The following is a 57671-nucleotide window of genomic DNA, read 5'->3' as shown; positions in this document are numbered from 1 at the left end:
TACTCGTTTTGGCCTGCATGAATATATTTACGATTTAATAGAAGCTACTGCGACAGGCCGTCTGTTGAGTTTTACGCCGTCTAACGGTCGGCTTCAAGTGCATGTGAGTGACTTATACTTTGCCAACGGCGTGGCACTAGGTCCCCACGATAGCTGGGTATTGGTTAATGAGACAGGTGCTTCGCGGGTAACGCGTTTGTGGCTTAAGGGGCCTAAGACCGGTAGCACGGATGTTTTTATAGAGGGCTTGCCAGGCATGCCTGACAATATTACTTTCAACGGTGTTGATACCTTTTGGCTGGCGATGCCGGCACTACGGAGCAAGGAAATTGATGCTTTGGCAGAGTATCCTTTTATTCGCAAGTTACTCGGTGGCTTATCTGTCAGCCTACTCGTTCCGACTAGTGACTTAGGCTTTGTTGTTGGCCTTGGTTTGGATGGCACAGTGACGTCTAACTTACAGTCTATGAGCGGTGTTTATCACACCATCACTAGTGTAAATGAGTACGATGGTTATTTATGGTTGGGTAGCTTGGCAATGCCGTCGATAGGTGTTCTGGCTTTACCGGTCGCCTATTGACGTTTTTATGCATGCTGCATTAGAGCGTTATATTTGCAAACAGTTGCGAGGCTGCGGAATAAATAAAACCGACTCTAACATTAGGAAGAGTCGGTTTTATTTTAATCTTAAATATTTTTGTGCGCGCCAAAGGAAATTGCCACGGTGTATTAACTAACAATGGCAAACGCGTCTTTGCGTTTATAATGCTATTGCGGTGATAGCTGAGGAGAAGTGAAGGCCGCTGGCCGCCGACATTTTCGGCTACAGTATCAATATTAGCGTTAATATTGGGATCGTAGATGTCGTCGGGAACTTGCTCATTCGCGTTCAAGTCACCTTCGTAGAGATAGATGGAAGTGCCGCTGGCTTCACTGCAGGCATTAGTAGCAATCACGGCATTTTCGACACGGCCGGAGATCGTGCCTACCTCAACATTATTTACAAGACGCAGCGCTGGACGCAACAGATAGTAATCTGAGTTTACTGGTTTGGTTAAGCCCTTGCGCAAGACAAAGTCGATGGTGAAGTCAGCGTTGCCACCGGCGGGTACGGTGAATCCGGTGTTAAGCTGCAGCGAGTGCGGCGTGCCATTGTTGTTGGAATTGCCATTCTGCTGGCCGAGTATATAAAGGTTCGTCTCGTTGCCGCGCTCGGGTAGCACTGTAGAGTTTGGGAATCCGCCGGTGACGAAAATACGCAGCTATTGATAGTCGCCGGCGGGCACTACGGCGTTGGAAATAATCGGGTTGGCTGCATTGCCGGCGAGAGCAAGCAGGTTGTCTATAACGGCGGGTTCATCGAATGTCAGGTTCGCAATGTCGCCATTGGCTGGTTTGAGATCGATACGGCTAAAGCTGATTTTTACGGCATCAATATCGTCGACAGGGGTATCGGTAACAGAAAACGAGGCAGTTGATATGCTGCCTCCGCTGCTGGAGCCACTGCAGGCTGTTAGTAGTGAAAGTCCAAGGCCGGCTATCAGTGAGTAGCTGGCAATTCGCTTAAGCCTATTATTGATCAGATATTACTTCAAACAACCACACGTAGCAGCAATCATTTTAGCTATGGGGAAAAATCATATCGCTACGTATATAGGGATGTAATGTGAATGAAAAATTGTGACTCTTGTCAATGATTTAGGTTCTCTTTAACTTAATGGTTTAGTAAGTGCGCGGCATGAAAGCGCAGGTGCTCTTCAATAAAGCTGGCGATAAAATAATAGCTGTGGTCATAGCCGTCGTGGCTATTTAGCTCTAGGGGATAGCCACTGACTTTGGCTGCCGCGGAAAGACACTGGGGTTTTAATTGTTCTTCCAAAAACGGATCGGCATTGCCTTGCTCAACTCTGGCGGGGACAAATCGGCGGGCCTTGCGCATGAGTTCGCTGGCGTCGTATTCCAGCCACTGGGTTTTATTGTCGCCCAAATATTGGGTGAATACCTTTTGCCCCCAGGTGCAATTTGCCGGATTGCTGATGGGGCTGAATGCCGACACTGACTGGTAACGCAGCGGATTTTTCAGCGCAATCGTGAGTGCGCCGTGACCACCCATCGAGTGGCCTGAAATTGAGCGCACATCAGAAACCGGAAAGCTGGCTTCTATCAGCTCGGGTAATTCTTTCACAATATAGTCATACATTTGGTAATGACGATTCCACGGCGCTTGGGTGGCGTTAACGTAGAATCCGGCGCCTTTGCCCAGATCGTAAGCCTCGTCGTCGGCCACGTCGCCGCCCCGCGGGCTAGTGTCTGGCGCTATGATGGCAATGCCGAGTTCGGCGGCAATGCCTTGCACGCCGCTTTTTTGCATAAAATTTTCTTCGGTACAGGTTAAACCGGAGAGCCAATACAGCGCCGGGACCGGTGTGCTCGCTGACGCCTGGGGAGGCAGATAAATAGCAAAACGCATATCGCAGTTCAGTACTTGGGAGCGGTGACTATATTGTTTATGCCAACCGCCAAAACTCTTATTACTGCTAATGTTTTCAATACTCATAGGGTCTTACACTACCCCTGCGGGGCAATGTCCTCTTGGTGATGGCTAATTTAGTAGTGAATGACTGAGCGAATACTTTTGCCTTCATGCATTAGTTCGAATGCTTCGTTGATGCTTTCTAGCGGCATGGTGTGGGTGATGAAGTCGCTGAGTTTAAATTCGCCCGCTAAGTAGCGCTCTACGTAGTCGGGTAATTCTGAACGGCCTCTTACGCCACCGAAGGCGGTGCCGCGCCATACTCGTCCGGTTACTAGTTGAAAGGGACGGGTAGATATTTCTTGGCCCGCGCCGGCTACCCCGATGATTACCGATTCCCCCCAGCCTTTGTGACAGCATTCTAAAGCTGAGCGCATGGTATTGACGTTGCCAATACATTCAAAGGAAAAATCTACACCGCCATCGGTTAGTTCTACAATGACGTCCTGTATTGGCTTGTCGAAGAGTTTGGGGTTAATGCAATCGGTAGCACCGAGTTTTTTTGCCAATTCAAATTTAGATTCGTTTATATCGATGGCAATAATACGGCTGGCTTTTGCCATAACTGCGCCGATGACAGCAGATAAGCCAATACCTCCTAGACCGAATATGGCAACGGTATCGCCTTCTTTTACTTTTGCGGTGTTCATTACTGCGCCCATCCCAGTGGTGACACCGCAGCCCAGTAGACAGACTTCTTCTAACGGTGCGCTGGGATTGACCTTCGCTAGCGATATTTCTGGTAATACCGTGTATTCCGAAAACGTAGAGCAGCCCATGTAATGAAAAATAGGCTGACCGTCTTTATAGAATCGCGTAGTGCCGTCGGGCATCAGTCCCTTGCCTTGGGTCTCGCGAATTTTTTGACAGAGATTGGTTTTACCCGACAGGCAAAATTTACACTCGCCACATTCCGGCGTGTACAGGGGAATCACATGATCGCCCACCGCGACACTGGTGACGCCTTCACCGATTTGTTCAACGATACCGCCGCCTTCGTGGCCAAGAATGGTGGGAAAGATGCCTTCCGGGTCGTCACCAGACAGCGTAAAGGCGTCGGTGTGGCAGACGCCAGTGGCCACGATACGAACCAGCACTTCACCGGTCCTGGGCAGCATGACGTCGACTTCTTCGATTTTTAATTCTTGGCCGGGACCCCAAGCGACAGCGGCTTTGGATTTTATAAACTGGTCTGACATAGTGTTGCTCCGCGAAATGTACCGGTAGGTGGCGATGATCTTTTTATCACTAGCCATTATAATTGTTTCTTAGCTGAGAATAATGTCCGTAATATGCAAAATACTTTTACTGGGTGGTAATAATGGCGGCTTGGGACGGCGTTAGCGAGTTTGTCGCGGTAGCAGAAACTGCGAGTTTTACGGCGGCGGCAAAACGTCTTCGTCTCTCTGTGGCGCAGATTAGCCGCCAAGTCGCTGGCCTAGAGGCGCGTCTCAAGGTTAAATTATTTTATCGCACTACCCGCAGGGTCACGCTGACCGAAGCCGGTGGCGTTTATTATCGTCACTGCAGTCATGCCCTTGAGGGCTTGGATGATGCCGAAAGAGCTGTTTCCGATCTCCAAGCCACCCCCCAAGGCAAAATAAAGTTAACCGCGCCGATTACTTTTGGTGAAGAGCGGGTGATGCCGCTGATCAATGACTTTATGGTGCTACACCCTCAGTTAGAGCTAGAGTGTCAATTAACAAACCAGCTAGTGGACATCTTGGCCGATGGCTATGATCTGGCCATTCGCCTCGGCCATCTGCAAGACTCCAGTATGATTGCCCGCAAGCTGTCGAGTCGTGAGCGCTATGTTTGTGCGTCCCCAGACTATGTCGCTCGTTTTGGCGCGCCTCATACCTTGTCTGAACTCGATCAGCATCATTGCTTAGTGGGCGGAGCGGGCTATTGGCGTTTCTTAGAAGGTGACAAAACACGAAGTGTCAAAGTAACTGGTCGCATGCAGTGTAATAGCGCTTACGCCCTCGTTGATGCTGCTCTTAAGGGCTTGGGGCTTATCCAAGTGCCAGATTACTATGTGCAAGACTATATTCAGCAAGGGCGTTTGCTAACGGTATTAGATCCCTATTGCGAGCCGGAAGAGGGTATTTGGGCCTTGTACCCCTTCAACCGACAGCTGTCTCCTAAGATTAAAATGTTGGTGGCGTATTTGGCCGAGCATATGACCGGGGCGTGAGTTGGCGGTTTTTCGCTACAGCGGATTATGTCAGCGCTGTGGGCATATGATTGTTGAGATTTGCATCTCGCCTCGATCACTCTGGTGAATAAAGGCGTCCTAGTTCGTCGGTTTTTTTATCTTTTACGCGCTCTCTAGCATCTCACGCATTTTTTCTTTAATCAGATTAATGGCCTTATACGGACGCAACATAACCTTAAAATCGATAATCTTGCCGTCTTGATCCCAGCGGATCATATCCACGCCATTGACCTGTATGCCATCGACCACGACCATAAATTCTAAGATAGCATTGTTGTCATCGGCGACCTCACGGACATAGTGGAAGCTGTCATTGAGCAGGATGTGAAACGCGGCACTGAGGTACATTTTAGTGATGTCTTTGCCGACTTGCGGGGTGTGTACCACTGGTGAATGGAAGGTGGCATTGGCGGCGAGGATGTCGTCGAGCTTGGCGATATCTCGTGAGGTGATGACGTGATGCCAGTCGGCGAGGTGATTAGTCATTTAGGCTTCTCTATTAGATTTTTATCGGGCAATCTTAGCAGAGATTGGGGCGATGTTTGTAGTCTTACATGAATTGAGTATGCGGGGCTTATTAGGTCTAATTTGCCCCGCAATACATGTTTTAGCCGTGCAGACCGTGCTCGATAGGACACTCGCCGCGGGCCAGTTTTCTGGCGCGTTCCACCAGCGTGGCTTCCATGGCTTCGCGGCCAATCATAATAACAAAGTCATCCTTGCGGATGCCGTCGAGGGCGAAGGCCGCGAGTTCGTCCAAGTCTTGAACTGGCAGTTCAACACCGATATCTTTCATGCCCTTCATAAATTCATCAAAGGTCATTTCGCCGCCAGCCGGAGCGGGTTTTTCACGCGCCAATTCCTCGGGACGATTGCGGCGAGTGGTCCAGATACCGGTGGGTAAAATACCGCCAGAGGGGTAGAAGATGCAGGCGCGGAGTTTGCTTTCCTGGCCAACTAATTGCGCGTTCAGGCACTCGGTCATAATCGAAACGCCGGCTTTGCTTGAGGCATACACTGACTGATCGGCCAGTGGTGAAATACCGCCATCGCCTGAAGATGTGTTCATGATTAGGCCCGGTTCGCCTGACGCCAGCATGCGTGGGACAAAGGCTTGAATGCCGTGGGCAACACCGCGTAAGTTAACGCCCAATACCCAGGCCCAGTCATTGGGGGTGGTGTCCCATACATTGCAATTGGAAACGCTGACGCCGGCGTTATTGCAGAGAATATGACAGGCACCAAATTCCGTAAATACCGCATCGGCTAAGGCATTGAGGGACTCGGGCTTAGACACGTCAGTGACAATGGCACGCACTATACCGCCAGCGGCGCCGAGTTCGGCCGCGGTTTTGTCCAGCGCCTGTTTTTCTACATCAGACAAAACAACTTTTGCGCCACTGGCCAAAAAGGCCTTGGCCAAAGCCCGACCAATACCGCTGGCGGCGCCAGTCACAACAACGACTTTATTGGTGAAATCCTGCATTTTTTTACTCCTGCTTCCGTGGTACTAGGGTTTATTATTAATAGGTTTTTCTAATGTCGATACCGAACATGCGCGGCTCGCCATAGGCTTGGTTGTAGATCCCGGAGGAATCGGCAACCGCGACAACGCCGATGCGATAACGCTCATCACTCAGGTTTTTTACCCAGCCAGATACAGTGGTGTCCCCCGCCGGATTCTGCCAAGACAAGCGGGCATCGATCAAGGCGTAGGCCGGTTGCCCTGCCAGCTCTTCATCCTGTTTAAATATAGCGTAAGAACCGGGGTCAAAACCGTAAAAAATGGCGCTTTTATAACTGACGTCAATGCGTGGGGTTAACTCGCCAAAATCGCCAGACCAGGTGTATTGCACGCCGATAGAAGCCGATTTATCCGGTGTAACTGGAAAGGTTTCATCAGTGCGGTCAACCAGTTTTTCTTGGCCGATAACGGCGGCTTGGAGATCGAGTTCGGTAAATTCCAGATAGCGATAATTATTGATGCTCAGTGCGGCATTGAATGCCAGCGCCGGCAGTGGCAGCCAGTTAATTTCAAACTCTGCACCACGAATTTCTGATTTACCGGCATTACTAAATACCACTGCAATATTTTGTTGCGAGTCGGCGCCCACTGCGATTAATTGCTGGTCGTTAAAATCCATGGCATAAAAAGCGGCATTTATACGCAGGCTGCGATCAAAGGCGTCTACTTTAAAACCAATTTCGTGATTGGTGACTACCTCGGGTTCGATTTTTTGTAGACCATCTATGCCGCGCGGCTCAAAGAAGCCAGACTTAAAGCCCCGGCTCCAGGTGGCATACAACATGCTGCTATCGACAAAGCTGTTTTCCAGCCATCGCTCTGGCAGCGTGTATGACACTGATAGCATCGGGGTGCTTTGGGTAAAGACTTCCTCGCGAGCTTCCTTGCGAAAACTATTGGGGTTGACTGGGTAGTCGAGCAGGGCGTCACCGTTGGCGTCTGGGAACAAAGCGGCAGCAATACTGACTGGGTCATCGCGCCAGCCTAGCGGCCCCAGATAAGGATAAAATCCCTCTGCACTCGGACCAAATACACCTGCTGTAATACCGTTACCGAAGAGGCCACTTCCGGTTATGCGCGCGCCAATGGCGTCCATATCCGCTTCTAGCGTGGTCAGTTCAGATTCGCGTCGCTCGGCGGTAATACGAAACCCTAGGGTGATTTCTAGTTGTTGAGTCAGATCGAATGAGCCTTGGGCAAATAGGGCTGCAGTGGTGTTGGCAAGATCAAATTCTGAGGCAATTAGGGGGGCGCCAACAAAACCAATTAGCGGTATGGTGCCGCCGGAAATCGGTCGCGTGGGCTTTTCACCTAGGCCAATTTCACCCACGGTTTGAGCGTCCAGGCCTCTGAGTGTATTAGTGATGGTGAAGTCTTCGGTATTGGTCTCATGCATTAAGAAGAAACCGGTGGTGTAGTTCAGGCGCTGGGAAAAGGCGTCACCATTTAACTGAAGTTCGAGGCTATAGGATCTACGGTTACTGTCCTCGGTATTCACATAGCTGCCCCACAGTGCTGGGCCGCCGTCGGTGTCGCTGGACTGAATGGGGCCTTCTTTTTCACCACGAAGACCGATCACGGTTTTAAAGCTCAAGCTGTCCCTAATTTCCCACTCGGTGGTCGCTGCGAATAGCAGGGTGTCGAGTTCTTTGTTCAGCTGGGCATTTTGGCCCTGATTAGATTTAAGGTCACCTAGACGTTGGCGAGAATTGCTTTCGCAGTTTTCCCGAAATGCCGTCAAATTGCTCGGGTCGGTATCACCGGGGTGGGCGACCCATAGTCCTTCGATATACAAGGCGTGATTACTTGGCACATTACAATTGGCGCCGGGAAAGTTTTCGCGCACCTTACCCAAAAAGGCTTGGGTATCGATACTGAAGGATTCGTTGGCTTCCCAGCGGGTCTGGAATAATAGGGATTGGCGATCAATCGAGCTATTACTTCGACCGCTGGAAATATCCTCTATATAGCCTTCATTTTTATTGATGTTAACCGCGACGCGACTATAAAAGGTGTCGCTGATGGGAATATTAATTGCCGCTTTTAGGTGTCTTTGACCGACGTTTCCCGCGCCAACATCGATATAAGCTTCGTTACTGTCATTGGGTTTGATTAGGCTGACCACCAAGGCGCCGCCAGTGGTATTTTTGCCGAATAGCGTGCCTTGTGGGCCGCGCAATACCTGAATGCTCTGTACATCGACGGTATCCAAAAGCTGGCCGTCAGAGCGAGGCAGAAATAAATCGTCTAAATACACGCCCACAGCGGGGTCAACCCGGGCGAAGCCGGTGCGCTCGCCAATGCCACGAATATAAATTTGATTGGCTTGGCCCTCGCGAATTTCTAAGCTGGGAATTATCTTAGTCAGTTCTTTGGTATTGCTTATACCTCTGTCAAGCAAGTCTTGACCAGTGAGGGCGCTGACAGCAATAGGGATGGTTTGCATGCTTTCACTGCGCTTGCGGGCGGTGACCAAAATCTCTTCTAAGGTACCGCTGCTTTTATTGGCAAAGCTGCTACTTGGCATCAGCGCTGCGGTAAGTAGCGCTGCAATACATTGATAGGTGATTTTTGATTTATTTTGTCTGGCGGTGGATAAGCGGTAATGCCTTAATTGATTATTGTTATTCAAAATATGTTGACCCCGGTTTCGGCTTGTCGGGGCGCGGGCGTCCCAACAAGCCAATAAAAGTAACTGCAATATACTTTTACACTATAGTGTAAATATAGCTCGGGTACATGTTATTTCACCGCCACCAAGCACTTAATTTGTTTAGATGCCTAGGGCAAGCTTCCGGTCGAGGTCGGTATATTCGAAAGCCGCACTTAATTAATTGCACAATTAGACAAAAAAGTAACACAGTGTAATACTGAAATTATAGCTTCACCAATCGCATATCAATAATAAATAATAGCGAGGCAAACAATGCAGAAAGTCCTGACCGGCGCGCTAACCCTCAGCGCGCTTATGAGTTTATCTGTGCAAAGTATGGCGCAGACCGAAGCCACTGCTGGCAAGAAATTACAGCTGGAAGAGGTACTTGTTACTGCCCAGAAACGTATGCAGTCTTTGGCCGACGTACCGGTTTCGGTAACCGCATTTGACGGTGATAAACTGAAAAAAGCCGGGATTGAAAACCTTAGCGATCTGTCTGACTACACGCCTAATTTTAAGATGGTGGAAGGCGGATTACTGCCCAATGTATATATGCGCGGCGTTGGCTCTGGGTCTAATCAGGGTTTTGAGCTGTCGGTGGGTATTTTTTCTGATGGTGTGCATTTGGGGCGGCCACACCAGACCCGCGGAGCCTTTATGGATCTTGAGCGGGTGGAGGTGTTGCGTGGTCCGCAGTCGATCTTGTTTGGTAAAAACGCCATAGCGGGAGCTTTGAGCCTGATCTCCGCCAAACCCGGTGATGAGCTGGAATCGTACTTCAGTGGTATGACCGGTGGCCCTGACGATATTCAGGAATTTTCAGCAATGGTTTCGCTACCAATCAGCGATAGCTTTGGGGTGCGGGCGGCATTCCGGAGTCGCGATGAAGACGGTTATATGTATAACGAAAATCCCGCGCTGGACCGAGATGAGCCAGGTGTTGAAGAGTTTTCGGGGCGGATTACTTTTGGCTGGGATCCCACTGAGGCCATTAAGTCGAGCTTAAAGGTAGAGAAGACCAACCGAGTGCAGCGCGGTCGGCAGTTTGAAACCAGTCATGCCAGTGCGCTTACTGGCTGTAGCGGTGAGAATGTCACACTCGATGGTATCAAGAATACCGACACCGAAGAGTTCGCCGAAATTGATAATTATAACGTTACCTTAAACGTGGATGTTGAATCTGCGGCGGGTACGTTTACCTCGGTAACGGCGGCCAGCGGCTTTGATTCTGAAGATCTGTTCGACGGTGATTCCAGCAGTTTCAATACGGTGCCTTTGCTGGGTATGGAAGAATACGATCAACTTAGCCAGGAATTTCGTTTTACCTCTCCCGGTGGCGAATTTATGGACTATATTTTTGGCGCTTTTTATCAGAGCAGCGAAATGGTCTTTGATGAGTCTACGCCACTGGTGGTGCGCAATGGAGCGCTGGCAGACGCTGGGCGCGATCCGCTTGGCTGCATGATTAATATGCAAACCAATGTGTCTGCCGATCTCGATAAAAACTTTTATATGAATAGTGATGCCTGGTCTGGTTTTGTGCAGTTGACGTTTAACTGGAGTGAAACCCTGCGCACGACATTAGGCCTTCGTTATGTGCGTGAAGAAAAAGAAGGGTTTAGAGAGCTGTTTCTGTATCAATCAGGTACTCGTAATAACGTTGATCCAGTGACTGGCGCTGTGCTGTCGGCTCTTAATATAGAGGCTCACGAACTGCACCGTATTCGCGACGTCGGAGTCACGCTGCCATCACTTAATGTGCAGTGGAATGCCACTCCAGATGTGATGACCTATTTCACCGCAACCCAGGGTGCAAAGTCTGGCAGTTTTGACGCCCGTAATAATAATGCCAGCGAAGGGCCTGGCGGCGGCGGTACTAATTTTGAGTTTGAAGACGAACTAGCCACGGCCTATGAGCTTGGTGCCAAAATGGCGCTTGCGGACGGTGCGGCAGAATTGAACTTTGCCATTTACCACGTCAAGTACGAGGAAATGCAGGTAAGTGTGTTCGATGGTGTTGCTGGCTTTGTGGTTTCCAATGCTGGTAGCGCATTGACCCAGGGTGTCGAAGTAGATAGTCGCTGGTTGCTCAGTGAATCGTTTATGTTGACCGGTTCACTTGCCTACTTAGATTTTGAATGGTTGGATTATCGAGAAGGTCCCTGTGTGGCCACTGATGATGAAGACATTTGTGATTTAACTGGTAAGCAAAATCAGCAAACGCCCAAGTGGAGCGCGTCACTCTCTGGTACGTATAGCGTTCCCCTGAGTAGCAGCGTTATGCTCGATTTCACCGCTGATGTCTCGTATAAAGATCGCCATTTCACCTCGGGTGATCTTGATCCCCGTGGCATTCAAGATGCCTATACCAAGGTTAATGCCCGCTTGGCAGTGGGCGAGATTAATGGCCGCTGGTCACTGGCTTTAGTAGGCAAAAATCTTAGCGATGAGATGACAGTGGGTATTGGCTCGCCCACAGTGCTAGATGTGGGCGGATTCCGTGGCACACTTGAACCCTTGCGATCCTATTACCTTGAGGGGCGCGTGCAGTTCTAATTAATGCTGATGACATAGTGAACGGCTCTATTAGGGCCGTTCATTAATTATTTAAAGGCCCTATATGGACTATTGGCTCTTGCTTTGGATCTGGCGAATCTGCATCCCAGCGCACGGAGCCGAAGGGGCGATCTAGATAGCGCCGAACGTGCTTGATACTGCCATTAATGGTGACGGCGTCAGCGGCGGCCTGAGCATCGATATCGGCTTTGGTGTAGCGATCACGCATCCGTAAATAATCACCCCAAGTTGGAAAATGGAAGCGTTCTACCCACAGTTCAGCGTCGGCGATGTCGCGGCTGATTGACCAGTTAAAGCCGCCGTTGCGTAAACGTACCCGCCGTACTTCCTGCATTGCATCGTAATATGAGCGCGCTTTTGACGGGTTCAACTGATACTCAATTTCTATCACCACCGGGCCGGAGCGCATGGTAATCGCAAGGGCAACCTCGGGCTCGAATGAGATGGCGACGGCTTCGACGCCGGCATTATTGGCCTCGGGCAGTCGCAGGAAAATTGATAGCAGTGGCATCGCTAGCATGACAGTACCGGACGCAATAATGGCGATCTCTATAGACCATTGATTGGCAACATTACCCCACAGCCATGCCCCTATGGCGATGCCGCCGGTCAGCATTGAAGAAAATAGCGATAGCGCCCGCGCGGTTACCCAGCGCGGTGCTGACAGCTGAACAGAAATATTAAGCAGCGAAATCGTTAACATACTGGCGCCACCGGCAATCAGCATGCCTAGGCAGGTGAGGATTAATGTCCGGCTGCAGCCGACGCCGATTAAGGCTAGGCCACTCAACACGGCAAGCGCAGAAACGGATTTTTCAGTGCCAAAGCGCTGATGAAAGACATTAATGAGTAGCGCGCCGCCCACGGCGCCCACGCCGCCGGCACCCAGTAAAATCCCGAAGGTACTGGCGTTGCCACCGAGTAAGTCTTTGGCAATAAGCGGCGCCAAGGCGGTTGCTGTTGCGGCAGCTAGGCCGAAAACGAAGGTGCGTATCAGAACGGTTCTAATGGGATTGGAATGAAAAGCATAGCGGACCCCAGATACAATGGCGCGGCTAATACGTTCTGGTGGCAGGCGCGAGACAATATGCCCGCGTTTCCACAAAAAAAAAGCCAGAATCAGTGGCAGATAGCCGACAGCATTGGCGGCAAAGGCGGCTTGAGCGCCAAGGGTGACCACGAGCAACCCGCCCACTGCGGGGCCAAAGCTGCGAGCAATATTGTAGCTAATAGTATTGAGTGCAATCGCTGCGGGTAGGTCTCTGCTTGTGACTTGCTCGCCAATAGAAGACTGCCAGGCGGGGGCGAAAATGGCGATGCCGGTGCCGATTAAGAAGCAAAATGTCAGGAGCACCCAGGGGCTAGTTAATTCAAAATAGGCGAGTAGTGACAAGCTGATGCCGAAAAAAGCGGCAATGCTGAGCCCGAGCATGGCAATTTTGCGACGATCGAACATATCGGCTATCGCGCCTGCGGGCAGTGCAACCAACATCAGCGGCAGCATCATGGCGGTTTGTACTAAAGCCACCATACTGGGTGAATCGGTGAGACGGGTCATCTCCCAGGCGACGCCGACACCGAGAATTAAGTGGCCAAAGTTGGACAGCAGGCTGGCGCTCCAAATACGGAAAAACGCCGGTTCGTGCAGAGGTGCTAAGGCTGAGGGTGGTTCGGTAATCTTCGCGCCTTCGATGGTATCGTCAGCTGCGTTCTCGGGTTTGCTTGTCATACTAAAGGCATCATTTCTGGAACGTTATTTATATTAACGGTGTTATTTTGCTCTTGTGCTGCGGTGTATGCCATTTAAATTCTACCCGTCTGCTTACTCGCGGCGCAGTATCGGCGGCCGCGAGATAATAGCCGCTGTTACCACGCACCGTTAGTAACGCGAATGGCATAGAAGCCGCTGTAGCCGTCGGTATACCAAATCTCTTTGCGCTCGGTGACAAAGGCGGGGCTAGACATCGCCCAGTTGCTGGCGGGGGCGGGGACCGTGAGGACTCTGGGCTGTACCGGGGCATTGTAATAGGCGACTTCGCGGGGCTTGTAGGGATCGCGGATATCAAAAATGCGCAGCCCCGAGATAATCATGCTGCAGGCGACGATGTCTGGGTCAACTCTGGTGGGAATATTGCAGTAGTGCCCAGCGTAGCCACCGGTGGGGTTTTGCGCGCCGGGATCAGCGGCAATAGCCTCGCGGTTTTCGGGCTCATGAACTTCCAGGCGCAGATTAGAAATCACCCGTGGTTGGGTTTCGTCGCTAATATCGATAATACGTCCAGCACCGACAACGGCGCCGTGAGCGGCAACAGCGGTTGCACCGCCACCTTCGCCACCCTGAGTTTTGGAGTATTCATCAATTTCCAATAAATAGGCTTTGCCATCGCGGGTAAAGGGAATAGCATTTTGAGGAATGGTTTGATTGTCCCAGCTGATGCTAGCTACTTCCCGGACTTGAGGATTGCTTACCCGTGCTTGAATTTCCGACACGTCCATTATCAGCACACCCTTACCATTGCCTGAGGCGAGATAAGCTCGGTTGCCATCGTTGCTGATAGACAGACCATGAGAGCTGTAATTCCCGCTCCATATAGGCAGTGGTAGCTGTGGATTCGAAATGTCTACCGCAGTTAGGGTGGGGGTGCCGGGGGATGCCGAATAAAAGGTTTTGCCATCGGGTGCGATGCCGCTTTCATGGCCAAGAACGCCAACTAGGGCAGAAGATTGTAATTGTGGGTCGCGGCAATCGGCTGATAGGTCATACACATCGACAATACCGGGATAAACGCCAGGGTTGCCCATAACAGCGGCTAAAATACCTGCTTGCTGTGACACCACCAGAGATTCGTGTGGCGATAGCATCGCCGGGGTCAGGAGTCTTGCGCTGAGTACGGGGTTGGTGGGGTCGCTCATATCCAGCACATTGACGCCGACATTCAAGTCTAAGGCGTTGCTTGGAAAAAGTAGGGTGCTGTCGTAATAAGCGCACTCATTGCCGCTGGCATCCACGTAGCGTTCTACTTTAAAGCCGCCCACGGTGCCTATGGCATTGGGCACCATATATGAGCTCACCAGTTCGGTATTGCAGCTAAAGCCCTGAGCGGCCAAGCCACTGTCATGGTCTGCCTGACTGACGCGGCCTTGCATACCTTGCTCGGGTAATGAGCTCGTGCCGCAGGTGGCGCGAGGTGTGGCGCCTTCTGGGATAGCAGTGCTAGCGGTTGGATTGCTGTTGTCACTGCTGGAATTACAGGCTGCTATTGCACTACACGCAATTAGGGCGCTAAGGAAGGCGATGGGTTTCATACTTGTTCTCCGAGAATACTCGTATTGTTCTGATATGGGATGTCGTTAATCTACATGACCTTAGCGGCTGCTTTGGCTTGCGCATAGGCATTAAGTATGGCGCTAATATGCTGAATTTCCTTTGACTGGTCCAGTACGATTTGCGCTGCCAGCAGTTTAACAGCCGGCAAGTGGGCCTCTTCAGTCGCGAAACGAGCCATAGGCACACCGCCCTGATGATGCGCTAGCATTAACCTAAGGTACAGGGTGTCGCGATCACTGCCCGCCGACATCCTGAGTTGTTGCATATCTTCGGCGCTGGCGAGGCCGGGCATGCCTTCGGCGGATTTGCCGCAATCAATTACATACTGCTGAAACGCCTCGTCCAAAGGCTTTGAGCCCATTAGCATCCAGACCATTTCTTTTGATGCTGGGACAAAGGGCTTGTCCCATAGTCGCAGCCAACCCTGTATTTGCCCTAGCTCTAATAGCTGCTGGCCGGCTATATTTCGCGCTAGAGGTCTGAGGCCGCTGGGTCGACCGTCTAGTATTAGCTGCGACATGGCAATGGCTTGCTGGTGGTGAATGGCCATAGATTGACTAAAACCTATATCGATTTGGCTGGGCTGATATTCAGCTAGTTGCGCCCGTATTTGCTCTAATTGCCGCGATTGGGAATAGAGGCCGATAGCTGCAAGGCTAATAAGAATGGCGGCGAGGGTGTAACGCAGAGTAGGCATACTTATAGTGGCGCCAGCTTGAATGGGTAAATCATTATAAATAGAGGCCTTAATTATTAGCAGTTTTATATGGAGCTAGCTTTTACTTGGCACAATATATGGATTGGCTTTGGGCCCCAGATCTTATGGGGTGCCAAAATTATGCGATAGCGCCGTGTAGGTCAAGACGACGCTGGGTGTCCTATGCGCGTTGGAGTGAATGCCGGAGTATGAAAGCTTACGTTTCTTCACGTTTTTCTTCATTGTCATATTAAATTCATAACACTGTAACAATAGTACACGATAATTGGCCCGTTAAAGCCCTCCCGCAGTGTGTGAAGGTTGCCACAATTCAGATTAGCTGCCTAAGGGCGATGGAGTAGATATGAGTGTAAATAGTTTTGTACGTGTAATGATGCTTGCGGCAGTAGCCTCGATTGCTACACCAATGAGTGCAATGGCTGACGAAGCCGTACAGCTAATTGAAGAAGTAACGGTTGTTGGCGCGGTTCGCGGCGGCGCTGTCGTAGTTGCCGATATTGACTTGGCTAGCGACGAAGCATTGCAAGAAATGCCGGTTGCTTACGAGTAATCAGCAGTCATTAGAATTTGCTTGCCCCTTCGGTAGTTTTTTGTCAGGCGTCGTTGATCTTATCAGCGATGTCTGATTTGTATTGCCGATTCGATATTGATTTTGTGTAGTTGTTCATTGATTTTCAGTATATCTGCCTGGTCGCCATTGCTCAGTCCAAGAGCGATATAACCGGCGGTAAAAGCCCCCAGTCCGCTGTCATAGCTTTCCCAACGTTCTCCCGTCCATGCCTGTACCCATGCGTGTGGCACAAACACGTATTTTCGTCCCAAAAAGCGCTCATTAGTGTAGGCGAGCCCAAATACTACCCGGGTCGGTATCTCTGCCGCTCTGGCAAGTGTGGCGAGCAGCACAGCGTGCTCCGTGCAATCGCCCTGTTTACTATTGTAGGCTTCCAGCGCTGTTGCATAACCTGAATAGCTGGCCTCGTCGCTCATATGTCGCGTGACATAGCGCGTCAGGCGCTGCATCTGGCCGCTCACGTCGGCGTTGAGGTCTGGCAGTATTTCAGTGATAAGGTTTTTAAATAGGGGGTTCTGCGCGGGCAGCCAGTAGTTGCTGCTCAGTGCCGTATGCAAATCCGCTGCACTGGGCGGCGCTTCTGAGCCGCAATCTCGGCAAATGACAAGCTCGGTACCCTGCGGCGTTCGCTTTACCTCCTGTTCGTAGGTGGTTGGCGGCAGCAAACTAAAGTCACCCACTAGGCGATAACGTATTTTACCGTTTAGCGCGGTGTCAGTGATTTTATAAGGTGATTGAATCAGCTGTCGGTAAACGTGGGTGTTGGGGACAAAGCTCGCCGTTGCGCAGGCTTTGTCGCAGCTGGCAATAACGACTTCGTCACCGTTTGAATGGCTGCGTTCAGTTAAAGGATGAAATTCCTTGTCGGCGAAAATGTCGGTGTATTTGCTACTGCCGCCAATAACGGTGGCTCTTTGTATATGCCAGGTGTAATCGGGCTGATCTGGGCTGGAGTAGGGTTTTATTGTTAGCTGAGTCTTGTTGAACTGACGCGTACTAAAATTCCAGCTGTAATACTCTAATTGGCGAACCGCACCGGTTTGTTTAAGTAGCGCGAGCCGCAGGCCTTCTGGCAAGTAGAAAGGTTGTTCTATGGGGTAATACTCTACTTTTGCACTTTCTTTGAGCCGCAATGCGAGTGAGTTTCCTTTTGCGATCGCGCTCATCTGGTGGTTGGCGGTGTCTGATACTATGGTTTTATACAAGGCGATAGGTTTGCCAGACTTGGATTCGTGATAGCTCAGCGTGGTGGTGATTTCTCGGTCTCGGCTGCCTGGTTGGCTCAAGGTAACAGATAGGGTTTCGGTGGTTTTAATCAGTGCCTTGGTGCTTTCTTTGAGGATGTGGCGATAGCCCATCTTGTGGTCGCCAAGGCTGACTGACTGCCATTGCTCGCTTGTGCCATCTCGGGCTTGCTCCTCGGTCTCTTGTGTAGACCCGCAGGCGGCTAATAACGTGGCGAATACCAGTACGGCAAGGCATTTTGCCGTTTGGTAAACGGGGCGCCGAATACTGTCATTCCGAGCTGAAATTACGCGCGAGTTCATCATATTGCTGTGCTGATGAGTTGGTTTTCGCGGAGCCAAGTATAGCTTTTTTCAACAACTTGTTCGCAATCTTCCTGCAGCGCCATGTGGCCCGCGCCAGTGATGACGCCGTGACTGACCAAGGGTGAAACCCGCGCCATATTGCGCGCAAAATCGTGTCCTTTGTGAAGATAAGAATGTTCGGCGCGCAATACCAAGGTGGGCACTTTCATATAACGTAAGGCCTGCCAAGGAGAATAGACGTGCTGAAAGTTGTGGGCTTCCCATTCGCGGCTGTATCGTAATTTGAAGCTGTTATCGGTTTGCTCAATAAGACCGGCTTGGGCGTAGTCTTCAATCGCAGTATCTGAAAAACGTCGGTATGCCGATTTGCCGCGATGGTAATCTATAAACGTCGCTCGGCTTTCCCAGATCGGCTTTCGTCGCCGCGTACTTTTTACAAGATTCAACTGGCCTCGCAGTCTGGTCGGGGTAATTGCCGCCACCGCTGGCAGGATTCGGCCGGGAATGACAGCTGGGTCAACCATCAGTAATGCCTTAAACAAATCAGGTCTTTTGGCCGCCGCAAGTGCGCTCACCGTTGCGCCAATAGAGTGCCCGATCGCAATGACGGGGCCTTTTTGCTGTGTGTTTCGTCGATAGTCTAAAAAGGCGATTAAGTCTTCTGCGTGTTGCAGCCATGTAAAGTCCCGCGGCGGCAGCTGGTCGCCCCACGCTCCTCTATTTTCAAGTCCGAGAATACTGAAATCGCTGTGAAAATATTTAAGGAAGAAATCGTAGCTAGCAATCGGAAAACCATTTGCCGCTGAGAAATGCAGGGTATCTGAGCTTGTTTGACGCTCTAACCAACGTGCGGGACCTCGGCCAAAATCTAGATGATGTTCAGTAAGCATGACGTGATTTTGAGAACCCCTTCTGTTTGTTGCGCAAGCATACCATGTGGAAAAGGGCTAGGTGTATTACTAAGGTTTTACATTGACTTAGGGCTAAATACTGCAAATTTGGCCTGCGCTATCAGGGTATTCTCTTATATAGAGAACGCGTCTTTAGCCGTTAAGTGGAACACGTATGAGGGTAATAGTCGACGATGCTTATTTCATGAATCGACACTATACCTGACTGAGTAAATAAGACATTGGAGAAGTCAGTTGGATATCGCAACGCTATTAGGCATGTTAGGCGCACTTGGCGTCATTGTCGCGGCAATTTTGATCGGTGGGAGTGCAAGCGGTTTTATTGATGCGCCAAGTTTTTTGATTGTCGTTGGCGGCGGGTTGCTCGCTAATTTAGTGAAGTTTCCCTTAGATCAAACATTGGGTGCGTTTAAAGTGGCGTCCCGCGCATTTGTGCACAAGACTACTAGCTCGGAAGCCCTGATCGCTCAGTGCATGGAAATGGCTGGTGTTGCTCGCAAGGAGGGCTTACTTGGCCTGGAGTCTCTTGAAATAACCAACGAATTTTTAAACAAAGGCGTACAAATGGCAATTGATGGCCATGACCCAGAGTTTGTGCGACGGGTATTAAATAAAGAGATCAATATGGCCATTGAGCGCCATGAAATGGGCGAGGCAGTATTTAAAGGCTTTGGTGAGTCTGCTCCGGCGATGGGGATGATAGGTACGCTAGTGGGTTTGGTTCAAATGATGTCGAATATGTCAGACCCCAAAGCGATCGGTCCGGCTATGGCCGTGGCTTTGTTAACGACGCTGTATGGCGCTGTTTTGGCAAACGTGGTTGCCTTACCCATGGCAGAAAAACTCGCTTTTAGAACTTCAGAGGAGCGTCGCAATCGTCACCTCATCCTTGAGGCGGTGGACGGTATTCAAGAGGGGATCAATCCCCGTGTCTTGGAATCCCTGTTATCGACATATTTACCCGATAATAAGCGCGAGCCAGACAAGAAGGCGGAGGAGGCGTAAGTGGATGACCTTCCTGTTAAAAAGCCGGCTGCCGGTGCCCCGGCTTGGGTATTAACCTTTGCCGACTTGATGTCTTTGCTGCTCGCGTTTTTCGTACTGTTGTTTTCGTTCTCGGAGATGGATAGACAGAAATTTAAAGAACTGTCGGGATCAATGAAAGATGCGTTTGGGGTGCAGCGTGACGTGCCCGCATTTAAACCCCCTATGGGCACAAGTATGATCGCACGGGATTTCACTCCCGGCGCAGTTCGACCGACGACGCTCGATGAGGTGCGCCAAGAGGCGGTGCGAGAAATGACTACCTTTGTGTCTCAAGAAGCCGATAACGATATACTTGATGATCTTGAAAAGGTGGCGGCACATCTTAAATTGGAAATTAAGGACGGCTTGGTTGAAGTTGAAAGTGATGGCAAGAGGGTCATTGTTATCAGAATTCGGGAAAGGGGGTCATTTCCATCAGGAAAATCTGAGCTGTCCCCGGGGTTTGACGCGGTTATTGCTAAGTTTGGTGATGTTTTAAATGACATTGGCGGTCAAGTAGTGGTTGCTGGTCATACCGATAATATTCCGATAAGCACGGATAGATTTTACTCAAATTGGGATCTGTCATCCGCGCGAGCTGCCACGGTGATTGGCAGTATTATCGAAAGTAGCGGACAGTCCCCCGACCGCTTTAGAGTAACCGGTTACGCAGATACAAGGCCTATTGACGACAATAATACGGTTGAGGGGCGGGCAAAAAACCGCCGTGTTGAAATATTTATGTTAAGGGGATCAACCAAAGATCCGGTGATGGGGGGTGTTGTTGGAGAATTCGATACGTCGCTCGGTGGTCAATAATAGCTAATGTAAGCTGGAGCCACACTAGTATTGCTTAAGCTGTCATTCAGTTAACTCCTGATACTTTAGGTAGACACAAAGGAGAAGCGATCATGATAAATAGCAAAGCACTACCTATTGGAAGCGCAGCCTCGATCCGTTATTTTGCTATTGCAGTACTGTTGATAGTGGCCGTTGCGGTGTCACCTAAGCAGGCCCATGCCGACGGCGTGGATACCTCCGTGGCGATAATAATTGGTGCTGCGGTATTATATGCTGCGCATGATTCTTATCGGCACGATCGTCGTTACAGTAAAAAACATGTGCATGGCCGGCACTGTGGTCATCAGCTGAGCTACCCTGATACCGACCATCACAATAGTGACAGGAATCGCTATAGCTATAATAATGGCTATCGGAGTCAGCATATTTATACCGACATTTATATAGGCAAGCACGGCGACAATTATTACCGAGGTGAAAATCACTATAGAGCTAATGACTATCGCCATGATAAGCAGGGAAGGCGTGACAGCTATGAGAACCATGGTCAGCGGCCCGACCGGTTCGCCCGCGATGACCGCAGCCATAAGCAGCAAGATAGTAAAGGCCAGCAAGGCCACGGCAGCTTGAATGACCGTCAACGACACAATGAGAAGTATTGGAATACTCGGCTAAAGGTAAGTCAGAGACACTAAAATATTTGCAGCAATGAATTAAGATACCAGACACGCTCTGGTATTTTTTTTGTCTGAAAGCCGGTGTCTTAGCCTTTATAATTAAACGATATCTATAACAAGGTATTAATGGAATTGAGATGACAAGCAAACAACTTATAGCCAAACTTAATCATTCAGCGCAGCCATTTGCAGACGTTATGGCGGTAATAGATAAAGAATATATGTTCACACCCGCTGCGTTCGGTAATGGCGAACAGCACAATGATGCCGGGACTAACAATGGATCGTGCAAAATTTTTGCTTTTGGTCTTTTGCACCAACTGAGTGAGCAGGCGACATTAAATGCCTTTGGCAATTATTATGTTAAAGACGTCCTGGAAAATCCGGCGGGGACTGATCATGCCAATATTCGGGGTTTCATGCGCAGCGGCTGGAAGGGCATACGTTTTGAGGGCGAGGCGTTAACGCCCAAATAGAGGGATAAAGTGCCTCAAGTCTGAGGCACTTAGCAATGCTAGCCGCCGATGCTACCGATCATAGATTGCTGGTAATTTTGAATGCCGACCTTGTCAATCAAGCTGAGTTGGGTTTCCAGCCAATCGACATGTTCCTCTTCAGATTCTAAAATCTCTGAGAAAAGATCCTTGGTGACGTAGTCGCTGACAGACTCGCAGTATTTAATACCATCTTTAAGATCTGGAATGGCTTTGAGCTCAAGGCTAAGGTCACACTCTAGAATTTCTTTGGTGTTCTCGCCAATCAGTAACTTGCCAAGATCTTGAAGGTTGGGTAGGCCTTCTAAAAACAGGATCCGCTCGATGAGTTTATCGGCATGTTTCATCTCATCGATGGATTCATGATATTCGTAGTCTGCTAACTCCTTTAGTCCCCAGTCTTTAAACATGCGGGAGTGAAGGAAGTACTGGTTGATTGCTACGAGTTCATTGCCGAGGGCTTTATTGAGGTAGGTAATAACCTGACTGTCACCTTTCATGCTTGTTGTCCTTTTGCATTAGCTGTACACAAGCTGTGATTGTGCACTTGCTAAAGCTTAAAAGTCAATCTAAGTGATTGATTTTAAAGGCTTAAGAGAAGGGTAAAACAAATCGTTATCAGTTGCATTACGCAGCGGCATAACACAGATTTTCGTCAAAGTTAGCCAGATAGCTATCGTAAACGTTGCGTGCCAGCGAGCCACATTTGCCGCATTGGCTTGCTAGTTCAAGTTGACGTCGAACCTCACGAAAGCTGCCAGCACCGTCATCTACGGCGTCTCGGATATGCTTGTCGGTAATACCCTTGCAGAGACAAACGTACATAATATCTTGAATCTCTATGGTTTCGAAGTTGAATGACAACCGTAATGCAAATGAGAATGCTTGTCAATTAACTTTTTGCAAGGGTTTTAGTCGTTTTGTAATAGCTTGAAACTAGGCTGCTGATAGGATAATTCAATGGGATTGGGGAGAGGTGGTGTGTATGATTGCCGGCCAAAATCAGATTTTCACGGCATGTTTAGTCGTTTAATAAATTTATACTAATTATTATTCAAAGGTGTATTACATGGGTGTTCTCGTAGGCAAGCCGGCTCCAGATTTCACCTGCGCAGCAGTATTGGGTACTGGCGAAATTGTTGATAGCTTTACATTAAGCGAAGCGGCTAAAGGTAAGTACGCATTGCTGTTCTTCTACCCGCTTGATTTCACATTTGTTTGCCCTTCAGAGCTGATCGCATTGGATCACCGCATGGATAAATTCCGTGAGCTAGGTGTGGAGGTCATTAGTGTGTCCATCGATTCACAATTTACGCACAACGCATGGCGCAATACGGCTATTAAGGATGGTGGCATTGGTCCGGTAACATACACTATGGCTGCTGATGTTCGTCACGATATTTGTCGCGCCTATGATGTGGAGGCTGAGACTGGCGTTGCGTTCCGCGGTGCATTCTTAATTGATAAAGAAGGCTTGGTCCGGTCGCAGTTGATTAACGATCTACCACTCGGCCGTAATGTTGACGAGTTAGTACGCTTGGTTGAAGCACTGCAGTTCCACGAGGAGCATGGCGAAGTATGTCCAGCTGGCTGGAACAAAGGCGACAAGGGTATGAGCGCGTCACCCGATGGCGTTGCTGCATATTTATCAGAAAATTCTGACAAGCTATAAGATAGACGTTGATCATAGAAACTCGCGCTACTGGAACGTAGTGCGGTTTTTTATGGCTTAGACATAGTCGGTTAATGCGAAGGATTTTTTTTGGCGCAAAAAAAACCCCGCATAGGCGGGGTTTTTAGGTGCATTTTAGCGATAAGCTAATTTATGCAAAGTTTGCTGTCGCAAATTCCCAGTTCACCAATTTCCAAAAACCTTCTAGGTATTTTGGGCGGGCATTACGGTAGTCAATATAATAGGCGTGTTCCCAAACATCGGCGGTAAATAGCGGTATTTGGCCTTCGCGCGCAATGGGGGTATCGGCATCATCAGTATTGACGATCTCGAGGCTACCATCAGTATTTTTAACTAACCACGTCCAACCGGAACCGAAGTTACCTACCGCTTTACCATTGAATGCCGTTTTGAATTCTTCGAAAGAACCAAAGGCTTTATCAATTGCCGCAGCCAATTCGCCTATTGGAGCACCGCCGCCACTTGGGCTAAGGCTGTGCCAGTAGAAAGTGTGGTTCCAAACCTGGGCGGCTTGATTAAATAACACACCACTGGAAGTCTTGATGATCTCTTCTAGTGACTTGCCTTCAAATTCGCTGCCTGGTACCAATTCATTCAGCTTGGTTAAGTACGCGTTATGGTGTTTGCCGTGGTGGAAGTCAAGGGTTTCGGCAGAGATGTGTGGTGCCAATGCGTCTTTTGCATAGGGTAGTGCTGGTAATTCAAACGCCATGTGATTCTCTCCTGAGTATGGTTTTGGGTTGTAATATCGTTAACAGTTGAGGCTGATACACGTTATATTTTACCGCTTTTTCCGCTCTGAGTCGTGAATTAACGTGGTCACCTCAGGACCATCGCCAGCCACCTAATTGCTGCCAACGGTTGACGATCTGGCAGAACAATTCGGCAGTTTTAAAGGCGTCGTAGGCAGCGCTGTGAGCTTCGTCGTTATCGAAGTCTATCTCGGCTAGCTGACAAGCTCTGGCCAATACGGTATGGCCGTAAACAAGTCCCGAAAGACTGGCAGTGTCCATAACCGAAAAAGGGTGGAAGGGGTTGCGTTTGATGTTGCTGCGCTCGACAGCGGCTAATACAAAGCCGAGATCAAAATGCGCATTGTGCCCCACCAGCACCGCCCTGGTGCACCCACTGGCTTTTACTTGTTGGCGAATTCGCTTCATCAGTTCGCCCATCACTGTCACTTCTTTTTGGGCCAGCCTTAACGGGTTATGGGGATCAATCCCGGTAAATTCAAGGGCGGCGGGCTCTAAATTTGCGCCTTCGAATGGTTCTACATTGTAGCTAAGGGTTTCATCGGGCTCTAGTTGGCCGGAGTCGTCCATGCGTAAAAATGTAGCCGCAATTTCAAGTACTGCATCGGTTTGGCTGTTGAAACCGCCGGTTTCAACGTCGATGACTACCGGTAGGAAGCCCCGAAATCGTTGTGCCATCATCGATTTTTCATCGTTGAATTCCATGTTCATCTCAGGCTAGTTGCCAGTGCAGTTGTTCACCGCCACGCAGCGGAAAAATGGTATCGTTGCCCAGCGGAAGTTGCGCCGGCGCGGTCCAGCTGTTTCTTTGCAAAATAATGGTGTCGCTATTGCGTGGCAGACCATAAAAATCGGCCCCGTAAAAACTTGCAAACCCCTCTAATTTTTCCAGCTTTCCTGCTGTTTCAAATGCCTCGGCGTATAGCTCCATTGCCGCGTATGCGGTGTAGCAGCCGGCACAGCCGCAGCTACTTTCTTTTTTGTCACGGGCGTGCGGCGCCGAGTCGGTACCTAAAAAGAATTTAGGGTTTCCCGAGGTTGCCGCGGCAATAAGCGCCTGCTGGTGGGTATTACGCTTGAGTATAGGGAGGCAGTAATAGTGAGGTCGAATACCGCCCGCCAGCATATGGTTGCGATTGTATAATAGGTGGTGGGCGGTGATCGTGGCCGCAACATTGTCGCCAGATTCTTTTACAAACTGCACTGAATCGGATGTGGTGATGTGTTCTAGTACTAATTTGAGGGCGGTAAAGCGCTCGACGATTTGACGTAAGTAGCGATCAATAAAGTGTGCTTCACGATCAAAAATATCAATATCAGCATCGGTGACTTCGCCGTGAACTAACAGCGGTAAGCCGTGTTTTTCCATGCATTCAAATATTGGATAGAGATTCTCAATATTCGTCACACCCGAATCTGAATTGGTGGTGGCGCCGGCTGGATAAAGTTTTGCAGCGAATACCACATCAGATGCGGCGGCGGCGGCAATGTCCTCAGCGCTGGTGTTGTCGGTAAGATAAAGCACCATTAAAGGCTGCAGCTTATGACCGGTAGTCGGCAACGCGTCTTCAATCCGATGCTTATAGGCCGCCGCTTCAGCAAGGTTACGCACGGGCGGGGTTAAATTGGGCATAACAATAATGCGACCAAAATAGCGGCTAGCGTCTGCAACGGTGTGAGTTAATACATCGCCGTCTCGCAAATGAATATGCCAGTCGTCGGGGCGGGTGATTTCTAAGGTTTGCATGCTGGGCCTTAATACTAGCATCTGCCGAGCTACCTATTGGGGTCGGCTTTGGACGCGTGGGATCTTGCAAGGAATGCTACAGGAATTTGAGGGGGGTATAAACACCTACCGCTCGGGCATGGCCGGTGTTTATGACCGTCTTCTTGGATTACTTGGGGGGTGTTGCCGGTTTATTACTAGCGAATGTTAATTCTTCGCCATTAGCGTTAATGACACTGACGCCCACGCCCGGCACGCTCAATAGATCTTGGGCAGAGCGAATGGGTCCATTTTCTCCGCGATAGCGAATAATAGCTTCTGCGCGTTTGGGGCCAATCCCTTTCAATGTTTGTAGCTCTTCTACAGTGGCGGTGTTGATGTCCAGGGCGTAAGCGAGATTGATAAAGGGGCCTAAAAGCATCAAAGCAAGCAAAAAAACGGGTGCGGCCCGTCGGCCGAATAGATGTTTCATCATAAAATCCCTTTTCAAGATGAAGTTGCTGGGAACACGTTTAAAGTGGGCACACCGGCTGGTATGCCCATTTAAAGCATAGAACATATCGAAAATTATGCAAAGCTGCCCACTTGCTAGGCTTAGCGAACTTTGACTTCGGTCCACAGTTTATTGAGGAGTCGGCGTTGTTTGGCGTTGCGCGCAGCGAAAGTTTCCAAGCCTTTCTGCACTTCGTCGCTGGGGAAGATTGCTGATATTTTTAAAATCTCAGGCTCGATAAAGGGCGTTGCTGCCGCATTTGGGTTGCCCGTTCCAACCACGTTAGTTAATTCAGCGGCATTTTCTGGCGCCATCATGAAGTTGATAAATTGTAAGGCCAGCTCAGGGTCACGCGCTTTTTTAGGAATCACCATGTTGTCCAGTGCCAAAACCGCACCTTGTTTAGGTAATACAAAGTTAACGCTAAATTCCCGACCGGCATCAGCGGCGTCAGCGCGCGCTTGAAACATATCGCTGGAGTAACCGTGGGCAACCCAAATGTTGCCAACGGTGAGCTCTTTGATGTAGCTAGACGAATTAAAAGCCGCCCAGTATGGCTTGGCTTTTAAAATTAGTGCTTGGGCCTCTTTGAGGTGTTTTTCGTCATTATCGTTAATCGAGTAACCGAGGTACTTAAGCGCTGCCGCGAATAGCTCTTCCGAGTCATCCATTACCGTGACCTTGCCTTTGATTTTTTTTAACACGGCAGGATCAAAAATGATTGACCAGTCACTTGGGTCTATACCTAGCTCTGCTATCTTCTGCTCATTATAGCCAATCAAGGTTGTGGTAAATGCATAAGGCAGTGAGTATATATTACCGGGATCGTAGTCTTTATTGAGAAAACCCTTGGCGGTGTTGCCAATATTGCTCAGTTTGCTTTTATCTAGTGGTAATAAGAAACCCTGTTTAACTAGCGCTTCGACTGCGTTTTGAGTGGGTATAACAACATCGTAGTCGCCAGCGCCGGCCAGTAATTTGGCCATCATTTCCTCTGTGGCAGAAAAATAATCCTGTACCACTTTACAGCCGCACTCGGCTTCAAAGCGGCTCACAGTATCTTCAACGATATAGTCGTTCCAGTTAAATAAATGCAACGCCTTCTCGGCCATAGCAAATTGCGAAAGGCACAGCACAAAACAGCACAGTAACTTTTTCACGGTAGCATCCTTCTTCATGGTTGGGTAAAGGGGTATGGGCTTATTGTCTCAACACCATTGGTGAGATTCGGGAGAGCGCTGTGATAAGAATAAGCGTGACCAGCATTAGCAGGGTCGACACCGCGTTGACTTCAGGTGTGACAGCAATTTTCACCATCGAATAGATCTCCAGTGGCAAGGTTGAGCTGCCAACACCCGCAGTAAAAAACGTAATGACAAAATCGTCAATAGAAAGTGTAAACGCCATCATGCCGCCCGCAATGATGCCGGGCTTTAGCAATGGCAGACTGATGAGCCGAAAGGCTTGCAATGGCGTTGCGCCAAGGTCGCGAGCGGCCTCAACTAGGCTTTGATCCATGCCTGACAGTCGAGATTGCACGGCCAGTGCGACAAAGCCGATGCAAAAACTGACATGGGCAAGAATGACGGAAGTCATCCCCAGGGTCACGTTGAACAGAATAAACATAAGTAGCAGGCTGATACCGATTAAAATGTCGGGCATTGCGATGGGGCCAAGGACTAGCGCCGACAGCCATTTCTGTCGGAAGCGATAAATAGAGAGGCCAGCTAAGGTGCCTAATATGGTTGCAATGAGGGCGCTGATACTGGCGATGATGAGCGAGTTAGCAGCCGCGTGAAGAATGTCACCGTTTGCCAATAACTTTTCATACCACTTCCACGTAAACCCCACCCACTCGGCGTTGAGTTTAGAGTCGTTAAATGAAAACACCACAACCACCACAAGTGGCAGGTACAAAAACAGGTAAACCAAGGTGCCAACGCTGCGCAGTATTTTGCTGGGATGGGCATTACTTTTTACCATTGCTCTCTCCTGGAGGGCGACCTAACTTAGCGGCTAAAAGCACCAATAACAGCGTGATAGCAGTCAGAACCAGCGAGAGTACGCTACCGAACGGCCAGTCGCGAGATTCTACAAATTGCTGTTTAATCACATTGCCAATCATTATGCCGTTGGTACCGCCGAGTAGATCGGGAATCGCAAAAATACCTAATGACGGGATAAATACCAATACTGCGCCTGCGTAGATGCCGGGTAGTGATAACGGCCAGGTAATTAGCCAGAAGCATTTAAACCGATTGGCTCCAAGGTCTTGTGCCGCTTCCAATAGGCGATGGTCGTGTTTTTCCAAATTCGCGTACAAAGGCAAAATCATAAACGGAAGATGGACATAAACTAAGCAGGTTATAACGGCCGTGTTACTGAACATCAGGGTAATGGGTTCCATCCCCAGACTGCTCATAAGGGTGTTCAATCCGATAGTAAGTGCGCCCTGCGGACTGAAAATAATCATCCATGCGTAAATCCGCACCAAAAAATTACTCCAGAAGGGGAGTATCACTAATAGTAGTAATAAGTCGCGGTAGCGTTTGTTACTGCGAGCAATCATGAGCGCTAGAGGGTAGGCCATTGCAAGGCAAATTAGGGTCGTGATCAGTGCGTAGGTGAGCGATTTTATCAGTAGGCTCAGATAAATATCAGACTCAAATAGGCGCTGCCAATTCTCTAGCGTGAAGTCGAGGGTAACGCCGCCATCGTCAATGTAATACCAAGGCGCTAGACCGCCGTATTCGCCGGGAAAGCGGAATGAAGCAAATAGCATCATCAGGCTGGGGACAGCGAAAAACAATAGCAGATAAAGTCCCGGTGGTAGAGACAGTAAAGCGCGAGTAAGGCGATCGCCGCGGCTTATGGTCTTGGTACTCAGCGTGTTCACTGGCTAAGGCACCAGATGGCCGGCGTCCGTGCGCCAGGCAATTTGAACGGCATCGCCGCTGTCGAAAAGGCGCGTGCGACCGGGTGCGTCATTGGCGAGCATGGCTTCAATTAAAACGCCGTTGGCCAGTTCAATGATATAAACCGTGACGTCGCCTAAATACAACATATCGTGCACGCGGCCACTGAACTGGGCTTCTCCGGTGGCAGCATCCAACTGTGCGGCCAAGCGAATCTTTTCAGGCCGCAGCGTGAGAGCGCAGGAATCCCCCGGCGAGAGTGTGATTTCAGGATTGGTGCAAGCGTCCAATTCACCCAGCCCCTGGATTGAAATGCGCAGGTTTTGGTCGCCAACGCTGATGACTGTGGCATCAAGTAGATTGCAATGACCGATAAAGTCCGCCACAAAGCGGTTATCTGGGCAGCTATAGAGTATGGAGGGCTCATCAATTTGACTGATTTCACCTTTATTCATTACGGCAATGCGGTGGGAGAGCGCCAGCGCCTCGCCTTGATCGTGGGTGACGTAAACGAAGGTGATGCCCACTTCTTTTTGTAAATTGATAAGTTCGATCTGCATTTGTTCGCGCAGCTTAGCGTCCAAAGCTGACAGTGGCTCATCCAGTAGTAATAGTCGTGGCCGATTTACCAAGGCGCGGGCGATAGCAATACGCTGTTTCTGGCCACCGGAGAGTTCGTCCGGATAGTGATTAATCTTGTCAGGTAGCCGAACGTCTTCGAGAATGTTGCGCACCATTAAATTGATATCCGGTTTGGCTATATTGGCCATGCGCAGCGGAAAGGCGATATTTTCGGCAACGGTCATGTGGGGGAACAGGGCGTAGCTCTGGAAAACGGTGTGTATTGGGCGCTGCTCAGGCATCAGTGCGGTGATGGGTTTACCGTCCAGCAAAATTTCGCCTTGGTCAGCTTGGTCGAAACCGGCAATGAGCCGTAACAGCGTGGTTTTACCGCAACCCGAGGGGCCGAGTAGAGTGAAAAACTCACCCGACCGAATGTGCAAATTTACTTTGTTTAAAGCCACAAAGTCGCCAAAACGACGCGAAACATCAATGATTTCTAACACTGGTAGGCGGGCTTCCGTGGCGGATTGCAATGCTTGCTATTTTTTACGCTGATGATTGCCGCGTCAATAGTTATTATCTCTCTAATTTGGCTTGATTACGGGTATATTGCAGGTCTTTTAACGTGGCATGGCGCGGCGGCGCAAAGACCGGTAAAATGGCGCTCTTTTTTCATCCCGCAGGCATGGCGTTATGTGGGGCTTCAGCGGAGTGTGTAATGTCGGATATCAACAAGGTTGTGTTGGCCTATTCAGGTGGCCTCGATACCTCGGTTATTGTCAGGTGGCTGCAAGATACCTATAAGTGTGAGGTGGTAACGTTTACCGCCGATATAGGTCAAGGCGAGGAAGTTGAACCCGCCCGCGCCAAAGCCAAGGCACTTGGTGTGCAAGAAATCTATATTGATGACCTTCGCGAAGAGTATGTGCGTGATTTTGTCTACCCCATGTTTCGCGCTAATGCGATTTATGAGGGGGAGTATTTGCTTGGTACCTCTATTGCTCGGCCACTGATCGCCAAGCGACTGATTGAGATTGCCAATGAGACTGGTGCCGATGCGATTTCTCACGGTGCGACGGGTAAAGGTAATGATCAGGTCCGTTTTGAGTTGGCCGCATACTCGTTGAAACCGGGTATTAAAGTGATTGCGCCTTGGCGCGAGTGGGATCTAACCTCACGCGAAACCCTGATGGCGTATTGTGCAGAACGCGATATTCCAGTGGATTTTGCCGGCAAAACTAAAAAGTCGCCCTATTCAATGGATGCTAATTTACTTCATATTTCCTACGAGGGTGGCAAGCTGGAAGACCCATTCTGGGAGCCGGAAGAAGATATGTGGCGTTGGAGCGTAAGCCCTGAAGCGGCGCCAGATACGCCGACTTATATTGAAATTGGTTATCAAAAAGGCGATCCAGTGACATTTAATGGCGAGGCATTGAGCCCGGCTACTATGTTGGAGACCCTGAATAAAATTGGTGGTGATAACGGTATCGGTCGTTTAGACCTCGTTGAAAACCGCTATGTGGGAATGAAGTCACGTGGTTGCTATGAAACACCGGGCGGCACCATTATGCTGCGCGCTCACCGGGCAATCGAGTCGATTACTTTAGATCGCGAAGCGGCGCATTTAAAAGATGAATTGATGCCACGCTACGCCAAATTGATCTATAACGGTTATTGGTTCAGCCCCGAGCGTCGCATGCTGCAGGCTGCCATTGATGAGTCGCAGGATTTTGTGAACGGGATTGTTCGCCTGAAACTCTACAAGGGCAATGTGGTCGTAGTGGGTCGCAAGTCAGATAATTCATTGTTTGACGAAGCGATTGCGACCTTTGAAGATGATGCTGGCGCATATAATCAAAAAGACGCAGAAGGCTTTATAAAGCTTAATGCCTTACGCCTGCGGATTGCAGCGAATAAGGGACGGTCTCAGCTGTCTTAATGGCAAGTAAGAAAAGGCGCGCGGTTGCGCCTTTTTGTTTTAATGACAAAGAAGCTAATGACGGCCGGATTGTCTGGCCACTATGCTTAAGCTCCGGCGCACGTTTGTGCTGACTGTATTTGCAAAATGGGACGCTATTGATGACTTTTTTTGAACCGCAGACTTCCACGTGCAGCATTAAGATGCTGTCGCTCGCCATAGGTATCGCGACGCTTGCGGCCTGCGGTGGTAGTAATAATAACTCGTCGGGATTCTCCGGTACTGAGCCCAATTCTAGGCAGTTTACTATCACTGAAAGTTTGGCGGCGGTGTCATTTACTGGCGGTTCAACGCTAGACCTTACTGAGAACTTTGGCAGCGGCGCATTTCGCCCTATCAGTGAATCGAATAATGTGTTTTACACTATTAGCGATCGCGGCCCGACCATTGACTGTGCTGATAGCCAGACAGCCATTGGGGTGAGCAATTTCTGCGGCGCCAATAGCGGTTCGATTTTTGCGATACCGACCTATACCCCTAAGATTGTTAAGTGGCAGCTCAGTGGTGTCGGCACTGAATTGAAACTGGAGCAAACGGAAGTTATCACCTTAAAGGGTGATAGCAGCGGACAGGCTCTGAACGGCTTGCCAAATACGTTTAGTAATTCAAGTAATGAAAAAGCCTTTGGGCCTGACGGCGCTGAGTTAGCGGCATCGGCAAATGGCATTGATCCAGAGGCGTTGGTCAAACTCGACAATGGCAAATATTGGATTGCCGAGGAAAATGGCCCAAGTTTGCTGCTCGTCGATGAAGATGGTCGAGTTTTGCAGCGACAAGTTCCAGCGGGTGAGGCCAATGACCTCGGCGGCGCAAATTACGTGGTTAGTGACAGTATTTTACCGGGTATTTTTTCCCGTCGTAAGACGGGTCGCGGTATCGAAGCCTTGGCGGTAACTCCAGATAATGTGTATTTGTATTTTATTATGCAGAGTCCGCTGGCGAATCCTGACAATGCGAGCGCCGACAGCTCTCGGATAGTGCGTATTGGTAAAATTGAGCTTAATAGCGACGGCACACCAAGCGCGATGGTCGGCGAATATTTGTACCGTCTCGATCCTGCGTCAAATTTCGGAATCAAATCCACTAATACTGGTGATCTCGACGGCAACGGAGATTTTCTCGACCAGAATGTTGTAACGATTAATGAAGCCGTTGCCCTCGCTGAAGATTACCTGGTCGTTGTCGAGCAGGCGAAAACCATTAGCAAGTACTTCCGAATTAACCTTGCTAATGCTACCAATATTCTTGGTACCAATTTCGATTTGGTCGATACTGTGCCGAGCTTGGAGCAACAGGAAAGCCCGGCTGACATCAAGTTTGCCACTAAGCAATTGGGCTTCGATTCACTTACTATGCCGCTGCCTAGCACTATCGATCCATTAGCTGAAAACATTGAGGCGATGGCCTTGCTGGATACTAACTTCGCAGTGCTACTCAATGATAACCAGTACGGTATTTATGGTGATGCGAGTATTGCTGCCGTTGTGCCTATCGGCGCGTTTGTGGTGCAAGCTGCACCGCCAGTAGCGCCATCGCTAGACTATGTAGATTCCGCGTCTTATGCGCGCGATGATGCCATCAGTGGTGCCAATGCAGCCACTTCAGTGGCTACCGACAGCATTAACGGTCAGATGTTTGTGGTAAATAATCAGGCCAACGTGGTCGATGTTTGGGATATTTCCACTCCGCTTACACCGCCTACTAGCCTTAGCCAGCTAAACCTAACGGTCGCAGCGAATGATGCGGGCATTAGTATCGGCACGCCTAAATGGGTGGCGGTTGGCAATAATTATGTGGCGGTGGCGATTGATAATGCTAATCCCCAAGCCAACGGTATTGTTGCGCTATACGCCCTTGAGGATCTGAGTTTGGTCAGCACCTACGACGTCGGTGCGACACCTAAAATGCTAGTGTTTGGGCTTTTGTCCAATCGTATTTTGGTAGCCAATGAGGGCGTTCCTAGTGACGACTACAGCGTTGACCCTGTTGGTTCTGTCACCGTGATAGATATTTCAGACGGTGTTGACGTGCCAACGATCACCACTATCGGGTTTGAAGATTTTAATGTCGGTGGTAGTGAAGCATTAGACGCTGGTGTGCGGATTTTTGGTGCAAATGACCCGTCGGTTGCCCAAGATTTAGAGCCAGAGCATATAGCGGTGTCACTGGATAACAGAAAGCTATTTGTGACCCTGCAAGAAAATAATGCCGTGGCGGTTATCGACTTAGCTAGTCTTAGTATCGACCGCATTGTTGCTCTTGGAAGCAAAAACTTTGGCGTTGCCGGCAATGAGCTAGATGTAAATGATAATGGCAACATCGACATTCGCACATGGGATGGCGTTTATGGCCTGTATCAGCCAGATGGTATTTCCGCTTACCGCTTTGGCAATAAGAATTATTTTGTGACTGCGAATGAAGGTAAGGTAAGAGCGAACACTGCGTTTACTGAAGCGGTGCAAGCGCAGGAGCTCGATGGTGTTGGCGGTAAGCCCAGTATTGATACTGCGAATCCAAGCTTTTTGGCGGCACAAGATAGCGATCAGTTAGGCCGCTTAATTGTTAGCACTAAATCCGGCGATACCGATAACGATGGCGACATCGACCAGATTTCTGCCTTTGGTGGACGTTCATTCTCCATATGGAATGAAGACGGAGAATTGATGTATGACTCTGGATCCGATCTAGCCAAAGTTACCCAAGCTATCGCGGCTAGTGGTTTTAACGACGGCGATCAGGGCAGCGATGAAAGTGGCGCTAAGCCCAAGGGTCTCGCCCTGTTGTCTAGCCTAAGCCGGATATACGCCTTTGTAAGTCTTGAGCGTACTGGCGGCATTGCGGTTTACGACATTACCTCTCCGCTGGGTGTGCAGTTTGTTCAGTACGTCAATAAACGTGAGGAAGTGGCGGATGTTGGCGAGTACGGCGCAGATGGTATTACGGCGTTCTTCCTGGATGGCAGCGCCTATCTAGCGGTCGCGAATGCGAAAACGGGGAATGTTCGAGTTATTCAGATTGACCCGGGCCTAACTCAGTAGATTTATAGTTTTATGATATAGAAACCGCACTGTTTTGCAGTGCGGTTTTTTTTGGTCTGAAGAAGTCTATTTATAGTGCTTTATGACTTAACCGGGCGTTTTTGCAATTTGCGTTGCAAGGTCCGTCGATGCATACCTAGTTGACGGGCGGTTTCAGAAATATTGCCGGCGTTCTCGCTCAGTATCCGCTGGATATGTTCCCACTCTATGCGATCCAGAGAAGGGGGGCTAAGGGTGTCGACCGGGTCATCGCTATTCACGGTATTGCCATCAAAAGCTGAGAGAATTTCCCTCGTTCCTGCGGGTTTTTGTAAATAATTTTCGGCGCCCATTTTAATGGCGTCTACCGTGGTGGCAATGCTGGAATAACCAGTGAGAACAATCATGCGCAGCTGCGGGAAACGCTGGCGCAACATCGGAATAAGACTAAGCCCCGAACGTGTTTCCAACTTCAAATCGATTACGGCCTTATCGGGCGTGAAGTCGTCGCAGCGCAACAGTGCTTCATCTACGCTATGCGCGACAGCAACCACATATCCTCGGCGTTCCAGTGAGCGACTTAGAATGGTGCCAAAGGTGACATCATCGTCAACTAATAAAAACTTTTCTCCGTTTTGGCTCATACCTGCCTCTGTACTTTATTTAGCGGCAACCGCAGCTCTACGCGGCTGCCGCCGCCCTCGCGTTGCTGCCAGCTTAAAGTGCCGCCGTAGCGATTAGCGGTTGCGTTGCTCAGAAATAAACCTAAACCTCGGCCCTTACCTTTAGTGCTAACAAAGGCCTTGGTCAGCATGGCCGCTTGCTCAGGGTTAATGCCTGGGCCGCGATCCTTAATAGCAAATATCAGTTCACTATCCGTGTGGTGTAGTTTCATGTGTATCTTGTCAGGGCAGACATCGGCGGCATTGTTTAATAAATTAAGTATAGCTTGGGCAACGGTACCGTCGAGATGCAGCGCGATGGCGGCGGTATCATCGTCGATGGCGGTAAGGAGTTCGCAGTCGGGGCGCAAGATTTGCCAGCGCGCTATTAATTCCGCCAAATATTGCCCGGCGTGAACAGTGATAAATTCACCTTCGCTAAGGTCGCGAGCGGTGATTACTAATTTAGTCAGAATGTTTTTGCACTGATCAAGTTGCTGCTCAAGTAAATAAATGTCGCCGGCCTGGTCTGGATCTTCTTGGTCGGCTAAATCTTGAAGTAGCACTTTCATCGTTGAAAGCGGCGTAGCAAGTTCATGGGCCGTCCCAGCAGCGAGGGTGGCAACCGCGAGCAATTGTTCATCCTGAAGCCGATGTTCCCGGCTAAGTGCTAACTCGTTCTCGCGTTGGCGCAGGCGATGCGCCATTTTAAATACGAAATAGCTAATAAGGAGGGCGCTGACCAGAAAACTCGCCCACATGCCTAATATGTGGGTATTTGGCGCCATGCTGTGCTGGTGATGAAGTGGCGATACCGCCTCAAGAGGAATGAAGAAAAATAATAGAAGGCTATAGGATAATGACGCCAGCGCGCTCAAGGTCCAAGCATAGGCCCATGGTAATGTTGCAGCAGAAATACACAGGGGCACCAACAAGTAAGAAATAAAGGGATTGTTCGCGCCGCCTGAGAAATAGAGCACGGCACTAAAACCAATAATGTCGACGCACAAGTGGACGAATAACTCGATATCAGTCACCGGCCAACTGCGAAAACTACGCCACCAACTGAATAGTGCAAATACCCAAATGGCACCGAGTAGCAGCTTGAGCATCACATAAGGTAGTAGCCAACCTAGCTGGGATTCAGCGTAGAGCACCGCGCCGAACTGTCCCGCAATCACTAGGCTTCTAATAATGCAGAGGCCCCGTAGATTAGCGGTGTTAGGGTTTAAGTTGGTTTTTTGTGATGCCATGTCGGATCGCAAATCTATTCAGTGTGTTATCGAATTTCAATTATACGCATGTCTTGTGAGTAGCGCCGAAACCTTGATGCGACACTTTGTCGCATCCTCCCCGCGGCACCGGCTTGTTACACTTGCCATCCTTAATACCATTGACCAAAAAGGCACGCTGTATGCGCAAGACTCTCATTGTGATGGCATTTCTTGCTTCGTCATCGTTGTTGGCCCACGAATCTGCTAATAGTGCGCCATTGGCGTCTGGCGCAATATCGCACGCGCCGCTCGGCGTCATGGGAGATCACACCCACAAGGCCGGTGAGTGGATGGTGTCCTATCGCTTTATGCGCATGGAGATGGATGGCAATCTTGATGGTAGCCAAACGCGTTCTGCCAGCCAGATTACGGGCACCATGATGAATCCCGGGCCGTATATGGTGGCGCCGCGCAAAATGACCATGGATATGCATATGTTTGGGGCTATGTATGCGCCAAATAACAAGGTCACTTTGATGGTGATGCTGCCTTTGCTAAAAAATGAAATGGACCATGTGACCCGGATGGGGGCCATGTTTACAACGGAGTCAGAGGGAGTGGGCGACCTAAAAGTGAGCGCTCTGGTCAATGTCTATCATTCGCTTGATCGGCGTCATCGCTTGCACCTCAACCTTGGCCTAAGCTTGCCCACCGGCTCGATCGATGAGCGCGACGACACCCCAGCCATGAACAAGGCCTTATTGCCTTACCCTATGCAGTTGGGTTCGGGCACCTATGACTTGTTACCGGGAATAAGCTATCAAGCCTATTCGAGCCAGTATAATTGGGGCGCACAGTTAATGATGACTCATCGGCTTTCGGAAAATGACAATGATTACACGCTGGGTGACAGATACGAGCTTAATGCATGGGTGGCGCGCAGCTGGTCGCCGTCGCTAAGTAGTTCTCTGCGACTTAAGCACAGCAGTTGGGATAATATCGACGGCCGCAACCCTGAATTAAATCCAATGATGGTGCCTACCGCCGATCCTAATGCTCAAGGTGGTGAGCGCAGTGATATTGCCATTGGCACAAATTACTTGTTCACCGCTGGTAGCTTGAAGGGCCAGCGCTTGGCGTTGGAATACAGTGTGCCGTTTTATCAGGAATTGGATGGTCCACAAATGGAAGTTCACTCGGCACTAAATATTGGCTGGCAATACGCATTTTAAACCCGTTTTCGCGATGAATTTTTTGCGAGGTATGGGTGCAAGTGAGCGAGTAAACAGCGATAATTCAAGACTATTTTCACTGCTGAGAGTATCGCCTGATGTCGCGCAAACTATTTGTATCTGTTCATCTGTACCTAGCAGCTTTTTTCTCACCTATCGTCATTATTATGGCGGTGTCAGGTGGATTGTATCTACTTGATTACAAGGGCGAAACAAGCAGCACGATGGTTGGGCAGATTACTGGCGCGCGCCTTGATGCTGACAGTGAGACACTCAAGGCCGATGTGGCGGCGTTATTAGCTTCCCTCAATATCATCGATGCTCGGATTGAAGAGGTGCGGGCTCGCGGTGACAGTTTTAATACCCGCCCTTCAAGTCGAGTAAATTATACCTTGAGACAAACAGATACCGGTGTTGAGGTTGAAGAGCTTAATCCTAATTTGCAGGCCATTGTGATGGAGCTTCATAAAGGCCACGGCCCTGCAATCTATGTGGTGATGCAGAAAATATTTGCGCTGGGCTTGGTGTTGATCATGTTGAGCGGTTTGTATCTGGGGTGGATGTCGCCCATGTATAGAGGCAAAACTCTGTTACTTAGCGGACTTGGCGTGTTGGTGTTTTTCTCCCTAGTGTTGATCTAGTTACTCAGCAATATCCAGTCTAAATTCACTAATGACCTGCGCAGCTTTGACCTCAATGCTGGCGGTATAAGCTTAGGGCGCGCCAGGGGCCTATTTTTCACCTTCATGCTTTCTCTAGTTTGAGGGTGAACACAACTAAATGCCGCCTATCGTCCGGCAGTCCTCCCTCAATATTTTTCTTATTTAATGCCTTGGTATTTTAATCTGCTATGCTATCTACAGAATGCTTGATCCGTCTAAGCATAAATCCGGCAGGGATATTTTTGAACGTTCAAATATCCAATTACCGCTTATCTACGTAACAGAATCAGCGACGGTTTGACCTAGTGTGGCAGGCAGTAGTCTGCACACGATGAAGAGCTATATATCGCGTTTCAAGAAATATCGAGTGCAGCTAAGTCAGATAGCGGTGGCTATACGCTCACACGGGAGGAGTGTGATGAAGGTATTAATAACAGGTGGAACAGGCTTGATTGGCTCGGCATTGATAAGCAGTGCAGAGGGTTTTGAATTTACTGTGCTTACCCGAGCTATTGGCAAGGCAAAATCGATCTTGCCTGCGTCGGTCAAATATATTGACTCCCTCGCTAACCTTCACAATTTAGATGAATTTGACGCTGTTATTAATCTCGCCGGTGAGCCCATCATTGGTAAGCGCTGGAGCGACCAGCAGAAAGACCAGATCTGTCAAAGTCGCTGGCAGATTACTGAGGAGCTGGTTCAACTATTCGCTCACAGCAAGATGCCGCCCAAGGTCTTTATCAGTGGTTCCGCCATTGGAGTTTATGGAGACCGCGGGGATGAGTCCTTAACTGAAGTGTCTTCTATAGCCGAGCGTGATTTTTCGACTATGTTGTGCCAGCGCTGGGAGAGCATCGCCAAGCAGGCAGAGCCTTATACTCGTGTGGTTTTACTTCGAACCGGTATTGTCTTATCCGCACAGGGGGGAGCGTTGGCAAAAATGCTGCTGCCTTTTAAGTGTGGTTTAGGTGGTCGTATTAGTTCTGGGCAGCAATATATGGCGTGGATTCATTATCTTGACCACATCAACGCCATCCACTTTCTGCTAAACGAAACGAATATTTCCGGGCCGGTAAACCTCGTTGCGCCGAATGCTGAAAAGAATATGGTTTTCACTCAAGTACTCGCCAAGACTTTACATCGTATGGCGATTTTCCCCATGCCTAAAATAGTCTTACGCTTGCTGTTGGGAGAAGCCTCAAGTCTGCTTTTGGATAGTCAAAAAGTATTACCGCAAACACTCTTGAACCGAGGCTTTGTTTTTAAATTTAATAAGTTAAGACCTGCATTGATAGATTTAGTGGGCTAGAGCGATATGGGGCTGGTGTAAGAAGGCCGTAGTTAGGCTCAATAATAGAGCGTTTTTTTCTGATCAAATTACTAATTTTGGAAAATAAAGCCGATGAGTACTGAATTATATTCTGATATAAGGGAAGGGTTATGAACGATACATCGGCTCGACTGCCATGTAGGGGTTGTATGAGTAACTGCATAAATTACGCAATTTGCGATGGTCGCTTATGGCGGATTGGCTTAGGAAATGATGATTCCAATAAAACTATTACGGATAAATCAGGGGATGCCGAAAAGGCAAAAAAAGCGGCACTGTAAACAGTGCCTCATCCACCGAAGCCTAATGATCGCGGAGGTTTAAGCGATTGATACAGGATGTCGGTTAATATCTTCGCTATCCATCCAGGTCAGAAAATTTTGCCATAAAGCGGCGGTCTATGGCGTCTTTCCACCGCCACACCCAGCTCCCGCGCAAGGCTGGCCAAAATCGTCGATGGGCGATAGCGTATTTATCGCCAAGGGCGAGTATCCCTAAAAAATGGCGCTGCGGACGATGTGATTCCAGGGGCTGGTTTTTTAATTTATTCTGTAAATTTCGAAACAGCACGGGGCCCTGCCTAACAGCAAAAACACCGGCGTGGGGTCTTGGGTTATTGTATTGCTGAGCAATGTCTCCGGCGGCAAAAACAAAGTCATGGCTACGAGATTGCAGGGTGTCATTGACGCTAATAAAACCGCGCTTATCGGTCTCCAGTCCAGATTTCTTAGGCCATGCGGCAGCGTTTGCGTTTGTACACCAAAATATATGATCGCTTTTTATGATTGGCATTGCATCGCAATGTATTGTGCCGAGACTTAATTTCGTAACATCACAGTTTTTCTTAAGTTGAATATCTGCATTTGATAATGCCGAGAGAACTCGCTTGCGAATGCGGAACGGAAAATTTAATAATGGCTCCTCACCGCGATATACCAGCTGCAGTTTTACCGGGACTTTGACGTCCCGACATTCAGATATAGCATACTGCATCGCTAAAACTAGCTCGACGCCGGCAGCGCCACCGCCGACTACCGCGATAGATTTTTCCGTGCTGGTATTGCTGAGTTCTTGCAGGATATGTTGCCAGCGTGGGTAGAACTCACTAATAGGCTTTACCGCCGTAGAAAATTCCTTGGCGCCGGCAATGTCCAAGTCAGGAGTGATACCGCTGTTTATAGATAATAAGTCAAACTTGATGGGCTGCTCACTATCATTTATTTGTAGCTCTTTTGCCTCAAGATTAATCCCGGTCACACTGTGTTGAATAAACGTCGCACCCGCAAATTTACAGAGCTCGACTAAATCAATGTGAGCGTCTGGTGCCGTGTAATGGCCGGCGACGAGGCCTGGCAGCATGCCGGAGTATGGGGTTTGTTGCTGGGAGGATATCAACGTGATCTTTACTCCTACTAGTGGATTTAAACCCCACAGCTTGAGGACAAAGACGTGAGCGTGACCGCCGCCGATAAGAACCAACTCTTGTGAGTCCCTGATTAGTTTGGCGTTTTCCATAAGCTTATATTTTCCGCCATAGTGAGTTTGAATAGATTCAGTGGCTTAAGGTTATATTAGTTCTCTTTAGCTAAGGGTGTGCTGAGGTCTTAATATTCACCACCGCGGCAATGTCCTAGACAGACAGACTTACTGATTTTTCAACGCCTGCGTCATCAAAGTGGCAGCGATAAGTATAAAGACGTATTGGTATTGCCTGAGTGATGAAACGCGCTATATTCACAGGCATTTACGCAATTATATGTCGCCAGTGATAACAAGGAAGTCTGCGATTAAACGACCCAGCTTTAAGGTGCCAGCAGTGTTTTGTTCGGATAATCACCTATTGTCGTGACGACGCCGGCCCAGCATCATAAAGCTTGTAGTGATAAAGGGCTATTATCTCGATTTAAAAGGTCCTTTTAGCAGAATTGCCTATACTTGGATTCAATCTATACTTAGGTATTAAAATAGTAGCGCGCGTGGTGAGGTTTTGGCAGAGGAGGGTATCCTTGTGTCTAGTTGAAGATGGCTGAGATAGTTGGTTGTTGTGTGTATGTCTATATACCGATGCTGACCCAGTGGCGAAAACAAGGTTTTTTTTCTTAAATTGTAATAAAAAAGATAGTATTCGGAACCTTAGAGAACCATTGTGACTCACTTTCTCAAGGAAGTTCTTTCTCTAATATAAAGACGTCATAACAGGGTGACGAGATGGTGTATTCGAACGAGCTGCTAAAGAAGGAAGTCGCCGTCTCTTTGAATGATATGAATAAGAATTTTGATCAAGGCATCGATACGGAGTAGTTGCGTGAATGCCGCTGCAGGAGCAGTTGTGAAAAATCTCGAAATATCAGCATGTGCTAAATCATGCAAATTACAAGTAGCCCCCTTCTTAATGTGTGCCTTATTGGCTTCATTCTCTTGCCATAACTACGCCGAGGTTACCCTCACCGCTCTTAATGACGGCGATATCGTTGTCTTAACGCATGCAGATGTAAAGACTGGCGAACTTAATTTAAATAATCTGAGAGCCATATTTTCAATACGTAAAAGAAGCTGGGATAACAAGATTCCGATAAAGGTCTATGTGCTTCCAGATAAAAACGAAATTCATCAAAAGTTTTGTAAAACCATTCTCAAAGTATATCCCTATGTGCTTCGAGAGCAGTGGGATAGGTTGATATTTAGTGGTACAGGGATACCGCCTACTACTGTCGATACTGAAGAAGAGCTGCAGGAAATGGTTAATGCGACCCCAGGCGCCATCGGATATGCCATTGTCAATTCTCCTGTACTTGCCTCAAATCTAGAAATCCGATCGCCAACAGTCTCAGTTATTGAATCCGCAGGGAGTGCACAATGATGCCAATTATTTTCAAAAAATATCTCCTGCGCTTGATGCTCGCAATATTGGTTTTCTTTATATCCAGCGAGGCACTATCCCAGGACGACAATGACTTACAGTTTCACGGATTTCTATCGCAGGCCTATTTACTAAGTAATGGTAATAATTTCTATGGAGACAGTTTGCGTGGGAGTACGGATTATAGAGAGATGGCCCTTACCAGCACCTGGCGGGTCACTCCTGCTTTAAATTTTGCTGGGCAATTAATAAGTCGAGACGCGGGCAGTACCGACAACGGTGAGGTGAATATAGACTTTCTTTTTGCCGACATTAAAGCCATAGAGAATGATATGTCTGGGCTTGGTTTTAGAATTGGGAGGGTGCGCAACGCCTACGGATTCTACAACGACACCCGCGATGTACTGTTTACCAGGCCAAGCATTTTAATGCCTCAATCGGTCTACTTTGAAGGCAATGGCTTGCGTGAACTATTTTTCGCCAGTGATGGAGTGCAGCTATATAGCTATTGGGATGCAAAAAAGAATTCAACGACATTCAATTTTACCTTAGGGCGTAATAAGAGTCTTTCAGCAGACGTTCTTAAAAATCTATTTGGCCAAGGTGCAGCTATTATTCACACTGCGGAATTTAAAACGCCGATATTCGCACAAATTCTCCACTCAAGGAATGGCGGCGATAGTAAAATAGCGTTCTCTATGCTTAATGTTCACCTAGACTTACGGTCTAGTTCTGCCGGCGTCGCGGACATCACCCTAGATGCCACTGGCTATGTTATCTCGGCACAGAAAAATATGGCTACTTGGACGCATACCGCCGAATACAGTTTGATCACTACGGATTTCAGAACGTCACAAGGCGCTAAGAATACTGAGATCGAATCCGCGTATTTACAAACCCAGTATCGAGTGCGGTCAGATATAACCTTGACCGGTCGTTACGAGTACATTGTACTTGATCGTGATCTACGCAATGAAACGGATAGTCATCATTTAGTAGTGGGCGTACGGTGGACTCCAACACCAAATTGGATTATTGACGTCGATGTCTACGGGATACGGGGCGTCTCAGGCATACCGGGAGTAGATAATGCTAACAATATGCCGCTTGATCAGCGTACTGAAATTTTTGCTGTGATGCTAGGGTATCGTTTTTAAGAATGTTAAAACGGATTCGAAATGTATTTACCCAGCCTGCTAATTCTGCTGTTAATTTTGGTCTGCAGCGAAAATTAAGTATTGTCCTTTTTTTAGGCGTGACTCTGGTGATGATCGCGCACGGTTATATAAGTTTTGTGCAAATTGTTGATTCACAGAGAGAAAAGATAGAGTCGGATTTGCTGAAGTTGGAAGAGACGTTTCTCGCTGTAAATGAGCGCTCTAGTAAAGAGCTGTTTCGGCTTGCCGACCAAAAAGTAATCCCGAGTGATGATGAAATCAGTAATGGCGACATTACTGCTCCTTCACTCATGTCAGGAATTGAGTCAATATACTACATAAGTAATAGTGGGGACGTTTTAGGAAGATCATTGCAAGATGGATCTAGCATTCGCCCTAGTGAAAGCCAGATTTATTATGCAGCGAACACATTAAAAACTCGTCAGCGTCCGATTGCTACTTTAAGTTGTGTTTTGCAGTGTATCCAGAGCGTGTTTATTCCGATAATTGCTGAGGATGGACGCGAACTCATTATCAATATTAATCGCTCTGCTACCTTACTTGTTCAAGATTTCTATGAGATTACTGGTGCTGATATTGCGTTATTCTCATTCGATCCGTCTAGCGATGTGCTGGCTGTAGAAAAAGTTTATGTAGCCAGTAACGCTAAAGATGTTCGTTTAGTCTTGATAGATATTTTAGATGCAAATAAATTCCCTTCATTAGGTAGCCATAGCTTTTTTGATTCAACGTTTAATGGATATTACAGCGCTAGATTCTTTCAGCTGAGTAATACTGATGGTGTTATTTCCTATGCGGCGGTTATAAAAGATCAAAGCCATATTAGACAGTTACTTAATCACGCAATTAAAAACATTGTATTTTCTGCGTCAATAACGCTCGCACTTATTATTCTGCTTATAAGCCTTGTTCTAAAGCCATCTCTCGATCGACTTATGATGCTCGCGAAGATTCTTCCTATGCTGCCGAGTGGGCAGTTTAAAGATGCGCGGGAAATTCTAGGTCAGCGAATAAGAAAGACAAAATTTTCCGATGAAATAGATGTTGTCCAATATACCGTCGGCGAAGTCATTGAGTCCTTAGAAGAAATGAATGAAAGTGTTGGTCAGCATAGAAATCAGCTTAGATCAAAGATTGATGCGCTTACTGAGGCTCAGGTTTTTAATGAGCTCATATTAGATACCTCACCTCTTGTAGTGATAATTCATGACGGAAACGGAGAGATTCGTAATGTCAATAAGTTAGGCCGAGAGCTCAGCGGTTTACCATCTAAAACTCCAGATAAGGCGAACATAAATACCTGGGTTAGAAATGAGTATCGTAGTAAAACGCTGTCAGCCTCCCTGCATAATTTAAGTGATGTCGTTGGTAAAAAATTACAGGGACAAATGCCGTTTTTTACTGACGATGGCCGCAAGCTGGACTTTTTATGGACACACGCAAGCTTATACATCAATGCCGAGGCCCACATACTATCGATGGGTGTTGATATCACTGAACGTAAAGAGGCAGCGGAGAGTTTGTATTGGTTAGGCCGGCATGATCGGATCACCGGTTTATTAAATCGTAGCAGTTTTATAGAGGCGGCGGGGGATGCTATAGCAAAACACTGCGATCTAAATTTTATTGAGTTGGTCATGTTTGATGTCGATGATTTTGCCTCATTAAATGATCGTTTTGGTTTTGATTCAGGCGATCGACTACTGAACGAGTTAGCTGCGCTTTTGGTCGCTACTCTGCCTCAGGGTTGCGTTGTTGGCAGCACTGGATCTGGTGAGTTCTGCGCGTTTATTCATCACGGGAAAGATTCACAGGAAAGTGCTAAGGATCTGGGTCTCGAACGATTGACCCGTTACACCTTTATCAAGGATGGGGTGAAGGAAGAGGTTTGCATTTCTATTGTGGTTACTAGCTACGATGACACTTTAAGTGGAATAGAGGAGTTGATGTCTAATACGACTTCGACAATGGCAAAGGTGAAGCGCAAAGTTAGAGGTAGTTTGTATTGCGCAGCGGACTCGGATGATACTAGTCGGCAGTTGCGCCAAGAAAAATATCGCATGCGAGAGCAATTACAGTCCGCGCTGAGTAATAATCGCCTTGTTCTTTTTTATCAACCTATTTTAGACTTGAATACCAATAGTATTAGTCATTGCGAATGTTTAGTGCGAATGCTGGATGATGAGGGTGAGTTTATTTCACCAGTTCATTTTTTGGGTATAGCTGCCGAATCTGGGTTAATGCCGCAGTTGGATTTTTCTGTTATGGAAAAAGCGATGCGGCAGCAGCGTATTTGGGAAGACGCAGGTATCGATGTTGGCTTAAGTATTAACATTACGGCGCTTACTTTGGAGCAAGTGGACTTTGAAGCGCGTCTTGCTGACGTTGTTGCACGTACTGGTGCTAATCCGATTCGCCTTATCTTTGAAGTCCTTGAGACTGATGCCCTAGAGAACCTGGGGCAAGCTCAACGACTACTTAACAACTTTAAGAGTGTTGGTGCGAAAGTGGCGCTTGATGACTTTGGAATTGGGTTTACTTCGTTTCAGTATGTGCGGGAATTGCCGGTAGATTATATAAAGATAGATCAGTCATTTGTCCGATTTATTCATGAGCGTGAAAGCGATCAGGTTCTGGTTAAATCGATGGTAGAGATGAGCCATAATCTCGGTAAAAAAGTCATAGTGGAGGGTGTGGAGACTCGGCAGGCACTTGAGATTGTTCGCGATCTCGGCGTGGAATACGTGCAGGGATATTATGTGTGCAGGCCCTTGCCCATCAGCGCCCTTGACCTTTCCCTGTCAATTCGGGATTTTAAGACATCGTAATAATGTTAGCATTCGGTCTTCGAATTTAGACATTTCACCACTTCGCTATCACCTCAACACTTGACGTCTGGACTTCCCAGCGCTCCGTAGACAGTTGCTGCTTATACTGTCGCAGCCCTTATTTAAACGTTAGCTGTGAGTAGAGATGTGAGCGATGAATACACAAAGCAGAGCAATGAAGTCTACGAAGCGGTGGGTAGGACTTTATGTCCGTGGCAAGCTGTCGAAGTACATCTTGCAATGTTCTACGCACAACTACTTGATACTCGTGATACATTCGCCGTTTTTGAGTCTTTTGCGTCCGTGTAAGCCTAAGAAATAAGCTTGCCATACACGAAACGGCGGCAACCGAGTCCTTGGATGTGGAGATAGTGAAATGTCTCAAAACGCTATTGGACAGGGTAAAAGGGCTTCTAGAAAACGCAATAAAATTGCTCATTATATGTGCAGTGCAGTTGGGGGCGGCGACGGGCGAATGGATATATTTCTGGGGCATTGGCCGCGAGACGACGAGCGTTCCGATGTTGTTCGAATAACCGACCTTAAAGACTGGCTAGGGGAATGGGCAGCACCATACAATTCGGTTTTAGATTTCGCTTCTGAGCACGTTAAATTAAGACGGGGAAATGACTGGAATGAAAAACGCAACTAACAAACGCCTGTTGTTGCTCCTGTGGGGCTGTATAAAAACCTACGGACTTCATCGGGTTGTGTGTTTTTGACCGTCCGCGTTTTGCCAATATCGGTCTGGGGTTAAGCGCTCGAAATACTGCTATCTAAAAGCGGCCAGCCTCAGTTTTCACCATAAGTAGACCGAACGGTGCATATCGCGGGGCAGTCTATGCTTCCGAGAGCCGAGAGGCCCCGCGATCATTGAGTCGGCTAAATACTGGTAATTAGTGTTTAATGGTAGAATGTTTTTACTATAATTTGGCTATAGTAAGTTTTTACCATAAGTTGGCCAAAGCGGTCACTTTACGGGTGAATCGACAAAGCGTTGTGAAATTAGGTTTTATTTGGTGCCCAGGAGAGGACTTGAACCTCCACCCCCTTGCGAGGACTAGCACCTGAAGCTAGCGTGTCTACCAATTTCACCACCTGGGCAGGAGATGCGCGGCTAGTATACCGAGGCGCGCAATTTACTGATACAAAGTATTTTTGTCAACGGTTACGTTACACTAGCTAATAATTTTTTAAATCTTTTCTAAACAGGAAGCTCCACTGAATGGCTAAACGCCGCAATGTCCCAGATCCCCATGCTGAACGCGAAGCTTCGCGTTATGAAAATCCCGTCCCAAGTCGCGAGTACATCCTTGAGCAGCTTAAGGATGTCGAAAATGGTTTGAGCCTTTCCCAGTTGCGTCGGCAACTAGAGGTGGATGGTGAAGATCAGGAGGAGGGCTTGCGCCGTCGCGTTAAGGCCATGCTGCGTGATGGTCAGATAATAGAAGGCCGTCGCGGTAGGTTGCGTGCGATAAGCAGCGGCGATGCTATGCTGGGCAGGATTCAGGGGCATCGAGACGGCTACGGTTTTGTCATTATTGATGGCGAGGATGAAGATGTATACCTGGCAAATCGTCAGATGCAACAGGTGTTTGATGGCGACTTGGTGAAAGTGGAAGTAACCGGCGTTGATCAGCGTGGTCGCCGTGAGGGCGTGATTGTCGAGGTTGTTGAGCACAATACCCTGCAGCTGGTCGGCAAGTTAATGATGCATCGCGGCTTACCGCAGGTTGTTCCTGAAAATGCTCGTATTCAGAATTGGTTAGCCTTGGAAGATGCTGATGTTGGTGGTGCCCAAGAGGGCGACTACGTGATGGTTGAGATTACTCAGCAGCCGGGTGCGCGTCAGCAAGCCCGTGGCAAGATTACCGATGTTTTGGGTGATCGTCGCACCGTCGGTGTTGCCACTGAACTCGCGATTCGCAGTCACGATATCCCCTTTGAGTGGCCTGAGGCAGTTGATGAGGAAGCGCGTCGCTTTGGTTCTGAGCCCTTAGAAAAAGACAAAAAGCATCGAGTCGACTTACGCGAGCTCCCACTGGTTACTATTGACGGAGAAGATGCCCGCGATTTTGATGACGCGGTGTATTGCGAACCGAAAAAATCCGGTGGCTGGCGTTTGTGGGTTGCCATTGCCGATGTCTCCCATTACGTTCAAGTGGGTTCGGCTCTGGATGAAGAGGCAAATAAGCGCGCCACCTCTGTCTATTTTCCCGATCGTGTTGTGCCCATGTTGCCGGAGGCGCTCTCTAACGGTTTGTGCTCTTTAAAACCACATGTTGACCGCTTGACCATGGTTTGTGAGATGACTGTCAGTGCGACAGGCAAGCTTAGTGGCTATCAGTTTTTTGAAGGTTTGATTCGTTCTCATGCGCGCCTAACTTACAACGAAGTTGGTGCCTTGCTGAAATTAGAAGATGTGGACCCCAGCTATGATACAGGTAAAAATCACGCGATATTGCCGCATTTAAAGAATTTACAGGCGCTCTATCACGCGCTGCGTAAAGCACGTTCTGAGCGTGGCGCCATCGATTTTGAAACCGTTGAAACGCGTATCATGTTTAACGACGAAAAGCGGATTGAGGCCATTGTCCCGGTCCGTCGTCATGATGCTCATAAGATTATCGAAGAGTGTATGTTGTGCGCGAATGTGGCGACGGCGAAGGCTTTAGATCGCGCCGGGCTAGAGGCGCTGTACCGTGTTCACAATGGTCCGAGCGAGCAAAAGCTCACTAACCTCCGCGAATTCTTGCAGGAGATTGGCCTGGGTTTACGTGGTGGCGTAGAGCCAAGCCCCAAAGATTATCAGTTGTTGCTGTCGAGTTTGGATGGGCGTCCGGATGCGGCGGTGATTCAAACGATGTTGCTGCGCTCTTTGAGTCAGGCGATGTACCAACCTGACAACCAAGGTCACTTTGGTTTGCATTACAGTGGTTATACCCACTTTACGTCACCGATACGTCGTTATCCCGACTTGCTAGTGCATCGTGCGCTTCGGTATTTGGTGCGCAGTGGCGGCGGTGAGGCTGCCAAGTGCTTCCTTAAAGTCGAGGGCGCGCCGGCGCTCAGCCGCAAGAAAATCTATCCCTATGACATGGAAGCACTGGTTGCTCAGGGTATACATTGTTCGATGGCGGAACGCCGCGCCGATGATGCAAGCCGCGACGTTATGGCATTTTTGAAGTGCGAATTTTTACAAGAACATGTTGGTAGTGAGTTCGATGGCGTGATTGCCGCCGTGACTGGGTTCGGCATGTTTGTTGAGCTTAAAGATTTATATATAGAGGGGCTGGTGCATATTTCCGCATTGCCACAGGACTACTATCAGTTCGACCAAGCCCATCAGCGTCTTATTGGTGAGCGCACTCGCCGCACTTTCCAGTTAGGTGACACCCTGCGTGTTCAAGTGATGGGGGTTGATCTAGATCAGCGCAAAATCGATTTAGCTCTGCCTGCCGGGGAGCCTGCCAAGCGGCAGAAGCCCTCAGTTCGAGAAGCTTTGGCAAAGGGCATGGTGCCGCCGGCCTCAAAGAAGAAAGCAAAGTCTGGTCGCGGCAAGGCGCCGGTGGAAAAGGTCGCAGTGGCTAAACGCCGTAGTGAAAAATCTAAGTCAGAGGCGCCTAAGAAATCGTCGTCGACCACTAAAAAAGCACCTGTCACGAACGGAAAGAAAACCGGGGTAGGGGCTAAAAATGCTGCTGCCCGGAAATCGGGCGCTATTAGTAAGCGCCGTGGTCGATAGAGCGAAGTATTGTGACAGAGAAAATATTTGGTATACATGCCGTACAAGCGGTGTTGGCGCGTAGCCCTGAGCGAGTAGTCAGTCTGTACGTTCAAAATGGTCGTGCGGATAAGCGGCTGAAAGACGTATTGAGTTTGGCTTCTTCTTCCTCAACCTCAGTGACTCAGAGGCCTCGGGAAGAGTTAGACAAAATGGTGGAAGGGCGCCATCAGGGCGTGATTGCCTTGGTTGAGCCGGCGCCAGAGTTTCGTGAACAGGATTTGCCTGATTTAGTGGCAGCGGCAGGAAGTGCCGCGCTTATATTAGTGCTTGATGGGGTAACTGATCCGCATAATTTGGGCGCGTGTTTGCGCAGTGCAGATGCCGCTGGTGTCACGGCCGTCATTGCGCCAAAAGACAACTCGGTGGGCTTAGGTGCGACGGTGTTTAAAGTTGCCTGTGGTGCGGCGGATGTTGTGCCCTTTATTCAAGTGACTAATCTTGCCCGCAGCTTGCAGCAAATGCAGCAGGCCGGTATTTGGGTGGTGGGAATGGCTGGCGAGGCAGAGGCGTCGCTCTATGAACGTGATCTCAGGGGGCCTATTGCGGTGGTAATGGGCGCGGAAGGTGCGGGGATGCGCCGACTAACCCGTGAAAATTGTGATTACTTGGCTAAGTTGCCTATGGCCGGGTCGGTTAGCAGTTTAAATGTGTCTGTAGCGACCGGAGTTTGTCTGTTTGAGGTTGTGCGCCAGCGCCAATCTTCATCAATTGGCTAATAATTGTGCGAATTGCTTGCATCTGGCGCCGCCCTTGCCTAAAATCCGCGCTCTTGATTTATGGTAACTCGGGCTAATTTAAAGTCGGAGTTGTCCTCCTTGTCACACCGTAAAGGGTGGCTTAACCCGTAAGGAGCGTTATATGCGTCACTACGAGATTGTGTTCTTGGTTCATCCAGACCAGAGCGAACAGGTACCAGGAATGGTTGAGCGTTATACGCAAGCCATAGAAAAAGACGGTGGTAAAGTTCATCGCCTAGAAGATTGGGGCCGTCGTCAACTGGCTTACCCTATCAACAAAATCCACAAAGCACATTACGTGCTGATCAATGCTGAAGCGTCTGCTGAAGCAGTGGAAGAGTTGACTACTAACTTCCGTTACAACGACGCTGTATTGCGTAACCTCGTTATCCGTTGCGATGAAGCTGTGACTGAAGAGTCTCCGATCATGAAATTGGAAAACGAGAGCCGTGAGCGTCGTAGCCGCAGCGAGCAACGTGTTGAGCGCAGCCGAGATGACTCAGAGTCAACTACAGCTGATGACAGTAGCGAATCTGATGCCGGTAAGGCAGAAGACAACGCTGAATAATTGCGGACTGAGTTAGGAGAATAGTTATGGCACGTTTTTTCCGTCGTCGTAAGTTTTGCCGCTTTACAGCGGAAGGTGTTAAGCAAATTGATTATAAAGATTTGGATACCTTGAAAGCCTATGTTTCTGAGACAGGCAAAATTGTACCGAGTCGTATTACGGGTACTAACGCTAGATACCAGCGCCAATTGTCTACTGCAATTAAGCGCGCGCGGTTCTTGGCGTTGCTGCCTTATACCGACAGTCACCAGTAAGATAACGACCTTATACCATGCGCGCCTTAGCTGAGTTCGTTATGAAAGGGCGCTTGCAGGCAGTAGCTGTCGCAGGCTTGGGCATTGGTACGCTCATTTTTGCCTGGGTCGGTGTTGCCGCAGCGATATTGGTGTTGCTGCGCAAAGGGGTAACTGAAGGCGCTTATGTTGTTTTTTGGGCGCTGTTACCGGCAATTGCAGTGGCAACAATAGGGGCAGATGTTGGCCCCCTGACTATGTTGCTCGGGGCTTTCGCAACCGCTCTTGTGCTTCGTAGTACGGAGCAGTGGGCTAGTGCCTTAAGTATGGCAGTAGCGGTTGGTTTGTTTTCTGCCCTGCTACTTACGCAATTTGCCAATGGCTATTTGGTGTCGCTGCTTGAGCTTGTGCAGCCTATGTTGCAGAGCATGCGGGCGTCTGCGCCAGGAGCGTTGCCGGTAATTACTACTGGTGATGTTGCGGCACTTATCGGCGTGAGTACTGTGTTGTGGAGCACGTTGGCAGTGATGTTGGCGCGCTGGTGGCAATCCTTGCTTTACAATCCTGGCGGCTTTCGCTTGGAAATGTGGCAGCTAAGATTGTCGCCGACAATAACCATCGGCCTTGTGGCGGTGATGTTATTGTTAAGTAAGGTTGGCGGCGATTACCGGTTTTGGGCAGTGATGTGCGTGATGCCTATAGTCATTGCTGGTTTGGCTTTGGTGCATGGTGTTGTTGGTCGGTTAGGCTTAGGCCGCGTTTGGATAATAGTTTTTTACGTAGCGTTGTTAATATTGCAGCCACTTTGGGTGGTGCTGATACTGGCAGCGATTGTCGATAGTTGGATTGATATTAGACGGCGTTTGCCGGTTCGTCCTACACCGTAGGACGACGCAAATGTCGGCGTATTTGAGAGGGTAAGAGCCATGCAAGTGATTCTGCTGGAGAAAATTGGCAAGCTAGGCAATCTGGGCGATCAGGTTAATGTTAAATCTGGTTACGGACGTAACTTCCTGATTCCTTTTGGCAAAGCTGTTCCTGCCACTAAAACTAACGTTGGTGAGTTTGAAACTCGTCGCGCTGAATTAGAAGCCACTGCTATTGAAAAGCGCAGTGCTGCTGACGCACGTGCTTTGAAATTGGCTGCCTTGGCGGTCACTATCGGCGCAAATGCTGGTGATGGCGGTAAATTGTTTGGCTCTATCGGTACTCGCGATATTGCTGATGCAGTGTCTGCTGCCGGCATTGAAGTGAACAAGAGCGAAGTACGTATGCCAAAGGGCCCTATCCGCGACCTAGGTAGCTACGACGTTGCAATTCAAGTTCACAGCGATGTAGTACAAACAGTCAGCATTTCTGTTATTGCTGAGTAAGACTGTTTCGCAATTTAGCTAAATTGGCCGCAGTGAAGTAGCTCTGTGGCATCGCACATGTTGCGTATATAGCTATGTGAGTAAAAAGCACCACCGCTGTTTGTAGCGGTGGTGCTTTTTTTTTGCCACAATGCTCGATCTTTTAATACTTAGTGACGGTCCCGTGCATCCCGACGTATATCCAGAATCACCGCCAGACTTCTCTGAAGAGCGGGAGTTTGCCCAGCTGAAATTGCCCCCGCACTCGGTAGAGGCTGAGCAGTCAGTGCTTGGCGGCTTGATGATTTCCAATGACGCTTGGGATTCGGTTGCGGATGTTGTTAGTGAGGGTGATTTTTTCCGTCCGGAACACCGCAAAATTTTTGCTCAAATGACGCGGCTTGTTCAGCTTCAGCAACCCATAGACGTTGTCACACTTGCGGAGTCGCTTGCTAAGTCCGGTGAGCTAGAAGCGGTAGGTGGCGCAGCGTATCTGGCTGACATCGCCAGCAATACCCCTTCTGTGGCGAATATCCGCGCCTACGCCCAGGCAGTGCGCGAGCGAGCGACCTTTCGGTCCTTAATCAGCGCCGCCAATGCGATTGCGGACAATAGCTTTAACCCTGAAGGTCGCAATAGTGATGAGATACTGGATGAGGCCGAACGGGCCATCATGCAGATTTCTGAGGAGCGTCCGAAAGTCGGTGGCCTCACGCCAATTAATCCTTTGCTTAAGGAAGCCGTCGATAAAATCGATGAGCTGTTTAGTAGTGAAAACGCGATCACAGGATTAACTACTGGCTTTGAGAAACTGGATGAAATGACCTCAGGCTTGCAAAAGTCGGATCTTATTATTGTTGCGGCCCGGCCCTCGATGGGTAAAACCGCCTTTGCAATGAACTTGGTCGAAAACGCCTTGATGAAGAGCGACTTACCCATGCTGGTGTTCAGTATGGAAATGCCCGCAAATCAGTTAATGATGCGATTATTGTCGTCGGTTGGGCGCATAGCCCAAGACCGGGTGCGCAGTGGCAAGCTTGAAGAAGAGGATTGGCCAAAGCTCAGCGCCGCGGTCACTAAGCTGAAAGACCGGCCCTTATTTATTGATGATACTCCGGCTTTGACGCCAACAGAAGTTCGCTCGCGGGCAAGAAAAATTGTCCGTGAGCACGGTGGTATTGGCATGATCATGCTCGATTACTTACAGCTGATGAAGGTTGCAGGCGCTGCGAATGAGGGGCGGACCGCTGAAATTTCAGAAATCTCGCGCTCACTAAAAGGAATCGCAAAAGAGTTTCAATGCCCGGTTGTGGCACTGTCGCAGTTAAACCGAGCCTTGGAGCAGCGCCCAAATAAGCGGCCAATTAACTCGGATTTACGGGAGTCGGGGGCAATAGAGCAGGATGCCGATGTCATCATGTTTATCTATCGCGACGAAGTGTATAACGAGGAATCGGCAGACAAGGGTATGGCGGAAATCATTATTGGCAAGCAGCGGAACGGCCCAATTGGTACTGCGCGCTTGAGCTTTATTGGTAAGCACACCCGTTTTGAAAATCTGGCCTTTGGCTACCAGAGCTCCGCCGACGAGCAATGATGTTTTTGCAGCCTATTGCTGCTCGTCGCTATTAGCCCTTGTCTTCTTGACCAGCCTGCCAAAAACTATTCCAATTTCAAATAGCAACCACATCGGTCCAGCCAGTAATACTTGCGAGATGACATCTGGCGGTGTCAGCAGCATCCCTACAACAAAGCAGGCGATGATAATGTAAGGGCGTTTTGCAGCTAGCTCATTGGCAGTAATGACGCCGGATGAGATGACCAGCACTGTCGCTATGGGAATCTCAAAAGCCACTCCAAAGGCTAAGAACAGCTTTAGGGCGGTATCGAGGAAGCGCGAGATATCCGGTGTATAGTTCACGCCTTCAGGGGTGATGCCACTGAAAAAGCCAAATACCAGCGGAAATACCACGTAATAGGCAAAGGCAAGGCCAGCGTAAAATAACACCACGCTAGAGGCTAGCAGGGGCGCCGCTATGCGTTTTTCGTGGCGGTACATACCTGGTGAAATGAACTGCCATACTTGGTGCAAGATGACCGGCATCGCCAAGCAGAACGCCGACACCAACACCAGCTTAAACGGGGTGAGGAATGTTGACGCGATCTCAGTCGCGATCATGCTTGTGCCTTCAGGCAACAAGCGCTGCATGGGCTCAGCAACAAAACTATAAATCGTGTTGGCGAAGGGGAATAAGGCCAGGGTGCAGACGAGCACGGCTAAAACAATACGTAACAGGCGGTCACGTAGCTCAGTCAGATGAGCGAGTAGTGGCTGGCCTTGATCTTGTTCTGCATTACTCATGGTTTGTTATCTTGGTCGTTAGCAGCCGGCGATTCCGCTGGTCTTGTATTGTGTTCAGGCTCGGCAGCGGGTGGGTCATTGCTATGCTCGGAATGAATAGTATTCGCTATCTCTGAAATCTGCTGACTAGCCTGATTAATATCGTTGCTTATCGAGTTTTTGGTTTCTTTGAGGGAGGCGAGCACGGACTCATTGTGAAGTTGGCGACGAATTTCGTCTGCCCCGACTTCTTTTTCTATTTCGGCGCGAATGTCGTTAAAACTGCGACGCAGTCTTCCCAGCCAAAGCGAGCCTGTTCGAATGGCGCCGGGTAAGCGTTCCGGGCCAAGGATTAGCAGGCCAAGAACTGCAGTGATCAGCAGTTCAGCAAAGCCAATATCAAACATTTATAGCTTGGACTCGTCTTTTTTCTCAGTATGCTGAGCAGTATCGGCGTCTTCCTGTACGTTCTTCTCAATATTCTTTGCGTCGTCATCACCCTGCATACTGTCTTTAAAGCCTTTTAATGCGCTGCCAAGATCGCCGCCCATGCCTTTAAGCTTTTTAGTACCAAAGAGTAAAACCACTATGGCGAGGATGATTAAGAGTTGCCAGATACTAATGCCACCTAAGCCCATAATATATTCCTCATTCGTTATTTATTTTAATTCAGATTGAATTAAAACTGATTGTCTCTAGCCGCTTTTTCGTCCAATCCCGACAGTCCAAAACGACGCGCGAGTTCATCGAGCACCTGCTGATGGTTGCCGCCCAGATGTGAAAGCATAACCAAGCTATGAAACCAAAGGTCGGCGGTTTCATAAATAAGCTTGCTATTGTCACCATCAAGCTCGGCATCTTTTGCTGCTAGTACCGTTTCTACAGCTTCTTCGCCCACTTTTTCAAGGATCTTGTTTAAGCCTTTGTAGTGTAAGCCGGCGACATATGAGCTGTCGGGGTCGCCGGCTTTGCGTAAAGATAATACGGCATCGAGTTGTTCCAGAATAGACTGTGTCATGATTTATCTACGTTTTGATACATGGTGGCCGGATCTTTTAATACGGCTTCGGTAGTTTGCCAATCACCGCTATTAAGTCTGCGGTAGAAGCAGCTTTGGCGACCCGTATGGCAGGCGATATTACCGAGCTGCTCGACGTGAAGTAACAGGGCGTCGCCATCGCAATCAAGCTCCATGGCATGAATTTTTTGTACGTTTCCAGAGCTTTCGCCCTTGCGCCACAATTTTGCTCGCGAGCGCGACCAATATACGGCGTCGCCACTATTAACGCTGAGCTGCAAAGACTCAGCATTCATCCACGCCATCATCAATACGCGTCCGCTACTGGAGTCTTGCGCAATAGCTGCCACCAAACCGTCGTTATTCCATTTGATGTGTTGGAGAAAATCAGTATTCATTTATTGGCACAACATTGTTTTTTTGTGAGGGTATTACTTTACCTTAGCGACTGCGGATAAAGAAATAGAAAGCGATACCGAATAGCGCGATGCTGCTGTCGGGTAAGTCTTGCAATACCTGTCTTGAATCGGAGTTTGCAATGACTGCGGCACATATCAGTGCGACGATGGCGATGCGCTGATTCCGGGCGCGGGCCGCTTGCTCGCGAACAATAAGGCCGAGCTGGTTTTTATGATGAAGATCATCGCCGGCGTTGTGCTTGCTTGGTGTTCCGCGCTCCAGCAGAGTTTCTGGCAGGTGCGGGAGTTGCTCTAACCAGCCGGGTAGGCGATGGCTAACGCGCTTCAACATGTTTTGTGGTGAATAGCGATCTCGCACCCAGCGCTCTAGGAACGGCATTGCTGTCGCCCATAAATCCAGCTGCGGATATAACTGCCGGCCTAAACCTTCGATGTTCAATAAGGTTTTTTGTAATAGGACTAGCGACGGCTGAACTTCCATATCGAAACGTCGCGCGGTTTGAAATAAGTTGAGCAGCAATTTA

57 protein-coding genes and 1 tRNA gene (2 of these 58 cut by a window edge) are annotated in these 57671 nt (G+C 48.9%); 26 read left to right on the top strand and 32 right to left on the bottom strand.

The features are described from left to right. Positions 1–580: the 3' portion of an SMP-30/gluconolactonase/LRE family protein gene (locus tag ACI955_RS07365; protein WP_415243091.1), read on the top strand. The gene continues 512 nt to the left of window position 1, outside the view; only the last 580 of its 1092 coding nucleotides appear in the window; the start codon falls outside the window, past its left edge; the stop codon is at positions 578–580. A gap of 19 nt (positions 581–599) precedes the next feature. Here ACI955_RS07365 and ACI955_RS07360 read toward each other — a convergent pair whose 3' ends face one another. The 4 genes from ACI955_RS07360 to ACI955_RS07345 form a co-directional block, all read right to left on the bottom strand. Further along, positions 600–1223 carry a hypothetical protein gene (locus ACI955_RS07360; RefSeq protein ID WP_415243090.1) on the bottom strand — a complete coding sequence of 208 codons (624 nt, stop codon included), beginning with the start codon at positions 1221–1223 and terminating at the stop codon, positions 600–602. Between the two features lie 39 nt (positions 1224–1262). Continuing rightward, entirely contained in the window at positions 1263–1421 is a 159-nt protein-coding gene (locus ACI955_RS07355; protein ID WP_415243121.1) for a hypothetical protein, read from the bottom strand. Between the two features lie 293 nt (positions 1422–1714). Next, positions 1715–2557 (bottom strand): S-formylglutathione hydrolase, encoded by an 843-nt coding sequence (gene fghA / locus ACI955_RS07350; protein ID WP_415243089.1) that lies wholly within the window; start codon positions 2555–2557, stop codon positions 1715–1717. A 50-nt stretch (positions 2558–2607) separates the two neighbouring features. Further along, the gene (locus ACI955_RS07345) at positions 2608–3732 is read right to left on the bottom strand and encodes an S-(hydroxymethyl)glutathione dehydrogenase/class III alcohol dehydrogenase (RefSeq protein WP_415243088.1); all 1125 of its coding nucleotides are present in this window, start codon (positions 3730–3732) and stop codon (positions 2608–2610) included. Between the two features lie 122 nt (positions 3733–3854). Here ACI955_RS07345 and ACI955_RS07340 point away from each other — a divergent pair, with 122 nt between their 5' ends. Further along, positions 3855–4730, top strand: a complete 876-nt coding sequence (locus ACI955_RS07340) for a LysR substrate-binding domain-containing protein (protein WP_415243087.1) — start codon at positions 3855–3857, stop codon at positions 4728–4730. 123 nt (positions 4731–4853) lie between these two features. Here the strand turns inward: ACI955_RS07340 and ACI955_RS07335 are convergent, their stop codons facing one another. The 3 genes from ACI955_RS07335 to ACI955_RS07325 form a co-directional block, all read right to left on the bottom strand. Beyond that, positions 4854–5237, bottom strand: a complete 384-nt coding sequence (locus ACI955_RS07335; RefSeq protein ID WP_415243086.1) for a nuclear transport factor 2 family protein — start codon at positions 5235–5237, stop codon at positions 4854–4856. 121 nt (positions 5238–5358) lie between these two features. Then, a complete protein-coding gene (locus ACI955_RS07330) occupies positions 5359–6237 on the bottom strand; it encodes an SDR family NAD(P)-dependent oxidoreductase (protein WP_415243085.1) in 879 nt (292 codons plus the stop codon). Between the two features lie 37 nt (positions 6238–6274). Next, entirely contained in the window at positions 6275–8908 is a 2634-nt protein-coding gene (locus ACI955_RS07325) for a TonB-dependent receptor (RefSeq protein WP_415243084.1), read from the bottom strand. A 294-nt stretch (positions 8909–9202) separates the two neighbouring features. Here ACI955_RS07325 and ACI955_RS07320 point away from each other — a divergent pair, with 294 nt between their 5' ends. Beyond that, positions 9203–11488, top strand: a complete 2286-nt coding sequence (locus ACI955_RS07320; protein ID WP_415243083.1) for a TonB-dependent receptor — start codon at positions 9203–9205, stop codon at positions 11486–11488. 43 nt (positions 11489–11531) lie between these two features. Here ACI955_RS07320 and ACI955_RS07315 read toward each other — a convergent pair whose 3' ends face one another. The 3 genes from ACI955_RS07315 to ACI955_RS07305 all read right to left on the bottom strand — a co-directional run bounded on the left by ACI955_RS07315 (position 11532) and on the right by ACI955_RS07305 (position 15534). Further along, positions 11532–13238 (bottom strand): MFS transporter, encoded by a 1707-nt coding sequence (locus ACI955_RS07315; RefSeq protein ID WP_415243082.1) that lies wholly within the window; start codon positions 13236–13238, stop codon positions 11532–11534. A gap of 137 nt (positions 13239–13375) precedes the next feature. Next, complete coding sequence (locus tag ACI955_RS07310; RefSeq protein WP_415243081.1) at positions 13376–14815, bottom strand: LVIVD repeat-containing protein; 1440 nt, start codon at positions 14813–14815, stop codon at positions 13376–13378. A 50-nt stretch (positions 14816–14865) separates the two neighbouring features. Then, positions 14866–15534, bottom strand: coding sequence for a DUF305 domain-containing protein (locus ACI955_RS07305; RefSeq protein WP_415243080.1), 669 nt, complete (start codon positions 15532–15534; stop codon positions 14866–14868). Between the two features lie 364 nt (positions 15535–15898). Here ACI955_RS07305 and ACI955_RS07300 point away from each other — a divergent pair, with 364 nt between their 5' ends. Further along, positions 15899–16105 (top strand): hypothetical protein, encoded by a 207-nt coding sequence (locus tag ACI955_RS07300; RefSeq protein WP_415243079.1) that lies wholly within the window; start codon positions 15899–15901, stop codon positions 16103–16105. 62 nt (positions 16106–16167) lie between these two features. On the opposite strand, the gene ACI955_RS07295 is transcribed toward ACI955_RS07300, so the two are convergent. Further along, positions 16168–17676 (bottom strand): transglutaminase-like domain-containing protein, encoded by a 1509-nt coding sequence (locus tag ACI955_RS07295; RefSeq protein ID WP_415243078.1) that lies wholly within the window; start codon positions 17674–17676, stop codon positions 16168–16170. Further along, complete coding sequence (locus tag ACI955_RS07290) at positions 17673–18566, bottom strand: alpha/beta fold hydrolase (protein ID WP_415243077.1); 894 nt, start codon at positions 18564–18566, stop codon at positions 17673–17675. Before ACI955_RS07290 ends, ACI955_RS07295 begins: the two co-directional genes overlap by 4 nt. Before the next feature lie 255 nt (positions 18567–18821). Here ACI955_RS07290 and pomA point away from each other — a divergent pair, with 255 nt between their 5' ends. From pomA to ACI955_RS07270, 4 genes are all read left to right on the top strand, one after another. Further along, positions 18822–19592, top strand: coding sequence for a flagellar motor protein PomA (pomA, locus tag ACI955_RS07285; RefSeq protein WP_415243076.1), 771 nt, complete (start codon positions 18822–18824; stop codon positions 19590–19592). Then, a complete protein-coding gene (locus ACI955_RS07280) occupies positions 19593–20432 on the top strand; it encodes a flagellar motor protein MotB (protein WP_415243075.1) in 840 nt (279 codons plus the stop codon). Positions 20433–20524: 92 nt separating this feature from the next. Continuing rightward, the gene (locus ACI955_RS07275; RefSeq protein WP_415243074.1) at positions 20525–21109 is read left to right on the top strand and encodes a hypothetical protein; all 585 of its coding nucleotides are present in this window, start codon (positions 20525–20527) and stop codon (positions 21107–21109) included. Between the two features lie 119 nt (positions 21110–21228). Then, entirely contained in the window at positions 21229–21567 is a 339-nt protein-coding gene (locus ACI955_RS07270) for a HopJ type III effector protein (protein ID WP_415243073.1), read from the top strand. Between the two features lie 38 nt (positions 21568–21605). Here the strand turns inward: ACI955_RS07270 and bfr are convergent, their stop codons facing one another. Together bfr and ACI955_RS07260 are read right to left on the bottom strand one after the other, a co-directional pair. Then, positions 21606–22085, bottom strand: a complete 480-nt coding sequence (gene bfr / locus ACI955_RS07265) for a bacterioferritin (RefSeq protein ID WP_415243072.1) — start codon at positions 22083–22085, stop codon at positions 21606–21608. Between the two features lie 127 nt (positions 22086–22212). Then, entirely contained in the window at positions 22213–22410 is a 198-nt protein-coding gene (locus tag ACI955_RS07260; RefSeq protein ID WP_415243071.1) for a bacterioferritin-associated ferredoxin, read from the bottom strand. A 244-nt stretch (positions 22411–22654) separates the two neighbouring features. Here ACI955_RS07260 and ACI955_RS07255 point away from each other — a divergent pair, with 244 nt between their 5' ends. Next, the gene (locus tag ACI955_RS07255; RefSeq protein ID WP_415243070.1) at positions 22655–23257 is read left to right on the top strand and encodes a peroxiredoxin; all 603 of its coding nucleotides are present in this window, start codon (positions 22655–22657) and stop codon (positions 23255–23257) included. A 151-nt stretch (positions 23258–23408) separates the two neighbouring features. On the opposite strand, the gene ACI955_RS07250 is transcribed toward ACI955_RS07255, so the two are convergent. The 8 genes from ACI955_RS07250 to ACI955_RS07215 form a co-directional block, all read right to left on the bottom strand. After that, a complete protein-coding gene (locus ACI955_RS07250) occupies positions 23409–23990 on the bottom strand; it encodes a superoxide dismutase (RefSeq protein ID WP_415243069.1) in 582 nt (193 codons plus the stop codon). A 112-nt stretch (positions 23991–24102) separates the two neighbouring features. After that, positions 24103–24735 carry a ribonuclease T gene (gene rnt / locus ACI955_RS07245; RefSeq protein ID WP_415243068.1) on the bottom strand — a complete coding sequence of 211 codons (633 nt, stop codon included), beginning with the start codon at positions 24733–24735 and terminating at the stop codon, positions 24103–24105. A gap of 7 nt (positions 24736–24742) precedes the next feature. Continuing rightward, positions 24743–25777 carry a dihydroorotase gene (gene pyrC / locus ACI955_RS07240; protein WP_415243120.1) on the bottom strand — a complete coding sequence of 345 codons (1035 nt, stop codon included), beginning with the start codon at positions 25775–25777 and terminating at the stop codon, positions 24743–24745. A 148-nt stretch (positions 25778–25925) separates the two neighbouring features. Beyond that, entirely contained in the window at positions 25926–26231 is a 306-nt protein-coding gene (locus ACI955_RS07235; RefSeq protein ID WP_415243067.1) for a ComEA family DNA-binding protein, read from the bottom strand. Between the two features lie 119 nt (positions 26232–26350). Beyond that, positions 26351–27409, bottom strand: a complete 1059-nt coding sequence (locus ACI955_RS07230; RefSeq protein WP_415243066.1) for a spermidine/putrescine ABC transporter substrate-binding protein — start codon at positions 27407–27409, stop codon at positions 26351–26353. 40 nt (positions 27410–27449) lie between these two features. After that, on the bottom strand, positions 27450–28232 hold the full coding sequence (locus ACI955_RS07225; RefSeq protein ID WP_415243065.1) for an ABC transporter permease: 783 nt from the start codon (positions 28230–28232) through the stop codon (positions 27450–27452). Further along, positions 28219–29145 carry an ABC transporter permease gene (locus ACI955_RS07220; RefSeq protein ID WP_415243064.1) on the bottom strand — a complete coding sequence of 309 codons (927 nt, stop codon included), beginning with the start codon at positions 29143–29145 and terminating at the stop codon, positions 28219–28221. Before ACI955_RS07220 ends, ACI955_RS07225 begins: the two co-directional genes overlap by 14 nt. Before the next feature lie 3 nt (positions 29146–29148). Next, the gene (locus ACI955_RS07215) at positions 29149–30231 is read right to left on the bottom strand and encodes an ABC transporter ATP-binding protein (RefSeq protein ID WP_415243063.1); all 1083 of its coding nucleotides are present in this window, start codon (positions 30229–30231) and stop codon (positions 29149–29151) included. 215 nt (positions 30232–30446) lie between these two features. Here ACI955_RS07215 and ACI955_RS07210 point away from each other — a divergent pair, with 215 nt between their 5' ends. Both ACI955_RS07210 and ACI955_RS07205 read left to right on the top strand, forming a co-directional pair. Then, positions 30447–31670, top strand: coding sequence for an argininosuccinate synthase (locus ACI955_RS07210; protein WP_415243062.1), 1224 nt, complete (start codon positions 30447–30449; stop codon positions 31668–31670). Positions 31671–31810: 140 nt separating this feature from the next. Then, positions 31811–34747, top strand: coding sequence for a choice-of-anchor I family protein (locus ACI955_RS07205; RefSeq protein ID WP_415243061.1), 2937 nt, complete (start codon positions 31811–31813; stop codon positions 34745–34747). Between the two features lie 80 nt (positions 34748–34827). On the opposite strand, the gene ACI955_RS07200 is transcribed toward ACI955_RS07205, so the two are convergent. After that, positions 34828–35370, bottom strand: coding sequence for a response regulator transcription factor (locus ACI955_RS07200; protein WP_415243060.1), 543 nt, complete (start codon positions 35368–35370; stop codon positions 34828–34830). Further along, on the bottom strand, positions 35367–36641 hold the full coding sequence (locus tag ACI955_RS07195) for an ATP-binding protein (protein ID WP_415243059.1): 1275 nt from the start codon (positions 36639–36641) through the stop codon (positions 35367–35369). The genes ACI955_RS07200 and ACI955_RS07195 overlap by 4 nt, the downstream gene beginning before the upstream one ends. Positions 36642–36802: 161 nt before the next feature. Here ACI955_RS07195 and ACI955_RS07190 point away from each other — a divergent pair, with 161 nt between their 5' ends. The 4 genes from ACI955_RS07190 (at position 36803) to ACI955_RS07175 (ending at position 40107) form a co-directional block, all read left to right on the top strand. Beyond that, entirely contained in the window at positions 36803–37834 is a 1032-nt protein-coding gene (locus ACI955_RS07190) for a transporter (protein ID WP_415243058.1), read from the top strand. 98 nt (positions 37835–37932) lie between these two features. Continuing rightward, positions 37933–38475, top strand: coding sequence for a PepSY domain-containing protein (locus ACI955_RS07185; RefSeq protein WP_415243057.1), 543 nt, complete (start codon positions 37933–37935; stop codon positions 38473–38475). 439 nt (positions 38476–38914) lie between these two features. After that, positions 38915–39805: a TIGR01777 family oxidoreductase gene (locus ACI955_RS07180; protein ID WP_415243056.1), complete on the top strand. Its 891-nt coding sequence runs from the start codon at positions 38915–38917 to the stop codon at positions 39803–39805. Positions 39806–39975: 170 nt separating this feature from the next. After that, complete coding sequence (locus tag ACI955_RS07175) at positions 39976–40107, top strand: hypothetical protein (RefSeq protein WP_415243055.1); 132 nt, start codon at positions 39976–39978, stop codon at positions 40105–40107. 76 nt (positions 40108–40183) lie between these two features. Here ACI955_RS07175 and ACI955_RS07170 read toward each other — a convergent pair whose 3' ends face one another. Then, positions 40184–41341, bottom strand: coding sequence for an FAD-dependent oxidoreductase (locus ACI955_RS07170; protein WP_415243054.1), 1158 nt, complete (start codon positions 41339–41341; stop codon positions 40184–40186). Positions 41342–42131: 790 nt separating this feature from the next. Between ACI955_RS07170 and ACI955_RS07165 the strand changes: the two genes are divergently transcribed. The 4 genes from ACI955_RS07165 (at position 42132) to ACI955_RS07150 (ending at position 47344) form a co-directional block, all read left to right on the top strand. Then, positions 42132–42686, top strand: coding sequence for a hypothetical protein (locus ACI955_RS07165; RefSeq protein WP_415243053.1), 555 nt, complete (start codon positions 42132–42134; stop codon positions 42684–42686). Continuing rightward, positions 42683–43843, top strand: coding sequence for a hypothetical protein (locus ACI955_RS07160; protein ID WP_415243052.1), 1161 nt, complete (start codon positions 42683–42685; stop codon positions 43841–43843). Before ACI955_RS07165 ends, ACI955_RS07160 begins: the two co-directional genes overlap by 4 nt. A gap of 2 nt (positions 43844–43845) precedes the next feature. After that, the gene (locus ACI955_RS07155) at positions 43846–46692 is read left to right on the top strand and encodes an EAL domain-containing protein (RefSeq protein ID WP_415243051.1); all 2847 of its coding nucleotides are present in this window, start codon (positions 43846–43848) and stop codon (positions 46690–46692) included. Between the two features lie 376 nt (positions 46693–47068). After that, the gene (locus ACI955_RS07150) at positions 47069–47344 is read left to right on the top strand and encodes a hypothetical protein (protein WP_415243050.1); all 276 of its coding nucleotides are present in this window, start codon (positions 47069–47071) and stop codon (positions 47342–47344) included. Between the two features lie 365 nt (positions 47345–47709). On the opposite strand, the gene ACI955_RS07145 is transcribed toward ACI955_RS07150, so the two are convergent. Continuing rightward, positions 47710–47796: transfer RNA gene (locus ACI955_RS07145), tRNA-Leu, on the bottom strand. A 121-nt stretch (positions 47797–47917) separates the two neighbouring features. On the opposite strand from ACI955_RS07145, the gene rnr reads away from it, so the two are divergent. The 7 genes from rnr (at position 47918) to dnaB (ending at position 54966) form a co-directional block, all read left to right on the top strand. Then, positions 47918–50437 (top strand): ribonuclease R, encoded by a 2520-nt coding sequence (gene rnr, locus ACI955_RS07140; protein ID WP_415243049.1) that lies wholly within the window; start codon positions 47918–47920, stop codon positions 50435–50437. Between the two features lie 8 nt (positions 50438–50445). Further along, positions 50446–51195 carry a 23S rRNA (guanosine(2251)-2'-O)-methyltransferase RlmB gene (gene rlmB, locus ACI955_RS07135; protein ID WP_415243119.1) on the top strand — a complete coding sequence of 250 codons (750 nt, stop codon included), beginning with the start codon at positions 50446–50448 and terminating at the stop codon, positions 51193–51195. 142 nt (positions 51196–51337) lie between these two features. Continuing rightward, the gene (gene rpsF / locus ACI955_RS07130) at positions 51338–51784 is read left to right on the top strand and encodes a 30S ribosomal protein S6 (protein WP_415243048.1); all 447 of its coding nucleotides are present in this window, start codon (positions 51338–51340) and stop codon (positions 51782–51784) included. Between the two features lie 26 nt (positions 51785–51810). After that, a complete protein-coding gene (rpsR, locus tag ACI955_RS07125) occupies positions 51811–52038 on the top strand; it encodes a 30S ribosomal protein S18 (protein ID WP_368374966.1) in 228 nt (75 codons plus the stop codon). Between the two features lie 17 nt (positions 52039–52055). Continuing rightward, positions 52056–52904, top strand: a complete 849-nt coding sequence (locus ACI955_RS07120; RefSeq protein ID WP_415243047.1) for a hypothetical protein — start codon at positions 52056–52058, stop codon at positions 52902–52904. A gap of 39 nt (positions 52905–52943) precedes the next feature. Beyond that, positions 52944–53390 (top strand): 50S ribosomal protein L9, encoded by a 447-nt coding sequence (gene rplI / locus ACI955_RS07115; RefSeq protein ID WP_415243046.1) that lies wholly within the window; start codon positions 52944–52946, stop codon positions 53388–53390. A gap of 130 nt (positions 53391–53520) precedes the next feature. Then, complete coding sequence (dnaB, locus tag ACI955_RS07110; protein WP_415243045.1) at positions 53521–54966, top strand: replicative DNA helicase; 1446 nt, start codon at positions 53521–53523, stop codon at positions 54964–54966. A 12-nt stretch (positions 54967–54978) separates the two neighbouring features. Here the strand turns inward: dnaB and tatC are convergent, their stop codons facing one another. The 6 genes in view from tatC to ubiB are tightly spaced (at most 43 nt apart) and all read right to left on the bottom strand, a layout consistent with a single transcriptional unit that may run on beyond the window. Next, positions 54979–55731 carry a twin-arginine translocase subunit TatC gene (gene tatC / locus ACI955_RS07105; protein ID WP_415243044.1) on the bottom strand — a complete coding sequence of 251 codons (753 nt, stop codon included), beginning with the start codon at positions 55729–55731 and terminating at the stop codon, positions 54979–54981. Then, a complete protein-coding gene (tatB, locus tag ACI955_RS07100) occupies positions 55728–56117 on the bottom strand; it encodes a Sec-independent protein translocase protein TatB (RefSeq protein ID WP_415243043.1) in 390 nt (129 codons plus the stop codon). The genes tatC and tatB overlap by 4 nt, the downstream gene beginning before the upstream one ends. Then, positions 56118–56348, bottom strand: a complete 231-nt coding sequence (gene tatA / locus ACI955_RS07095; protein ID WP_415243042.1) for a Sec-independent protein translocase subunit TatA — start codon at positions 56346–56348, stop codon at positions 56118–56120. Positions 56349–56389: 41 nt separating this feature from the next. Beyond that, on the bottom strand, positions 56390–56728 hold the full coding sequence (locus ACI955_RS07090) for a phosphoribosyl-ATP diphosphatase (RefSeq protein WP_415243041.1): 339 nt from the start codon (positions 56726–56728) through the stop codon (positions 56390–56392). Further along, positions 56725–57126 (bottom strand): phosphoribosyl-AMP cyclohydrolase, encoded by a 402-nt coding sequence (hisI, locus tag ACI955_RS07085; RefSeq protein WP_415243040.1) that lies wholly within the window; start codon positions 57124–57126, stop codon positions 56725–56727. Before hisI ends, ACI955_RS07090 begins: the two co-directional genes overlap by 4 nt. Before the next feature lie 43 nt (positions 57127–57169). Beyond that, positions 57170–57671, bottom strand: the 3' portion of a protein-coding gene (ubiB, locus tag ACI955_RS07080) for a ubiquinone biosynthesis regulatory protein kinase UbiB (RefSeq protein WP_415243039.1). 1127 nt of this gene lie beyond the right edge of the window; the window shows 502 of its 1629 coding nt (coding positions 1128–1629); its start codon lies off the right edge, out of view; it ends in the stop codon at positions 57170–57172.

The sequence above is a fragment of the Zhongshania sp. genome, from assembly GCF_047636175.1.
GTDB lineage: Bacteria > Pseudomonadota > Gammaproteobacteria > Pseudomonadales > Spongiibacteraceae > Spongiibacter.
Note: the sequence above shows the minus strand (reverse complement) of the source record. Positions and strands in the feature narration are given on the sequence as shown.

Bases quoted from the DNA above. Each gene is read 5' to 3' on its own strand.
- fghA (WP_415243089.1), bottom strand. From the start codon at position 2,557: ATGAGTATTGAAAACATTAGCAGTAATAAGAGTTTTGGCGGTTGGCAT.
- ACI955_RS07345 (WP_415243088.1), bottom strand. From the start codon at position 3,732: ATGTCAGACCAGTTTATAAAATCCAAAGCCGCTGTCGCTTGGGGTCCC.
- ACI955_RS07340 (WP_415243087.1), top strand. From the start codon at position 3,855: ATGGCGGCTTGGGACGGCGTTAGCGAGTTTGTCGCGGTAGCAGAAACT.
- ACI955_RS07335 (WP_415243086.1), bottom strand. From the start codon at position 5,237: ATGACTAATCACCTCGCCGACTGGCATCACGTCATCACCTCACGAGAT.
- ACI955_RS07330 (WP_415243085.1), bottom strand. From the start codon at position 6,237: ATGCAGGATTTCACCAATAAAGTCGTTGTTGTGACTGGCGCCGCCAGC.
- ACI955_RS07320 (WP_415243083.1), top strand. From the start codon at position 9,203: ATGCAGAAAGTCCTGACCGGCGCGCTAACCCTCAGCGCGCTTATGAGT.
- ACI955_RS07315 (WP_415243082.1), bottom strand. From the start codon at position 13,238: ATGACAAGCAAACCCGAGAACGCAGCTGACGATACCATCGAAGGCGCG.
- ACI955_RS07310 (WP_415243081.1), bottom strand. From the start codon at position 14,815: ATGAAACCCATCGCCTTCCTTAGCGCCCTAATTGCGTGTAGTGCAATA.
- ACI955_RS07305 (WP_415243080.1), bottom strand. From the start codon at position 15,534: ATGCCTACTCTGCGTTACACCCTCGCCGCCATTCTTATTAGCCTTGCA.
- ACI955_RS07300 (WP_415243079.1), top strand. From the start codon at position 15,899: ATGAGTGTAAATAGTTTTGTACGTGTAATGATGCTTGCGGCAGTAGCC.
- ACI955_RS07295 (WP_415243078.1), bottom strand. From the start codon at position 17,676: ATGATGAACTCGCGCGTAATTTCAGCTCGGAATGACAGTATTCGGCGC.
- ACI955_RS07290 (WP_415243077.1), bottom strand. From the start codon at position 18,566: ATGCTTACTGAACATCATCTAGATTTTGGCCGAGGTCCCGCACGTTGG.
- ACI955_RS07275 (WP_415243074.1), top strand. From the start codon at position 20,525: ATGATAAATAGCAAAGCACTACCTATTGGAAGCGCAGCCTCGATCCGT.
- ACI955_RS07270 (WP_415243073.1), top strand. From the start codon at position 21,229: ATGACAAGCAAACAACTTATAGCCAAACTTAATCATTCAGCGCAGCCA.
- bfr (WP_415243072.1), bottom strand. From the start codon at position 22,085: ATGAAAGGTGACAGTCAGGTTATTACCTACCTCAATAAAGCCCTCGGC.
- ACI955_RS07260 (WP_415243071.1), bottom strand. From the start codon at position 22,410: ATGTACGTTTGTCTCTGCAAGGGTATTACCGACAAGCATATCCGAGAC.
- ACI955_RS07255 (WP_415243070.1), top strand. From the start codon at position 22,655: ATGGGTGTTCTCGTAGGCAAGCCGGCTCCAGATTTCACCTGCGCAGCA.
- ACI955_RS07250 (WP_415243069.1), bottom strand. From the start codon at position 23,990: ATGGCGTTTGAATTACCAGCACTACCCTATGCAAAAGACGCATTGGCA.
- rnt (WP_415243068.1), bottom strand. From the start codon at position 24,735: ATGGAATTCAACGATGAAAAATCGATGATGGCACAACGATTTCGGGGC.
- pyrC (WP_415243120.1), bottom strand. From the start codon at position 25,777: ATGCAAACCTTAGAAATCACCCGCCCCGACGACTGGCATATTCATTTG.
- ACI955_RS07235 (WP_415243067.1), bottom strand. From the start codon at position 26,231: ATGATGAAACATCTATTCGGCCGACGGGCCGCACCCGTTTTTTTGCTT.
- ACI955_RS07225 (WP_415243065.1), bottom strand. From the start codon at position 28,232: ATGGTAAAAAGTAATGCCCATCCCAGCAAAATACTGCGCAGCGTTGGC.
- ACI955_RS07210 (WP_415243062.1), top strand. From the start codon at position 30,447: ATGTCGGATATCAACAAGGTTGTGTTGGCCTATTCAGGTGGCCTCGAT.
- ACI955_RS07205 (WP_415243061.1), top strand. From the start codon at position 31,811: ATGACTTTTTTTGAACCGCAGACTTCCACGTGCAGCATTAAGATGCTG.
- ACI955_RS07200 (WP_415243060.1), bottom strand. From the start codon at position 35,370: ATGAGCCAAAACGGAGAAAAGTTTTTATTAGTTGACGATGATGTCACC.
- ACI955_RS07195 (WP_415243059.1), bottom strand. From the start codon at position 36,641: ATGGCATCACAAAAAACCAACTTAAACCCTAACACCGCTAATCTACGG.
- ACI955_RS07190 (WP_415243058.1), top strand. From the start codon at position 36,803: ATGCGCAAGACTCTCATTGTGATGGCATTTCTTGCTTCGTCATCGTTG.
- ACI955_RS07185 (WP_415243057.1), top strand. From the start codon at position 37,933: ATGTCGCGCAAACTATTTGTATCTGTTCATCTGTACCTAGCAGCTTTT.
- ACI955_RS07180 (WP_415243056.1), top strand. From the start codon at position 38,915: ATGAAGGTATTAATAACAGGTGGAACAGGCTTGATTGGCTCGGCATTG.
- ACI955_RS07175 (WP_415243055.1), top strand. From the start codon at position 39,976: ATGAGTAACTGCATAAATTACGCAATTTGCGATGGTCGCTTATGGCGG.
- ACI955_RS07170 (WP_415243054.1), bottom strand. From the start codon at position 41,341: ATGGAAAACGCCAAACTAATCAGGGACTCACAAGAGTTGGTTCTTATC.
- ACI955_RS07160 (WP_415243052.1), top strand. From the start codon at position 42,683: ATGATGCCAATTATTTTCAAAAAATATCTCCTGCGCTTGATGCTCGCA.
- ACI955_RS07155 (WP_415243051.1), top strand. From the start codon at position 43,846: ATGTTAAAACGGATTCGAAATGTATTTACCCAGCCTGCTAATTCTGCT.
- ACI955_RS07150 (WP_415243050.1), top strand. From the start codon at position 47,069: ATGTCTCAAAACGCTATTGGACAGGGTAAAAGGGCTTCTAGAAAACGC.
- rnr (WP_415243049.1), top strand. From the start codon at position 47,918: ATGGCTAAACGCCGCAATGTCCCAGATCCCCATGCTGAACGCGAAGCT.
- rpsF (WP_415243048.1), top strand. From the start codon at position 51,338: ATGCGTCACTACGAGATTGTGTTCTTGGTTCATCCAGACCAGAGCGAA.
- rpsR (WP_368374966.1), top strand. From the start codon at position 51,811: ATGGCACGTTTTTTCCGTCGTCGTAAGTTTTGCCGCTTTACAGCGGAA.
- ACI955_RS07120 (WP_415243047.1), top strand. From the start codon at position 52,056: ATGCGCGCCTTAGCTGAGTTCGTTATGAAAGGGCGCTTGCAGGCAGTA.
- rplI (WP_415243046.1), top strand. From the start codon at position 52,944: ATGCAAGTGATTCTGCTGGAGAAAATTGGCAAGCTAGGCAATCTGGGC.
- dnaB (WP_415243045.1), top strand. From the start codon at position 53,521: ATGCTCGATCTTTTAATACTTAGTGACGGTCCCGTGCATCCCGACGTA.
- tatC (WP_415243044.1), bottom strand. From the start codon at position 55,731: ATGAGTAATGCAGAACAAGATCAAGGCCAGCCACTACTCGCTCATCTG.
- tatB (WP_415243043.1), bottom strand. From the start codon at position 56,117: ATGTTTGATATTGGCTTTGCTGAACTGCTGATCACTGCAGTTCTTGGC.
- tatA (WP_415243042.1), bottom strand. From the start codon at position 56,348: ATGGGCTTAGGTGGCATTAGTATCTGGCAACTCTTAATCATCCTCGCC.
- ACI955_RS07090 (WP_415243041.1), bottom strand. From the start codon at position 56,728: ATGACACAGTCTATTCTGGAACAACTCGATGCCGTATTATCTTTACGC.
- hisI (WP_415243040.1), bottom strand. From the start codon at position 57,126: ATGAATACTGATTTTCTCCAACACATCAAATGGAATAACGACGGTTTG.